This is a genomic window from Stenotrophomonas sp. HMSC10F07, from assembly GCF_001807895.1.
In the GTDB taxonomy this organism is placed as follows: domain Bacteria; phylum Pseudomonadota; class Gammaproteobacteria; order Xanthomonadales; family Xanthomonadaceae; genus Stenotrophomonas; species Stenotrophomonas sepilia.
This window is the reverse complement of sequence record NZ_KV791341.1, coordinates 1-55,149: the sequence shown is the minus strand read 5'-3', so window position 1 is coordinate 55,149 and position 55,149 is coordinate 1. Positions and strand designations below refer to the sequence as shown.

The following is a 55,149-nucleotide window of genomic DNA, read 5'->3' as shown; positions in this document are numbered from 1 at the left end:
TCCAACTGCTGGATCTGCAGCGCCTGCTGCTGCACCAGGCGTGAGAGTTCGGCCTGGCTCAATGGTGCGGGTGGGGACGAAACAGCCTGGGCGCCAGCATGGCCACTGGCCAACAGCAGGCCGAGCGCGACCGACAGCGCTGCCAGCGGCAGCACGGTGGAATGGTTCATGGACTCTCTCCGGCCAGCCGGCCCCCTGGCCCGGCGCTGGCCTGTTGCGGTGGTGCGGGGGAAGATCGGGGGAGGAAGCGCGCGCCGCCGGATCGGCCCGGCGGCGCGGCAGGCGGGCTCAGCCCGGCCCGGTCAGCTGGTGGCCTGGGCCTGGGCGTTGGGACGCCAGGTGATCAGCTTGTTCTCGACCACGTCCAGCAGCGCGTCGATGACCAGCACGAAGGCGGCCAGGATGATGATGCCGGCGAACACACCGACGGCGTTGAAGTTGCCTTCTGCCTGCGCGATCAGGTAGCCCAGGCCCGCCGAGGCGCCGAGGTACTCACCGATGATCGCGCCGACCACGGCGAAGCCCACCGAGGTGCGCAGCGAGGACAGGATCCAGCTGGCCGCTGCCGGGAAGTAGACATGGCGTAGCAGGTCGCTGCGGCTTGCGCCCAGGATGCGGGCATTGGCCAGCACCACCGGATTCACCTCGCGTACGCCCTGCATGGCATTGAAGAACGTGGTGAAGAACACCAGGGTGACCGCCAGCGCCACCTTCGACCACAGGCCCAGCCCCAGCCACAACACGAAAATCGGGGCCAGCACCACGCGCGGAATTGCGTTGAAGCCTTTGATGAAGGGATCGAGGATGCGCGCCGAGCGGCGGCTCAGGCCCAGCCAGACACCGCCGGCCACGCCGAGGCCGGTGCCGATGATGTAGCCCAGCGCGGTTTCGGTCAGCGTGATGTAGACGTGCTGGTAGAACGAGGTATCGGACAGCCAGGTCCAGGCCTGCTGCACGATCGCCGTTGGCGACGGGAAGAAGAACGGATCGATCACGCCCAGCGCGATGCCGCCCTCCCAGCCGCCGAACACGGCCACAACCAGGGCCAGTTGGATGAACTTGTCAGTCTTGGCGTGCATAGCTCTTCTCCACTTCGCCGCGCAGGCAGGCCCAGATGTCGCGGTACAGGTCGGTGAAACGGTCATCCAGCTTGATCTCGGCCACGTTCCGCGGCCGTTCCAGATCCACGTCGAAACTGCGCACGACACGGCTGGCCGGGCCGGAGGACAGCACCACCACGCGGTCGCCCAGGGCGATCGCTTCTTCCAGATCGTGGGTGATCAGGATCACCGAGCGCCGGTCCTCCTGCCACAGACGCAGCAGCTCGTTCTGCATCAGGTGCCGGGTGTGGATGTCCAGCGCCGAGAACGGCTCATCCATCAGGATCACCTTCGGCTCGACGATCAACGCCTGCGCCATCTGCACGCGCTTGCGCTGGCCACCGGACAGCTGGTGGGGGTAGCGATGCTCGAAACCGGCCAGGCCGACCTTGGCCAGCCACGCGTTGGCCTTGGCCTTGCGTTCGGCTTCGGGCACGCCACGGAAACGCAGGCCGAGCTCAACGTTCTGGTATGCGGTCTTCCACGGCAGCAGCGCGTCCTGCTGGAACAGGTAGCCCACCGACTCCTGGACGCCGCTGACCGCACGGCCGTCGATGCTGACCTGGCCGGACGACGGCTTCAGCAGGCCCGCCACGGAATTGAGGATGGTGCTCTTGCCGCAGCCGGTTGGCCCAACGATGGCAAGGAACTCGCCATCACCTACCTGGATGTCGACATCACGAACGGCGGTGAATTCGCCGAAGGACATGGTCACCTTGTTGAGCGCGACCATGGTCTGTGCAGGCTCCAGCTGCGGTGCGCCATTGAGGTGGCGCACGGTGGCATTGAGGGCCATGGGGTTACCTCCGCTTACGGTTGGGCAGCCGGCGCCGCAGCGTTGGCACGCTCGACGAAGGCATTGGTGTAGGTGCGGGACAGATCGATGTTGGCCTTGGCCACATCCGTATTGAACTCGCGCAGCACCTTCAACGGCGTTTCCAGATCAGCCGGCGTGAAATGACCGTCGCGGGTGAAGATCGCGCGGGCGTTCTCCACCGCGCGCGCATAGGTGGCGCGGTCGCCAGAAACGTAGTTGTCCGGCAGCGCCGCAACGATGTCTTCAGCACTGTTGTCGGCGATGAACTTCAACGCCATCTGCTCGGCGCGGGCGATCTTCTCGGCCGCTTCGGGGCGCTTGTCCAGGAAGCTCTGGTTGGCGTACATCACCGAGGTTGGATAGAGGCCGCCATAGACCTGGCGGGCGCCGTCGTCGCTGCGCGCGTCGAGGAGGATCCTGCCGACCTTGCGTTCGGTGATCAGGGTGGCGGCAGGATCGTAGTTGACCAGCAGGTCGATCTTGCCCTGCTCCAGCGCGGCCACTGCTGCGGCGCCCGAGCCGACGCCGATCAACGAGATGCTGTCAGCCGGAATATCGTGCTGGGCGAGGAAGTGACGGACGAAGAAATCCGACGATGAGCCCGGTGCGGTAATGCCGACCTTCTGGCCCTTGATGGTCTCCGGGCGGGCCGGATCGAAGGTGGCATCCTCGCGGCCGGCCATCACCAGGCCGGAGTTGCGCGAGAGCAGCACGAAGGCCACCACGTCCTTGCCCTTGGCCTGCATCTGGATGGTGTGGTCGTAGAAGCCGACGGCCACGTCGGTGGAATTGGCCACCAGCGCCTGCAATACCTTGGAGCCGCCCTGGGCGAAGTTCTCGGTCTTCACCTGCAGGCCGACGTCCTTGAAGTACCCCTTGGCGTCGGCGATGAAGAACGGCAGGTTGTTGAGGTTGTAGGAGCCGACGCTGATGCGTACCGGTGCATTGTCACCACCGCCGGCGGATGCGCCTTCGGTGCGCCCGCTGTTGCTGCATCCGGCCGCGGCCAGACCAGCCGCGCACAGCGCGGCCATCAAGAACTGCTTGTACATCATCCCTCCCAGGAGTGAAGCATCTACGTTGTAATGGCGGGCATGCGCACCTGCGCCGGCCCGTCCGGGTTCAGATCATGCCGCTGACGTCCATTGGCGGGCTTGGGTGGAACCGGCCACGGCAAGTGCTGGCGTGGTGGCAAACACGCGGCCCTCGAACAGGCGGCGTGCGGTGCGCACGACGCTGGCAACGACCGGCGCATCCTGCGAGCTGCGACTGAGGCCCACCTCCAGGGCCCCGCTCGGATGTTCGAGGGTAATGCTGCCGGGAACGGACAGGCATCCGACCAAAGTGTGGGCCAGCGTGCCCGGCGTAACGGCGGCGGTGGCCAGGCCAACCGCGCCGGTAATGGCCAGCGCGGTGTGGCATTGATGCGGCATGAAATAGCGCACCTGCAGATCGCCCCCATGTTGCGGCGCCGACAGCAGCACCGGCTTCGGAATGACCTTGTTGCCGGCGTCGGCGATGCCCATGCGAGCGCCTGCCTCGATGCGCAGCGCTTCCAGCCGGCGCATGAGTACCGCGTCCGCGTTCAGTTCGGCGGGCGGGGCATCGCCGCGCACGCCCAGGTCTTCGGCACGTACCAGCATCATCGGCATCGCGCAGTCCACCAGGCTGACCGGCACGCCATCGATGGTCTCCTGCGCGTGCCCGCTGGGCAGCAGCTTGCCGGTGCGGGCACCTGCCGCATCAAGGAAGGAGAGCCTGACCGGCGAGGCCGAGCCCGGCGCGCCGGCAATGCGCGTATCACCGCGGTAGACCACATTGCCGCCCGGCGTTTCCACCGTGGCGATGATCAGCTTGCCGGTGTTGACGTTGTGGATGCGCACCTCGGTCTGCGGATCCTGCGCCTGCACCAGCCCACGCTCGATGGCATACGGGCCTACGGCCGCCAGCATGTTGCCGCAGTTCGGCGAGGTATCCACCACCTGCTGCTCTACCCGTACCTGGGCGAACAGGTAGTCGACATCGGCGTCCGGACGGCTGGAGCGGTCGATGATCGCCACCTTGCTGGTCAGCGCGTTGCCACCGCCGATGCCGTCGATCTGCAACGGATGGCCCGAGCCCATCACTTCCAGCAGCAGGCGATCGCGTTCAGCGATGTCCATCGGAAGGTCGCTGGCCAGGAAGAACGGGCCCTTGGAGGTACCGCCGCGCATGAGCACGCAGGGAATGCTGAGCAGATCGTTGGACATACGTGTGCTAGATTGATGCGTATAGGGGATTAATGACCCCTCTGTGATTCGATACTGGCATGACCCCAATTGATCTGTGAATTGCTGATTTTCGGATGATTGATACCCAATGAGCATCAATTGCGAAATCCTGGATCTGCGTGCGTTCCTGCTGGTTTCGGAGACCCGCAGCTTCCATCGCGCCGCGGAAATCCTGCACGTCTCCCAGCCAGCACTCAGCCGGCGGATCCAGAAGCTGGAGCAGGCCGTGGGTTCGCCACTGCTGGAGCGCACCACGCGCAGCGTCAGTACCACCGCTGTCGGCGAGAACCTGCTGCCGCTGGTACGCCGCATGCTGGAAGAATTCGATGGCTCTCTGTTCTCACTGCGCGGCCGGGAGGACACCCGCGGCGCCACCGTGACCATCGCGTGCCTGCCGACGGCGGCGTTCTACTTCCTGCCCAGCGTGATGGCGCGTTTCCACGAAGCGCACCCGAACGTGCGCTTCCGCATCCTGGATATCCCGGCGACGGAGGGTCTGCAGGCAGTGGAACGTGGCGAAGTCGAGTTCGGCATCAACTTCATGGGCGCCAACGATCCCAATCTCGACTTCGACGTACTGGCTGAGGACCCCTTCGTCCTCGCCTGCCGACGCGATCATCCGCTGGCCCGCAAGCGCAAGGTGGAATGGGCTGATCTGGCCGCGCACCAGCTGATCACCGTGCATCGCACCAGCGGCAACCGCACGCTGCTGGACGGTGCGCTGGCGCGCGAGAACCTCAAGTTGAGCTGGCACTACGAGGTGACGCACCTGTCGACGTCACTGGGCATGGTCGAGGCCGGTATCGGCGTGTCGGTGCTACCGAAGATGGCCACGCCGGACGGGGACCACCCCACCCTGGTGACACGCGCGATCGGCAATCCTGTGGTATCGCGCACGATCGGGATCGTCCGTCGCCGGGGCGCCCTGCTCTCGCCCACGGCGGAGCGCTTTCTGCAGATGCTGATGAGCCAGTGGCGCGGGACCGTCTAAGGCGCCGGACATCTGGCTGGGCTGCTGCGCAGGCGGGGCTTCCGCCATGCACCCTGCCTGGTCACCGATGCGTCGGACAGCGACCTGTCCGACGTGCCGTTGCCCGCGGCGGTCAAACAGGATCGGCTGTTCCATCTGGGTGCTTGGCGGCCACCGCTGTTCAAGGACTACCTGGGTCCCCGCCTGACCTGCACCGTGCCGGTCACCCGCAAGCACTATGCGCTCAGGGCCAAGCTTGATCTGCAGAGGATCACGATACCCGCTCTCTGGCGACAGCCGCTTTCGCGTGAAGTGGCCATGTTGGTGGAACTGGCTGGCCGGGTAGGCGCCTGCGCGCGAGTACATCATGCGCACCAGGCTGGACAGCGTGGTCACGCTGCCCACCGATGATCGCGCATTGCTGGCACCGCGCTGTTGCTGCAGAGCCACCGCCAGTGGCGGCCCATCGGTGGCATCGACGTCGGGCACGCCCAGCTGGTCGATCAGGCGGCGTGCATAGGGTGCGGCGGATTCGAAGTCAGGAGATCAATGCGTTTGGCGCACTTCAATCGCCCCTGGATTCAATGGCACTGCTGCGCGACATCGATGCCGTCTCGATGCTTCATGATGAGCGCCTCCAGTCCCGAGGGCCCTCCAGAAATCGGGCCGGGCTTGCCGGGCTGACCCTCCGGGATCAGTCTCGATGTCGTCTGATCCTGAAGCTTGGCAATGCCTGGCGCACGTCGGTCTGCGTATCCAAAGATATCGAGGGTGAGCAGGTCATGCCCGTTCTCGACCAGGAGTAATGGAACCTCTCTGCACCGAAGTTCGAACACGCTCGATTGCGGGGGGCCAGCTTCGATGGTAATGCCTTTCAATGCGTTCGCCCGAGCGAAGGCGATCGCATCGTCGCGAAGCATCTTGAATGTTTCTGGTGGAAGTGGGCGGAATGTTCTGAGCTCAGATTCGAGAGAGGTTGGATACGTTATCCAAACGATTCCTGCCGCAACCACCAGGCCCAGGAACATGAGGGAAGAGATCAGAATCTTCATCTTGGAGCCTTCATTTGACCTGTCTGAACCTTGGACTTTGCGGATTCGCAACCTTCCGCCCCAGCCGGTGGACAGCAGCTTCCGTGCGTTGGCGCGCCTACAGAACGCCCTCGTCACGAAGCCACGAAGATCGACGCAATACCCGCGAGCGATCCCACGGCCACCCACGAGAGCGTGGCGAATGCAACCAGCAACACCTTCCGGTGGACGACCTGCGCTTCGTTTCGGGACTTCGGCCGCCGCGCATAGGGCCTGGAGAAACCCAGCAGTTCGCCAGTGACTGTCAGCGCCCCCATCACGATCAGCGCGGTTACGCAGAAGCCGAACATGGCGCCGATGAAGGCCAAATACCGGGTATCACCGATAGCCGGCTGGGTCCCGGCCAGCGCCTCCACAAGTTGCCCCGTCCACCGTGCGGGCAGCCAGGCCAGGGCGGCGACAATGCTGAAGTGACTGACCACGTTGATCCAGAACCAGGATGTGGTCTTCATGACGCCAGCGTTTCCGGTGGTGGCCAGTGGCGGGCATCGTGACGCCTGCGCCAGCCCCGCACAACCCTGCCTGGGGACGCGGGCCAGCGGCGGGCACGCCTCGGACAATCAGCCTGCGGTTTCCAGCCCCTTGCCCGCCGCATCCATCCGCAGCGAGCCCAGGTACCGGCAGTATTTGCCCACGAAGATGCCAGTGAACCCGCCCGTCAGCAGCAGGTAGGCGGCACTGAAGCCGGCATGGGCGGACAGCGACGGCGACACCGCAAATGCGACTTCGAAGCCGTACTTCACCAGGAAGGTGGCCAGCAGCAGCGGCAGCAGGCTGAAGTCCGCGCTGCGCCAGAGCTTGCCGGTGCTGCGGTCCAGCGTCAGCTTCAATCGATTCAACAGCAGCCAGGCAAGCGACGCGCCCGTGGCGATGCCGGCCAGCCATTCGCTCCAGGCGCTCAGCGAAGCGCCGAAGCGATGGCTGACCGACCACGCACCCCAGACGGCGAACAAGGCGGGTACGATCGCCAGCTTCTGCAGCGAGGTCTCGGCCGGCTTCATGGCGGCGATGCCACGGGTGATCAGGAAGGCCAGGAGCAGCCAGACCCAGATTGGCGTCTGCGAGGCGAGGTGCTGGAGCATGTTCATGAGCGGTCCCCTTGGTGAGTGGTGGCGAGGCGCCCTCGCCTTGGCGCTCACTATTCGCTTCCGCCCGGGTTGCAACCAGTGACAGCTGTCAGCCATCGGGGATGACCCGCTGGCGTGCTGCCCGGCCTCCGGCAGCTGTTGGGTAGATACGCCCGGTACGTCCTGCGCCGGCCCGCCTTCGGCCCGCGCTACCATCACCACGACGCCGCTGCGAGCCACGCGCATGTACCACGACCCTGTCCGACGCCGTCTGTGTGCGGCGCTGCTGGCCACCGGCTGCGGCCTGTCCGCATCATCGGCGCTGGCGAGCCGGGCGACGTTAGCGGGATGCAGTTCGCTGACCGCATTGCTGCAGGCCGAACGGCAGCCTGGCATGGCGGCGGTTCTGGTCGATCACGGGCGCATTGCCGCGCTGTCCACGACCGGGCGGCTCAGTGACAGCCGGACTGCACCGATTGATCGCCATACCGTGTTCGAACTGGGGTCGATCACCAAGCTGTTCACGGCCCTGCTGATATTCCGGCTCCAGCAGCGGCAGCTGCTCGACGTCACCGCGCCCATCGGCCTGTATGTGGAGGGGTTGCCTTCCGCTTGGGCATCCACTTCGCTGCTGCAGCTGCTGAGCCATACCTCAGGCATTCCCAACTATCTGAACGAAGACAACTTCCTGCGGTTGATGCCGACGAATCCAGGCCCCCGTGAACTGCTTGCAGAGGTGGCCGAGCGGCCGCTGGAGTTTGCGCTTGGTGCGCGGCACGCCTACTCCAATACGAACTACATCCTGCTCGGCCTGGCCATCGAGCATGCGACCGGCATGGATTACTGGCGCATCCTCCAGGAGGAGATCCTGTCGCCGCTGGGCATGCGTGATGCAGGGCCGCGTCGTGCAGAGGAGCGGCGCCGGATTGCCCAAGGGCATCTGTTCCAGGATGGCCACTGGCGCGCACCGCCTCCCACTGCTCCGGGCTCGGCATGGGCCGCCGGCGGCCTGCTCGCGAGCATCGACGACATGGCGCGCTTTGCTGTGGCGCTGGACCAGCATCGACTGCTGCCCGAGGCGTCCCTGAAACGGATGTGGTGCGACACACTGCTCTCCAATGGCAGCAACGCGGGCTGGGGGGCCGGCTGGGAAGTTTCCGATGGCGGAAAGGTCGTCGGCCATGGCGGCGGAACCGCAGGCTTCACCGGGTATCTCCGGCACCGTCCCACCGATCGAAGAACACTCGTCGTGCTGATCAATCGCGCCGGAGACATCAACCCGCAGGGTATTGCAGAGCGCCTCGACCTGGGCATGCGTCACTGCAATGGGAGGCTTTCCAGGCCTGCGCCCGCGCTGGAACATGCCGGCGCCCGGACAACGCGATTCCTGCAGTGATGCGGATCATCCACTCTGGCTGATTGAAATGCGCCGCCGGTACTGCGCCATCCACTCCAGCGACGGCGCAACACCACCGAACGGGAAGAAATGCGGGCTGACCTGGCCATGGGCGTCCGTCAGCCCGTTCACCAGTCGATCGACGAACACCTCCGGCCCCGCCGTGCCGAGCAGCCGGCCGATCGAGATGCCATACCTGGCCAGCATCGATGCACTGGCGCCTACGCCGCACCTCGCGGCGTATCGCAGCAGCCGGGTGATGCTGGCCGGACCCGGCACACCGACCAGCACCGGAACCGCGATGCCACGCGTGCGCAGTGCATCCAGCCAGGCCAGCACGGTATCGGCATCGAAGGCGAACTGGGTGACGACCAAGGGAGCCATGCCACGTGCTTCGATGGCCTGGCATTTACCCTCCAGCGCCTGCCAGCGTTCTTCACTGCGCATTGCCGGATGCCCTTCCGGGTGCCCGCCGATAGCAACGACCTTGATGCCGGATTGCTCCAGAACACCGGTCTGGATGATCGAAGCACTGTCGGCAAACGGTCCGGCAGGTGTGGCCAGGTCGCCCGCGATCAGCAGGCAACGCGCGACCCCGGCTTCGCCGGCGGCACGCTCCAGGAAGCGTTCAAGCGCTGCGCGTGACCCGACACGCCGCGCAGAGAGATGCGGCATCGGTTCGAATCCGAGCGCGCGCACCGTGTGCGCGGCGGCCAGGCGGGTGTCGTCATCCTCGCTGGCCAGGTAGGGAATGGAGATGACCGTACCGCGCGGGATCCGATCCGCCTCGGCGCACAGCGCGGGCATGGCCTTCGCGCTGACTTCCAGTGAAAAAGCGCTGATGAAGGCGTCCGCCCGCAGTGACAGGCCTGCCGGCATCAACGTGCTCCGCCCACATTGCCGGCAAGCGGCGAGCTGTTGCGGGCCAGTTCGATGAAGGCCTGCAGGTAGTCGATACCGGTATCGGCCTCGCGCGCGCCCAGGTAGATCTGCTTGGGGATGCCCTTGGCGCCCAGCCGTACGGGCACCACGTCCATGCGCGTGGCGTACTCCTCCACCAGCCAGCGCGGCATGGCAGCCACGCCGCGGCCGCTGGCCACCATCTGCATCATGATGTCGGTGGTTTCAATGGCCTTGTGGCGCCGCGGGGTGATGCCGGCCGGCAGCAGGAACTGGTTGTAGATGTCCAGGCGCTCGAACGGCACCGGGTAGCTGATCAGCACTTCCTGGCTGAGCTGGCGCGGCTTTACGTGGTCCACCTTGGCCAGGGCGTGGTTGCTGGCCACCACCAGCACCTGCTCGTAGTCGAACACAGGGATGAACTTCAGGCCCGGCTTCAGCAGTGGATCGGGCGTGACCAGCAGGTCGATCTCGTAGCCGAACAGCGCGCCGATGCCGCCGAACTGGAACTTCTGCTTGACGTCCACATCCACGTCCGGCCACGCGGCCAGGTACGGCGAGACGATCTTCAGCAGCCACTGGTAACAGGGGTGGCATTCCATGCCGATGCGCAGCGCGCCGCGCTCGCCCTGGGCAAACTGGCGCAGGCGCTCCTCGGCCAGGTCCAGCTGCGGCAGCACCCGGTTGGCGACTGCCAGCAGATATTGCCCGGCCTGGGTCAGCCGCAGGCTGCGGCCTTCGCGCAGCCAGACATCGGTACCCAGCTGCTGCTCCAGCTTCTTCATGCTGTGGCTGAGCGCCGACTGGGTCAGGTTGAGCACGCCGGCAGCAGCGGTGAGCGAGCCCTGCTGCTCGACCTGCTGCACGATGCTGAGGTGGATCCGCTCCAACATTAAGATGAATCTCACTCATGGATAGGTGAAGTAATACCATTTTACGTCATGGAAAGGCATGACTAGGATCGGGTCATGCCTTCATCCCAACGCCCCCTCCGTATCGTCGCCGTTTCCGGTGGACTGCAGCGCCCCTCCCGGGCCGCCACCCTCGCCGAGCACCTGCTGGGCCTGATCGGCGAGAACATGCGCAGCGAACAGCAGCTGATCGAACTCGGCGAACTGGCGCCGCAGCTGGCCGGTGCGCTGTGGCGTTCGCAGCTCCCGGAGGTTGTCGAGCGCCAGCTGGTGGCCGTCGAACGGGCCGATGTCCTCGTGGTGAGCACGCCGGTCTACCGCGGCTCCTACACAGGGCTGTTCAAGCACTTCTTCGACTTCATCGACCAGGACGCGCTGGTCGATACTCCCATCCTGCTGGCCGCGACCGGCGGCAGTGACCGCCATGCACTGGTGATCGATCACCAGCTGCGGCCGCTGTTCAGCTTCTTCCAGGCCCGCACCCTGCCCCTGGGCGTGTATGCCACCGACCGCGATTTCACCGAGGGGCACGTGCACAACGAAGCGCTGATCCAGCGCGCACGACTGGCGGTGCAGCGCGCAATGCCGTTGCTTGCGCTGTCCCATCGCGGCGCGCCAGTCGCCGCCGCCGAGGCCATCGAAGCCCTTTGAAGCCAGATGCCGCCAACCTGCATCTGGATGTCACCCCGCAAACGGAACGCCGCCCATGACGAACGACGCCTTCACCTTCAGCATCACGCGCATCCCCTTCAACGAGGATTACCAGCCGGCCGAAGGCACGCGCATCACCACCAACTTCGCCAACCTGGCGCGCGGCGCATCCCGGCAGGAGAACCTGCGCAACACGATCAGCATGATCAACAACCGCTTCAATGATCTGGCGCATTGGGACAACCCAAGCGCCGATCGCTACGCGGTCGAGCTGGACATCATCTCGGTGGAGATGCACATCGACGGCGCCGACGGCAGCGATCCGTTCCCGTTGATCGAAGTGCTGCGGCCGACCATCGTCGACACGCACACCGGCGCACGCACCGAAGGCATCGTCGGCAACAACTTCTCGTCCTATGTCCGTGACTACGACTTCAGCGTGGTGCTTCCGGCCAGCAACGAAGGCAAAAACACCTTCGGCCTTCCGGAGGGCTTTGGCGACCTGCATGGCAAGCTGTTCAAGCACTTCCTGCGCTCGGACGCCTACCGCGCCAACTTCAGCAAGGGGCCGGTGATCTGCATCAGTGTTTCCAGCAGCAAGACCTACCACCGCACCGAGAACCATCATCCGATCCTGGGCGTGGAGTACCGCCAGGGTGAGTTCTCGCCCACCGACCAGTACTTCGACAAGATGGGCCTGCGGGTACGCTATTTCATGCCGCCGGGCAGCGTCGCACCGCTGGCGTTCTACTTCCAGGGCGACCTGCTGGGCGATTACTCGAACCTGGAGCTGATCGGCACCATCAGCACGATGGAGGCCTTCCAGAAGATCTACCGCCCGGAGATCTACAACGCCAATTCCGTGGCCGGCAAGGTCTACCAGCCCAGCCTGAAGCACCAGGACTACTCCTCCACCCGCATCGTCTACGACCGCGAAGAGCGCAGCCAGCTGGCGGTCAAGCAGGGCCGGTTCACCGAAGAACACTTCATCAAGCCGTACCGCGCCGTGCTTGAGCAGTGGGCCGCCCGCTGATTCATCGATTTCCCATTCGCCCCCAGGACACACCACACGATGCCGACGAAGACGCTGCTCCCCACCTCCACCGCAGGCAGCCTGCCCAAACCCTCCTGGCTGGCAGAGCCCGAGAAGCTCTGGTCACCCTGGAAGCTGCAGGACGAAGGCCTGATCGAGGGCAAGCAGGACGCCCTGCGCCTGTCCCTGCAGGAACAGCAGCATGCCGGCATTGATATCGTCAGTGACGGCGAGCAGACCCGCCAGCACTTCGTCACCACCTTCATCGAGCATCTCAGCGGCGTCGACTTCGAGAAGCGCGAAACCGTGCGCATCCGCAACCGCTACGATGCCAGCGTGCCGACCGTGGTTGGCGCCGTGAGCCGCCCCAGGCCGGTATTCGTCGAGGATGCGAAGTTCCTGCGCCGCCAGACCACGCAGCCGATCAAGTGGGCGTTGCCCGGCCCGATGACGATGATCGACACGCTGTACGACGCGCATTACAAGAGCCGCGAAAAGCTGGCCTGGGAGTTCGCGAAGATCCTCAACGAGGAAGCGAAGGAGCTGGAGGCCGCCGGCGTTGACATCATCCAGTTCGATGAGCCGGCCTTCAATGTGTTCTTCGACGAAGTGAATGATTGGGGCGTAGCCGCACTGGAGCGCGCGATCGAAGGGCTGAAGTGCGAGACGGCGGTACACATCTGCTACGGCTACGGCATCAAGGCCAACACCGACTGGAAGCAGACCCTGGGGTCGGAATGGCGCCAGTATGAAGAATCGTTCCCCAAACTGCAGACCTCCAACCTCGACATCATCTCGCTGGAATGCCAGAACTCGCACGTGCCGATGGACCTGATCGAGCTGGTGCGTGGCAAGAAGGTGATGGTCGGTGCCATCGACGTGGCCTCCAACACGGTGGAATCGGCGGAGGATGTGGCCAACACGCTGCGCAGGGCGCTGCAGTTCGTGGACGCCGACAAGCTCTACCCGAGCACCAACTGCGGCATGGCGCCGCTGGCGCGCGATGTGGCCAGGGGCAAGCTGCGCGCACTCAGCGCGGGGGCGAGGATCGTACGTGAGGAGCTTTCGGCGTAGCCCTGGCTGGGGATGTGTTCCCGTTTCGGCGCGGGGAGGATGGAACCTGGCCGGGTACAGACCAGGCTCCACCTCGCCCCTGCACCTCGGGCCTGGCGGCCGTCATGCGCGGCCGTGGCGCCAGCGCTTCCTTGATCCGCCCCATCTCCCCTGCCCCGGCTTCGGCCAGGCGCCGGGCCTGCTGCCGCTGTTCCCGCGTGAGCGCCGGAGGCGGTGGAGTACCGGCATCCACCAATCGCGCCACCGCATCGCGCAGAGGCAACTGCGGGCAGAGCCGTGCAGCACACCAGCGCTCGGCGTAGCGCTTGGCCTGACGGGTGCTGGTGGCGGACACGACCTTGACCTGTGACATCTTGCGTGCGTCCAGGTACAGGCGGAACCCGAGCGCGGCATGCGGCACGATACTGGCCACCGAACGGCCGTTCCACCACAGATCCCAGCGCTCGCCGCTCTGCACCCAGCCCGAGGGCCGGCGGGCTATCATGAAATCGGGAGCGCTGGAGGGCGAATGCATGGCCGTAAGAATACGGTCGGCCGTCGCATGGACTGAGATTGCGGAGTGGCGCTGGCAACCTCACAACGCTTCTGCCGCAGTGAAGCCCTCTTTACCACTCCCCTCTTTACCACTCTGGGCCGAGCAGTTTCTCCACCTCGGTTTCGAGCCTCTTGGCGGCTTCCTCCTGCGAGGCCACCTTGATGCACAGCCCGGACTGGGCGCGCCCGAGGGTCAACCGGTAACGGTTGATGGTGCCGTCGCCGTCGCCATCCAGTTCCACCCGGGCCACCCGGGTTCGGCCATTGGCGTTGAAGGTCCAGCCCTGGTAGTCGAACATCGTTGAGTCCACCGCAACGCCCTGAATGGCTCCCACCTTATGCGGGGAGGTGCGACACCCCGCCCGATGCTCGCTTCCTGTTCCTCTTTCCTCATCTGGGCGGCCGTGACCGTGGCGACCCTCGGCCTGCTGTTCCGGCCATTCCGCATTCCGGAGTACGTGTGGGCACTGGGGGCTGCTCTTCTGCTTCCACTGCTGGGAACGGTGCCGTTCGGCACGACCTTGCACGCGGTGGCCGAGGGCCGCGATGTCTATCTGTTCCTGATCGGCATGATGATGCTGGCCGGGCTGGCCCGGCTGGCCCGGCGCGAAGGCCTGTTCGACCCGGCACAATCATTCCCTGGCACGCAAGCGCAAGGTGGAATGGGCGGATCTGGCCAAGCGCCAGTTGATCACCGTGCACCGCACAAGCGGCAACCGCACGCTGCTGAATGGTGCGTTGGCGCGTGAGAGCCTCAAGCTCAGCTGGCACTACGAAGTGGCCCACCTGTCGACTCATTGGGCATGGTCGAGGCCGGCATCGGCGTGTCAGCGCTGCCGAAGATGGCCACGCCGGACGGGGATCACCCCACCCTGGTGACACGCGCGATCGGCAACCCGGTAGTGTCGCGCACGATCGGCATAGTCCGCCGCCGTGGTGCCCTGCTCTCGCCCACGGCAGAGCGCGCCACCTCTCCTGCCCGCAGCAATTCCCTGCGGCGCCTACTGAAGGCTTCCTCGGTCCCGGTGCCTCATACCGGGTCGAGATTCAGATCGGCAACCTTGCCGAAGGGCATGACGGTCAACGCCTTGCAGCTTCCCTTCTCGATTGAATCACTGGGATTCTCAGCGGATTTTACGATCCCGTAGCCTGAGCCGCTCTTGTTGAAGACGGCGGCGCCGCTGTCACCGGACGCGCATGCAAGTTCGGAGCCTTCCACTCTTCCCCAAGTGGGTGCACAGACTGCAGCGCCACATACGCCCAACGGGGCGTGCTGCACCGATGTGACGGTTCCGCAACTGAAGCCGGTGCGAGCCCCTCGGAAGCAAAGGAGGCCATGCAGTGGAAGGTCCGCATGGATCAGTATCAATGCCTTCGTCTGGTACTCACCCTTCAATTCTGCGAACACTTCCTGGAGCGGTGTATTTCCAGCAGGAAGCGAGTGCCATTGAACATCGTGACTACCGTCGAAGAGCGCGTCCTGGAATGTCAGTGGCATCATGACCTGCGGGCCACCAACCTCATGACCGTAATTGCTGTAAAGCAACTGATCATCGCAGTGCGCTGCCGTAAGGAGCCCTTTTACCTTGGTCAGCTTGTGCCGAACCGCAAGGCCGCTTGTGCACATCCTGCCATTGGCAGTCAGGATCGCCCCACCGGCGGTGTACGCCGAATTGCGGAAGGGATCCCTCCCAAGGATGATGTTGACCTTCAGCTTCGCAGCCTCTTCAATCTTGCGCTTGGCCGCTTCATACGATTTTGCATCGGCTCCACGAACCGAAACGTCAATCATGCCCAGCTCGGGGCGGCCGTCCACACTCACTGCATCAGGTATGAGTTCGACCACAAGTGGAACGACTCTATGCATGGTTTCGGAGAACTCCTTCTCCGTGTACGGATACCCCTCCTCGAACTCGACCCTGATGGATGAGTCACTCACTCTGAAGTGCCGGACCGCCTCCATCATGTTTCCCTTCAGTCCAACAACGAGGTGTTGATCGGGCATGTTTTCGATCGAAACAAATGCGAGCCGATCACTGTATCGCCGTTTCAGTTCGGCGATGACCGAAGGTAGCTCGGATTCAACTTCCAGCCTGCGCTTGGCGGTGTCGAGTGACACGCCGTTCGCACTCATGTAGGCCTTGGCAGCGATATCCGATTCCTTCTCCGAAAATGCCTGGCCTGCCGGCATGACCGCGAGACTCTGAGCTGACGCGAGAACAAGCAGAACTGATGCTAGCGACATCTAGGTTTCCTCCATGGAATGAGTTCAGGAGCCAGTGCCGGCTCCACGGCCGAAGGTAGCAGGAAACCTCTTTGCGCTCGGCGGGGCAGGAGGGCCATTCACCGTTTCGTGATGCATTGCGCGCTTCAACGCAGGTGTGCGTCGCGCCAGATCAGGCTTAGCGCTGGTAGTTCTTCAGAAACAGCCAGGTAATCAGCGCCGACCATCACGTGCTCGGTGCGCTGCTGCTGGGACGCGATGGAACCCGCGCGCAGGCTCCTCCGAGGCCGCTGCCCGGCATCGTTGATCGCATCGGCGGTGGCGATGCCTTTGCCGCCGGCATCGTGCACCGATTGCTGTCCGGGCTGGACGCAGAAAGCACCGTGCGCTTCGGACTGGCTGCGGGCGCGTTGAAGCACGCCATTCCCGGCGACTTCAGCCCTGCCCGCGAAGCTGAAGTCCGGGCGCTGATGGAGAGCGACCAGTTCGACGTTCGTCGCTGATCTCCCCCAGGATAATCCCGCTAGAATCCAACGGGCGCTGGAATCGCGCAGGGATCGCCCATGGATTACACCGGATACACGCGCAAATTTCCCAACAACCGCCCGCTGAATGCGTTTGATCGTGAGCACCGCCTGCTGCGGAAGAAGCGACTGGATGTCGCGCCGCTGGCGCAGCTGTGCGTGGTGAAGATGAATTCGAACTGCCTGGTTTCGGTGGATCGCTGGTTCGCCGCACGTGGCTTTGCAGCCCTGCTGGGCGCGATCGGCATTGCCTTCGGGCTGGGCGGCATGCTGATGCTGCTCTGGTTGCTGGTCGTGAACAGGCTACCGAACCAAAACGGCCTGTGGGAGGCGATATTCATAGGCATGGCGATGCTGGCCGTCTTCACTGCAGCGAGCATATGGGTAGCTTGCCTCGAGCTGTTCCGTTGGACCTACTATCCGATCGCGCTTGATCGCAAGCATCGGCAGATACACGTGTTCCGGCTGGATGGCACCACCCTCAGCGCGCCCTGGGACCGGGTGTATTTCACGCTTGGCCGCGGAACCGGAACCTTCGGATGGTACAACTGGGATGTCCGCGGACTGATCCTGGACGCGGATGGCGTGACAGTACGGGAGACGTTCGCGTTCTGCATCGCGACCTCCCGCATCGAGAACGCGCATGCCCACTGGGAGTTCCTGCGGCGCTACATGGAAGAAGGACCGGCAGCCGTCGTGGACGCGGTGCACTACTGCATGCCGCTGGACGGCAAGCGCGAGAGCTTCGCGTCCGGCAAGGAGCGCATCTTCGCCGAAGACGCGCAGCTCCCGGGTTTCATGTGGCTCACGATGCTGCCACTCAACTACCTGCACACGATCATGCGCTGGGTGGTGATGCAGACCAGCAGGATTCCGCGGTTTCCACCGGACATCGAGGCGTGCCTGACACCGGACGCCGGTGATCCCTGTGTCCGCGACGCTTCGATGAATCCACCGGACCTGCGCTGACCCATCAATGCAAAGGCACCTTCAGCACCGAAGGCGCGTTGGCTGGCGAGCTGAAGGTCACCGCACCGCCCAGCTGGCTGATGCCCGCATAGCGCAGGTCCACGGTATCGACCACCAGGGTCAGCCGGCTGCCGGTCGGGAGGTTCCAGCTGCTGGCTTCCAGGCGAAGATCGATGGTTCTCGGCTGGCCGGGCGTGGCACCGCGCAGGGTGTACGGCTTGTGGCTGATCAGCTGGCCGTTGCCCAGCATATCCTCGGCATACAGGTAGGCATACAGCGTGGTGTTGGCGCGAGTGGGCGTCACCGTCAACCGCACTTCCGGTGCGCCATCCAGGCGGCGTGCACTCCAGTAGATCGGGCCCTGCCAGACGCCTGCGGCGTTGCGGCCAACGAATGGTACATAGGCACCGGGTGGCAGGTTGAACATCTGCAGCGCGCCGGACGCCATCACCACGCCGGAGTTGGCGGCAGTCAGCAGGCCGCTGCCGATCCGGTAGTTCCAACCGGTGCCGCCACCGCTCTCGGACAGCCCTCCGGTGGGCAGCAGAAGCCCGGTCGGCGCGGTCAGCCCGTAGCTTACGGCGCCGGTAGAGGTGGCCTGCCAGTCCGGATAACGGCTCCAGCTGCCCTTCTGCGACTTCAACTGCACCGCCGGCTGGCGATCGATGCCATTGGCCACGCCCTTGAGGTAGTGGTCGAACCAGTCGCCCACCGTGGCATAGACCTCATTGGGAATGCCGAGCGCACCGAAGGCTTCGTTGAGGGCGTGGTCGCCATGGCGCAGCTGCAACTGCTTGGGTCCCTTCAGGCGGGTGAAGAAGTCGACCAGCTGGCCCGGCGGAAACAGGCTGTCGTTGAAGGCGTTGGCGAGGAATACCGCGGGTTGGTTGGCATTGATCTCATCAAGGCTGCTGGCCGGGCTGCGCTGTGCCGCCACCGGCAGCAGCGAGTCCACCGCCCCCTGGTAGTTGCCGACCAGCACATTGCCGTTGATGGTGGCCAGCTCCGCCCCGGGGCGGCCAGTGGCCAGGCCGGCTGCCACCAGCAGGGCAATGCCCTGCGCGCTGGGCGTGTCATGGCTGTAGAGCGACGCCTGCAGGTCGGCCCAGCCGCTCAACGCGGCAACGGCCTTGATGCGCGGGTCGCGTGCCGCCGCCAGCAGGCTGGTGCCGGCCCCATAGGAGATGCCCGATACACCGATTCGTGAGGGGTCGGCACGGGTGTTGTCCAGCGCCCAGTCAATCAGTGCACTGACGTCCTCGACCGTGGCCGGGCCGGCGATGTCGATGCTGCCGCCCGACTCCCAGAAGCCGCGCGAGCTGTAGCTGATGACCACATAGCCGCGCTGCGCCAGCGACTGTGCCACGCCCACGTACTCCACGCTGGGCACCGCCCAGCTGCTGGGCATCACCAGCAGCGGATAGCGGCCACTGCCGGCATCCTGGGGTTCGATGACGAAGGCCCCGAGGGGCGTGCCATCCCAGCTGGGGATGGTGCGATGGGTGGTCTTGACCGTGGCCGCCAGGGCCGTGGGCGCCAGCCCGGTCAGCAGGATCAACAGCAGCAGAACCTTGCGCATCGTTGTCTCTCCCCGTCGGTGGTGGTGCAACGGATCGGACCGTACCAGTGCGAATGGTGGCTGGCACCTTGCGACGCAACATGCCGCAAAGCGCGCCTTGCTATGCTTCAAGGCACTGCGGGCCCTCCGCAGTCTCCCATCAAAGCAAGGACGCCCCCGATGCACAGGATGCTCGTCGCAGGCACGCTCTCCAGCGTCGCCTGTCTGTTCGCCCCTTTAGTGTTGGCGGAAGATGCCCCCGAACCGGCCAACGATTGCGCGGAGATTGCGCGGCTGATGGCCAACGACGACTTTGCGGCACTTGATGCGATGGCCGCGCGTTTCCGCAAGGGCGAGCTCAACGCCGCCGGCCAATCCCGGCTCGGCCGTTTCTACATCTGCATGTCGCGTGCAATCGGCACGTCGCGGCAGGAGGTTCAAGCCTGGAACGACTGGTCTGCATGGGCGGCGCGCTGGGTTCAGCACGCGCCGAAGTCTGCGGCGGCCCACCTGATCACCGCACGGATTCCACTCAACCTGGCCTGGAGCTACCGCGGCAACGGTTACGCCAACACCGTCAACGCCGACGACTGGGCACAGTTCCATGAGTACAACGCGGTTTCGCGGGCCTACCTGCAATCGCATGAGGATGTTGCCGGCGGCGACCCGTTCTGGCACGAGATGAACGTGCTGATCGCGCTGCGCGAAAGCGCGGATGACGACGAAATGCTGGCGCTCGTTGATCGCGCAGCGAAGGCCTTCCCCGACTACGAACCACTGCACCTCATTGCCATGGAGTACTTCACGCCGGCCTGGGGCGGCAGCGCGCAGAAGATGGAAGCCTTCGCGCGGCACTCGATGGCCAGCGCACCAAAGAAGAAGCGGGCCATGCGCTACGCACGGCTGTACTGGTCGGCCACCGCGTATTCGCCCGATCACTTCCGCGCGGCGAAGCCCGATTGGCCGCTGATGCGCCAGGGACTGGACGAAATCGCCCAGCAGTACCCGACCATCGACAACCTGGAATCGATCGTCCGCTATGCCTGCCTGGCACGCGACAGCGACGCACTGGTCCGCTGGAATCGTTTGTGGTTGAGCCGCAGCGGTTTCGACGAGGCGGCCATTGCGAGCTCGACCGAGCAAAGCAAGGCCGCATGCCTGGCGCCGGACGAAGAACAGGAAGCATTCCTGTAGCGCCCGCCGCCGCAGGCCCAGGCGCGCAGCTGGCAGGCCTGCCAGGCGCCTAGCACGCGCGCGTGTCATCCACGCGCCGCGTGATCTGACATATCACCAGTGCTTGCGCATGATCACAGCTTCGCCCTTTCGTCATTGACCACAAGGCGCCAGCTTGTGACGCTTATGACACCGCAGGGCTGATGGCCCAACAACGCGGCCAGGCTCCACCGCAATCCGCAGCATCCGTCTCCGCAGCACCTCCGCATGTCCTCGCCCCGGCCAGGTCGTGACGGGCGGCTGCGCCCTGAATCTTCTGCTGGAGAATCGAAATGCGCCTTGCAAGCTTTGTCTTTGCCATCGTACTCAGTGCTTTTGCCGGTGCTGCACAGGCCCAGGTGGTCACCCTCAACAAGGGCGGCTTCGTGCTGACCTACGACTGCAGCATCCACAGCGCCACCCGCTACGAGTACACGCTTACCGCCGATACCGGTTCGGCCGCACGGCCGTCCAGCTTCTACAAGGACCCGGACCTGCCAGCCGGCTGCCTGGGCCAGACCAGCACCGCGTCCTACGCCAGCATCAGATCCGGCTATGACCGTGGCCATCTGGTCACGTCCAACCACATGGACTACGACGCGACCTACATCCGTCGCGCCAACTACATGACCAACATCGTGCCGCAGGTGTCCAGCTTCAACCAGGGCATCTGGGTGAAGGCCGAAAACGTGGCCGAGTGCTACCGCGACATTGCACCGGTGGACGTCTACGGTGGTGTGGTCTACGGCGACGCCGCCAACGATTACTTCCTGGCCAGCCATGGCATCCCGACCCCGGAGTTCTTCTGGAAGACGATCATCACCCGTGACCCGAACACCGGAACCGCCAAGGCGATCAGCTGGATCATTCCCAACGAGGCCAACCTCGGCAGCCTGGACAACTACCTGGTGACGATTGCCGATCTGGAGGAGCTGCTGGGCGCCAGCTATGTGGCGATCAACGCACCGGCCTCGCTGAAGAACATGCTGCCGGCCACCACCTGGCCACAGCCTGCAGGGTGTGACCTGGGCTGAGCGGCGGACAGAGGAACGTCACGATGCCTGTACACGCAGGCATCGTGACGCCAGCACTCTGGCAAACAGGAACTGCACTACGGCGCCGACGACGGTAGCAGCGACAAGCCCGTGCCCTGTCGTTGGCGTCCCACTGGACAGCGTTCGCATCAGGTAGGCCATGCTGGCCAGGCTGATCAGCAGCGTCGTGGCAAGCAGGATCAGCGACACCACCATCCTGCGCGCCGTCGATGCGGGTTCCGGCGACGGCGCGCTGGCCCATAGGCCGGCAAACGTGGCCAGTGCGCAGGCCGCCAGCAGGAGCAGCCCCGCACTCCGCAACTGCGCGGCGCCGTCGGCAACGGGCATAATGAACTCGCCTGGCGAGAATCCCGCAGGCAGCAGCAACACCAGGACGGGGAGCAGGCAGCTGCCGGCCAGCGCCACCGCGCCGGCGATGCCGGCACTGATGAGGTGGTGCCGGGCCTGGCATCGCACTCGGTTCAAGGGGTATTCCCGTGCAGGCGATGGGTGGGGTGGCCCGGCAGTCTAGCGTTCCTGTGGCCGGCGTGCCCTGCCCGTCCCGCTATGGGAAAATGGCGGGCGCTTCGCCCTTTTGGCTGTCCCGGAGTAGTAGATGTCCCGTTTCCCCTTCGATGCCGTGCTGTTCGACTGCGACGGCGTACTGGTCGATTCCGAGCCGCTGGTGGCCCGCGTGCTCTCGGAAATGCTGACCGCACGCGGCTGGCCGCTGACGCCTGCGCAGGCGGGCGAGGTCTTCCTGGGCCAATCCGTGGCCCATCTGGCCGGGCTGATCGCAGAGCGCACCGGCAAGCCGTTCACCGAGCAGTGGCTGGAGGAATTCCGCCAGCAGCGCAATCGTGCGCTGGAGCAGGACCTTGAGGCGATCCAGGGGGCGCCCGAGGCCGTGCGTGCGATCGCCATAGCGACCGGTGGCCGCATTGCCTGCGCGTCCGGTGCCGACCTGTTCAAGGTGAAGCTGCAGTTGAGCAAGGTCGGCATCCTCGATGCCTTCGGTGACCACGTCTTCAGCGGCCAGGACATGCCGCAGACCAAACCCCACCCGGACGTGTACCTGGCCGCTGCCGCTTCGCTGGGTGTGGACCCGGCCCGCTGTGCGGTGATCGAAGACACCGTGACCGGCGCGACCGCCGGCGTCGCGGCGGGTGCGACCGTTTTTGGCTTCAGCGAGGGCGGCCCGCACCACAGCACGCCGGAGGCCCTGCGCGCTGCGGGTGCGAAGGTGATCTTCCAGCGCATGGACCAGCTGCCGGCATTGCTGACGGCCTACGCCGCCGACGCTGCCGCCTGAGTCGGCCTCAGCCCGCGGCGTCCAGTGCGGCGCTGCGGCGCTTCCCGGCGTAATGCAGCACGAACAGGTACAGGCCAGTGAACAGCTGCAGGAACAATGGCGGCAGCGGCGAATAGGTGATCTACGCTGCCGGCTCGCCCTGTCCCAGCCCGCGGACGGCGAAATTGGCGATCACCGCCAGGGTGAAGACGATCGAGGTCCAGCGATGCACGGGCCGCGCCCAGCCCCCCCGGCTCATTGACGGCGCCTCGCTTCAGAGCGGGCTTGGATCATCTTCCAGCCATTGCCGGACGGGTCACGGAATCCGGCATCGATGGCGCCATAGCGTTCGACCGGCTCCTGGGTGAACTCCACGCCCCGCGCCCGCCATCGCGTATAGCACGCCTGGCAATCGTCCACGGCCAGTACCAGCGGCGGCATGGCGCCCTTGGCCACCAGCTGCTGCAGCGCCTGCGCGGTGGCCGCATCGTGGGTGGGCGGGCCCGGAACGAACAGCCCCAGCTGGAATCCGTCCTGGCCGGGGCTGCGTACCGTCAGCCAACGGTAGCTGCCATTGCGCACATCGGTGTGCACTTCGAAACCGAGCATGCCGACGTAGAACGCGAGTGCCTCATCCTGGTCGCGCACATACAGGCCGACCGTGTTCACAGTGTTTGTCATGGGACCTCCCTCAGGTGGGGGCCACGTTAGCAACCGCCTGGCGACGGCGCTTCTCCAAAACTGCGATGTTCAGGTCCGGTCGCTGCGCGGCACGCGCATGGCATTCCGGCACGCTGGCCGGGGTCACCTGGCCAGCGCGCTCGCGCTCGCGCACGTTGCCGGGGCTGTCGCCGGTGATGTCACGGAAGATGCGGCCGAAGGTGCCCAGGCTGCTCCACCCGGTCTGCGCGGCGATCTCGGTGACCGGCAGGTCGGTGTCACGCAACATCGCCACGGCCCGCTCGATGCGGCGGCTGAGCAGGTAGCGGTGCGGCGGCAGCCCGAATGCCTGCTTGAACGAACGCGCGAAATGCGCCGCGGATACGGCACTCACTTCGGCCAGGCGGGCCACCGGCCAGTCCTCGTGGCTGGCATGGTCCATCCGGTCCTTGGCACGCAGCAGGCGTCGCAGCAGTTCGGGGCTCTGGTTCATGCCGCCACCGTGCGCGCCAGATGATGTCGCGCCGCATGCCTGGCCTGCGCGGCCTGCTCGCCCAGCCAGTCACCGAACGCAATGACCTTGGCGCTCCGGCTGCGCGCCGTCGGTGCCACGAACCAGAAACCACGCCCGTCGCTGGCCACACCGGGATGTGCCTGCACCAGGCGCCCGCTGTCCAGTTCGGCCTGGAACAGGATTGGCGAAGCAATGGCGATGCCCTGCCCGGCAATGGCCGCGCCGGCGTCCAGATGCTCTACCGCAAAGGGGGTGATGAAGCTCTCTGCGGCCGGCGGCGGGACGGCACCATGTGCGGAGAACCACAGTGCCCACCAGTCGGGCCTGCCGAGCAGCGGAACGTCCAACGCCCGGCGACCGAGCCCGTCTGCCGCCGGCAGCAGCGCTGGCGCGCACAACGGGGTGAAAATGCTGGGGAACAGGGGCGTGGCCTGCAGCCCGGGCCACCCGCCATGCCCATTGCGGATGGCGGCATCGAAACGCCCGGCGGCCAGGTCCTGGGGCTCTGCCGACAGGTCCAGTTCCAGCCCGATGTTCCGATGGCGGGCACGGAAGCTGCCCAGGCGAGGCGTCAACCAGCTGGTGCCCAGCGTGGGCAATACGGACAGGCGCAATCGCGCCGCATCCATGTCAGCGGCACGCATGAAACTGGCACGAAGCGCGTCGAAGGCCCGGGTGGCCTCCTGCGCGACGCTGGCACCCGCTGCCGTCAGCTCCACATGCTGTGCATGGCGCAGGAACAGGCAGGTACCGGTCTGGGCCTCCAGCCGGCGCACGTGGTAACTCACCGATGCCGCACTGGTGTCGAGCTCCTCGGCGGCACGGGCGAAACTGCCCAGCCGCGCCGCCGCTTCGAAGGCGCGGATGGCGACAAGCGATGGAAGCTGGCGTCGGGTCACCATAAGTGTGGCTTAGCCTGAACCCCGATATCTGCGTGGTCAATCCCCCTCGCACCCGCAACGATGGAGGCACGTCCGGCAAGGGGTCACGCACATGGATCGACGGCAGTTCCTGGCCACCTTGGCCGCGGCGGCAGCCTCAAGCGCCCTGCCCTCGGGGCGGCCCCTGGCCAGCCACAGCGAAGACTGGAAATGGTTACAGGGCAACTGGCGGGTCCGGCACCAACGGCTGAAGGAGCGCCTGCTGGGCGATACCCGCTGGGAAGCCTTCAGCGGCGCCAGCGCGGTCTGGCTCACCCTGGGCGGACTCGGCACCATCGATGACAACGTCATGGCGCTGCCTTCGGGTCCCTACAGGGGCCTGGGCGTGCGTGCGTTTGATCCGGTGTCTTCCACGTGGTCGATCTGGTGGATCGATGGACGCAACCCTGCCCATATCGAAGCGCCCGTGCGCGGCGTCTTCGAAGGCGATGGAGGCAGCTTCCGTGGTCGTGATCACTTCAAGGGACGCCCCATCGACGTCTGGTTCCGCTGGCATGACATCCATGGCGAGGAGCCGTGGTGGGAGCAGGCGTTCTCCGACGATGCCGGCGCGCACTGGGAAGTGAACTGGCGCAACTGGTTCCGCCGCACTGCGGCAGCCCCCTCTCCGCTTCCGAAGCTGCCGGATGCACCGCGCGATTTCGATTTCCTGGTGGGCCATTGGAACGTGCGCCATCGTCGCCTGCGCGCTCGGCTGGCAGGCAGTGATGCGTGGGACGCGTTCAACGGCACCCTGCACAACTGGCCGGTACTGGGAGGATTCGGCAACGTGGGCGACAACCTGATGGACGTGCCGGGAGCACCACTGCGCGGCATGGGTATCCGCGCCTGGAGTGCGGCTGAGCGGCACTGGCTGAGCTGGTGGCTGGATGGCCGGGAGCCGACCCGGATCGGCGCGCCGCTGCGCGGTGGTTTCGAGGCCGGCGTCGGGCGCTTCTTCGGCGATGACCAGCACGACGGACGGCCGATCCAGACGCGGGTGATCTGGTCACGCATTACCCCGCGCTCGGCGCGCTGGGAACAGGCGGCTTCGACCGATGGGGGACGCAGTTGGGAAACCAACTGGGTCAGCGACTTCGAGCGGCAGGCATGAAAGCGCTGCTGGCCGTGATGCTGCTGGTTTCTGCGTCGCCCCCCGCGACTCCCTCAAGGGTGCTGCAGATCGTCGGCCCCGCCGAACGCTTTGCGCCGGGCGTTGCATCCACGCAGTACGACGAGATTCGACTGACCTTGAGCCCGGACGGAAACACCGCACTGTGGTTCAGCCGCAACCGTCCCGGCGGTCCGGGCGGGTATGACATCTGGGTCTCCCGCCACGATGGGCAGCGCTGGCGGCCGGCGACGCCGGTACCGTTCAACACGGCCGGGCGCGACTTCGATCCCGCGTTCTCCGCAGATGGGCGCGTCGTGTATTTCTGCTCGGACCGCGCAGGCGGCCAGGGCGGCGACGATCTGTACCGGGTCAGCATTGGACGCGACGGTCGATTCGGCGAACCGGAGAATCTGGGCCCCGCGGTAAACAGTGCGGCCGACGAGTTCGCACCGATGCTCTCCCCGGACGGTCGTACGCTGTTGTTCTCCAGCGATCGCGCGGGCGGTGCCGGCGGCCATGACCTCTACAGCGCCACGATGATCGGCGGCGTGGCGCAGCTGGCGCGGCCGCTGGCCGGTGGCATCAATACCGCCGCGCAGGAGTTCGATGCCACGTTCCTCGGCGACGGCCGAACGGTGGTGTTTGCCCGCGCCCTGGACTTCGGCAGTGCACCGGTACGACAGTTCATTGGCTACGAGCGTGGAGGCCGTTATGACGCGGGCCATGCATTGCCCTCCCCGGTGAACGAAGCCTTCGGCGACAGCTACGGTGCGATGCTGGATGGCTCGCAACCTGACACTTTGACCTATTCGGCGCGGCGCGCAGACGGTGCGGGGTTGGACCTGTACCGCATCCGCTACCGTTCGGGCGAACCATGATCCGCGCTCAGCGCTGCGCCGGCAGTTCCAGCCGATGCTTGCGGCACAGCCGGTACACGGTCACCCGCGAGATCTGCATCTGCCGTGCGCACTCGGAGACGTTGTAGCCGGTCTGGCGCAGGGTCTGCAGCAGCACATCGCGCTCGGCCTGGCCGCGGGCATCCTGCAGCATCGCGCCCGGCGGCGCATGCTCGCTCCCCCCCAGTTCGAGGTCACGCTCGCTGATCAGCTCGCCTTCGGCCATGATCGCCGCCCGCTGCACCCGGTTGAGCAGTTCACGCACGTTGCCGGGCCAACCGAAGCGTCGCATCGCCTGCAGCGCGGCGGGCGCAAAGCCACGTGCACGCACGCTGTGGCGCAGACGGAAGCAGCGCAGGAAGTGCTCGGCCAGCAGCTGCACATCGGCGCCACGCTCGCGCAAGGGCGGCATCAGCAGGCGCAGCACATTGAGCCGATAGTAGAGATCGCTGCGGAACCGCCCCTGCGCCACCGCGTGCTCCAGTTCGACGTGGGTGGCCGCGAGTACGCGCACGTCGGCCCGCAGCGGCTGGCTGCTGCCTACGCGCTCGAAGGTGCCTTCCTGCAGCACGCGCAGCAGGCTGGTCTGCGCCTCCGCCGGCAGGTCGCCCACCTCGTCGAGGAACACGGTGCCGCCGTGTGCGGCTTCGAATACGCCTATCTGGCGCTTGTCGGCGCCGGTGAACGAGCCGCGCTCGTGGCCAAACAGCTCCGACTGCACCAGGTTGGCCGGAATGGCACCGCAGTTGACCGCGATGAACGGCTTGCCCGCACGGCCGGACAACGCATGCAGCGCGTGAGCCGCCAGCTCCTTTCCGGTACCGGTTTCGCCGGTGACCAGCACCGGCAGTTCGACCGGCGCGAACTTGTGCAGCACGGTGCGCACCGCATGCAACGCAGGACTCTCGCCGATCAGTGCGCGTGGTCCCTGGCCGCCGCATACCTCGCTGGCAGAAGGATCATCCGCGTCGAACTGCTGGCGCATCGCAGCCACCAGGTCCTGCAGGCCGAAAGGCAGCGTGAACCGCGAGATGCAACGCTGCAGCAAGGGCAGCCACGCTGCAGGCGTGGGCCCTGCGCCGGGTGGCAGCACCGCAAGCCAGGGCAGATGCACGTGCTGTTCGATCCATGGCGCCAGCAACTGCAGCGCGGGCGTATCCAGATGGCGAAGATCCAGCACAGCGAGCAGCCGATCACGCCCGCGCAGCCCGATCGCCATCGCCGGGTCGGGATGGATGCGGCGCACGTACCAGCCTGCGGCCGCCAGCGCGCTGCGCTCGTTCGCCAGCGGCTCGCCGAACCAGAGCACGCAACGTGATGTAGAAGCCTCCGGGACCGCCGCCATGCTTCCCCCAGCATCCGGACACCGTCGGCGGACTGTCAGGCAATCACCGGCGTGCCGCCCTCCGCCGGGACCCTTTACGGCCACCGCAGCGGCCTTTGATGGGCGGATCCTAGCGCTGCGCTAAACGGCGGCGCAATGAGCGCCGCGTCAAGAAAGCACCGGCTGAAGCGGCATCGTTGCAGTCCGCGACGGCACCTGTAACGCCCGTGTGACAGTCGGGCGCCCGCCTTGCCCTGCGGCGCTTGGTACAGCGCAATCCCAACATTTTTCCGACGCCTCTGTAACAGCGCGGCAGCAGCACCCCATGCCTGCCAGCGCCTGGCGCCAGAGCGGCCAAGCCTTGCAGGGTTGGCACGGTTGATGCGTGGTTCCGCCGCACCCACCACGGGAGATCGGCATGGACGGCACCACCCCCATTCGCGGCCTGCTGGCGACGCTGGCCGTGGCCCTGCTGTCGGTTGCCGCGAGCGCCTCTGCCTCCGGTGCACGCCAGGGCGTGAAGGCTCAACCGGGCGAAATCGTCCTGTTGCGTGATGTGTCCGCACGCCCGGCCTATCGCATGGCGCCGCCCGGCATGGCGCTGATCGCCGACCCGAAACCCCAGCGCGAGATCGCAGCGGCCCTCGGTGCGGGTGCCCCGGCAAACGGGATGGACGAGCTGAGCGATGAGGACTACGCAGGGATGGGGGCGGGTCAGGCAGCCACAGCCACCGCACCCGCAGGCACCACGGTCGAACGCGTGACGCAGCAGGCATTGGGCGGTACGCTCGGCCGCCACGGTGACGGCATGGTCGGCGGCAGTCTCGGTGGCGCCATGAGCGGGCCGCTCGGCGCGGTAGGCAACAGTACCCGCGGCATCGGCGAGACCGTGCGCGGCGCTCTCGGCCAGTTCCCGCTGCAGGGCATGGCCCCGGCAGGTGGCAAGTGAGTCGGGCGCACTGGCTGCTGCTGATCCTGCCTGCCACGCCGTTGATCGCGCAGGCCGATGACTACAGCGGCATGCTCGCCTACCTCGACGTTGCCCGCATCGACGGTCACGCCCTGGCGGGTGCAAACGGTGCCATCGCGGTGAACCAGGCGGCCGGCGACCTCAACCTGCAGGCCAACATGCGCGGCATCGCCACGGGCGAACATGCCGACGTCTCGATCAGCAACCGGCAACTCCGCGGTGGCAACCGCGTACTGGGTGCACCGCTGCACGCCACTGCCGTCATCGATGGCAAGGCGCTGGCCGGTGCCAGCGGCATCGCATCCATCAACCAGGCCAGCGGCATCGCCAACACGACGCTCAATGTCGTCAGCGCGACGCTGGCCCGACAGGGCATACGCGAAACCGACGATACGGCGTTGGCCGCCGAAGGTTCCGTGTTGGCAGGGGGGCGGGACGACGCCGGTCGCGGCGTCGCGACGGGCACCCGCAGTGCTGGTGTCACCAGCACGGCGCTGCGGGGATTCGACGGGGTCCTGCAACTCAATCAGATCGCGGGCAACGGCAACGACACGGCCAATGTACTGGGCCTCGTCGTGCAGGACCGCCCGTGACAACCACCCAACCGATGCACCACCCGATGAGAGAGAGGGCACCATGAAAGCGACCGTCAAACGGACCATGCTCGCCATGGCGATTGCCACCGCCTCGACCGCCGCTGCGGCCAATGGCTGGGACAACCAGAACGCCAACGCGAACATCAACCACACCCACACCATCAGCGAAACCCGCAACGACACCCACAACCATACGGACAACGACGTACGCAACCGCAACGTCAACGTCAACGTGCAGAAGCACAGCAACATCCAGGCCGACGAACGCAAGGAAAAGAACAACCACGGCGTCGACGTGAACCTGGAGAAGGACCTGCGGCTGGGTACCGACATCAACTTCTCCGGCGACCCGAACATCACCGGCGACATCGACCTCGACTCGGCGGCCATTGCCGTGATCGACAACCGCCAGTCGATCAGCAACAACGCCACCAGCAACAGCCTGGTCACCAACAGTGCCTCCATCGCTGACAGCGTGGGTGCAGGTGCCTCCGGTAACCTGGGCTTCAACGTGGTATCGGGCGACAACAACGCCCAGGACAATGCCGCCTCGTTGTCCGCCGCCGACGCGTCCTTCAGCTTCGGCATGGCCGACGCCGAGGTGTTCGTCAACCAGGCCGGCTTCGGCAACGCCACCATGAACTCCGGCGTCACCAATGCCGCGGGTCTCAGTGGCAATGCCTTCGGCGGTGCGTCTGGCAACATCGGCGTGAACGTCGCCACGGGCAACAACAACGAGCAGAAGAATGCGCTCGCCGCCTCGGTCGCGACTACCGCAGTGGCGCAGTCGAGCATCAGCTCCAACCAGGTCTCCACCGGCAACACGGTCAGCAACGCCGGCTTCGTGCAGTCCTACACCGATACCGTGCAGGTCGGCATGCGTGGCGGCGTCAGCGGCCTGACACTGGCCTATGGCGCGGGAACCTACCGCGGCACCGGCAACGCCTACCAGATGGCCAACTACTACCTGGATACGTGGAGTGGCGAGCTGCCGCACCCGGGTGGCAACAGCACCGGCCATATCGATCTGGACAACCAGATCCAGAACGCCACGATGAACCCCAACCGGCCGGGGGTGGGCGGCCTGGGCTTCGATACGCGTGAGAGTGGCACCAGCCAGTTCGTCGAACTGGGCGTGGCCGACCTGTATGCCAGCCTGAGCGGCACAGTCAGCACCACGCGCTGGGTGAATGTGGATGCGACCAACACCTCGGCGTTGTCCGGCAGTGCCTTCTCGGGCGCCTCCGGCAACATCGGCGTGAACGTGGCCGCGGGCACCGGCAACCTGCAGGCCAACAGCCTGGCCCTGGCAGTCGCCCAGCCCAGCACCGGCGGTGGTGGCGGCAACGGCGAGTAAGTGCACCAACCCCGGCCGTCCGCCAATGGCCGGGTCCCCGGGAGCCCCTGTTCCTCCTCCCCCTTGGGACAGGGGCTCCCCCTTGCTGCCGGAGAACGCGATGATCGGCCACCGTCTCTCGATACGCCTGCTGGCCTGCCTGCTGTTGCTGGGCGGCGCGTCTGCGTGGGCGGGCGACGTCGGCTTCGCCGGCGTACTGCCCAATGGCGCACTGCTGCAGCAGAAGGTGGAGAGCATGCAAGAGCGGCGCTACCGCAATGTGGTGCGGCAGCACACCGATTACAGCTGCGGGGCGGCCGCGCTGGCGACCCTCCTGCGCCATGCCTACCACCTGGACACCGACGAGGCCACGGTGATCGAAGGGATGATGGGGGTCTCCGATCCGGCACTGGTGGCCGAGCGCGGTTTTTCGCTGCTCGACATCAAGCGCTACGTGGAATCGCTGGGCATGCGCGGGCGCGGCTATCGCATCGATGAGGCGCGCCTGCGCACGCTTCGCGTTCCCGGCCTTGTGCTGATGGACGTGCGCGGCTTCCGCCACTTCGTGGTGCTCAAGCAGGTGCGCGGCGGTGTGGTCGAGGTGGCTGATCCCATCCTTGGCAACCGCAGCCTGGCGCTGCCTGAATTCCTCGCTGCGTGGCCATCGCATGCCGTATTCGTGGTGATCGGCAGTGATTTCGATCGCAACACGGTCCTGCTGCAACCCAGCGAACGGCCCAGTGCCCGCGCGCTCTACGCGCGACAGGGGCCGATCACCGATGCCGAACTGGTCGACTTCGGTTTCAGCCACGCCGACCTGTTCTGAAGGAGGTTCCGCCATGTTCCGCCACCGACTGTTGATGGTCCTGCTGCTGGCCTGCCCCGCCCTGCCCCTGCAGGCGGCGGACGCGGCGCCCGGGCGTGGCCTGAAGGAAATTCCGGATCCCGAACTGAACCTGATGCGCGGCCGCTACACCGTAGGCGGCAATACCGTGGCCTGGTTCGGAGTGACGATGGTCTCGCAGTGGCAGGCCAGCAACGGAAGCGTGCTGCAGGGTGCGTTGACCCTGGGCATGGACTTCCGCAGCGGCGGCAGCCCGAAACTGAGCTTCCAGCCCAGCGTGCACGTGACCGCCGCAGATGCGCCGCTGCCTGACACGCAGGGTCGCCACATCGACAGCAGTGGCCTGGCCAACGCCAGCGGCCTGGTGCAGAGCGTGCAGGTGGCCGGCGATGGCAACGTCGCCCGCAATGCGACCACGCTGGTGGTGCGCAACGGCACGGTGCCGGCCCCTTCGGATGACGGTGCCCGTTCGCTCAGTGCGCAGGGTGCAGGCGTCTCGGCCTCCGCAGTGCTGGACGGCAACCAGGCACGCCTGCAGTTGCAGGTAGATGGCCAGGGCCTGGTCCAGCAATGGATACGCAACGGCAGCGTCGGCCAGGGCATCGCCCTGAACGGTGACGGCCAGACCGCCAGCAACCAGCTGCGGCTGGAGCTGGTGCGGGATACCGCGGGCGGCAACCTGCCGTTGAGCCAGAACGTGGCCCAGGCGATTGCGATGAACCGCGGCATGGGGCCGGGCCGGTAGCACCACGGCACGGCGTTGGGGGAAGCGTTGCACAACGCAGGACACGAACATGCACACCCTGATGAGGATCACCCCGTTGGCGCTGGCGGCGCTGGCGGGCACCGCCTTCGCCGCGCCACCCGCGGCGGACGATGGCGCCGACGTGCAGGCACTGGCCAACCAGCTGGAGCAGCTCAAATCCAACTATGCGCAGGAAGTGCGGCGGCTGCGCGAACTGGACATGCAGGTGCAGGCCATGCAGGCGCGGCTGAGTGGGAAGGTTGGCCCGATGGCCCTGTCTACGGCTACGGCAGTCGAGCGTGGCGCGACGCTACAGACTTCGTCGGGTGGCGAAGGCTACGCCAGTACCGCCGCCGAGGCACAGCAGGCGAAGCAGGAATCGCGGCGCAGCGTGGATGATGTGAAACAACAGCAGTCGGCGCTGTTCTCGCGCCGTTTCACCCTCGAGAACAGCCTCACCTACGCCCGCTACGACCGCAAGCAGCTCACCCTCAACGGCTTCCTCGCACTGGACGCGATCTTCCTCGGCAACATCGCCATCGAGAACGTTGAATCCGATTCGCTCACCTACAACCTGGCCGCGCGTTGGGGTGTCAGCCCGAACCTGACGCTCAACCTGGACGTGCCTTACCTGGCGCGGCGCACCGTCTACCAGAAGGGCGGCGCCGGCGGTGCGGCGGCCGCGATCGCGCAGGAAGAAACCAATGGCAACGGGCTGGGCGATATCGGCCTGAGTGCGAATTACCGCTTGTTCGGCGAACGCGGCTGGCGCCCGGAGACCGTTCTCACTGCCGGCGTGACCGCCCCTACCGGGCGCGCGCCCTACGGTCTGGACTGGAAGGTGATCGAGCGCGACGACGATGACTACATCCGCTTCGCCGTACCCCGGGAACAGCCCACCGGCAATGGCGTGTGGCAGGCCAATGTGGGCCTGTCGATGGTCAAGACCGCCGATCCGGCGATCCTGTTCGCCAACGTCGGCTATGTGCATTCGTTCCCGCGTGGTTTCAGCGACATCGACAGCAACCCCGACACGGTCAACCCGGGTGACGTGAAGCTCGGCGGCGCGGTCTACTTCGGCGCTGGCGTGGCCTTTGCGTTCAACGAGCGCACCAGCCTCAGCCTGTCCTTCAGCGACCGCATCAGCGCCCGCGCTTCCACCCGTTTCCAAGGCGGGAAGTGGATGAAAGTGATCGGCAGCGACGCCAACGCGGCATCACTGAATCTGGGCGTGACCTACGCGCTCAACCAGCACACCACACTGGTGACCCTGCTGGGCATCGGGCTGACCCCGGATGCACCGGACTTCACGCTGGCGTTCAAGATCCCTTACATGCTCTAGCGGCCACTGCCCATGGCATGATGGGCGCCCTGCGGCCAGCGGACGTCCATCATGCGCATCGGATTCCTGGGACTTGGAGTGATGGGAACGCCCATGGCGGCCCATCTGGCTCGCGCAGGTTACGGGGTACGCGGCTGGTCGCGCTCAGACCGCAACCATGCTGCCGCTCGCGCCGCCGGCATCGACGTCTGCGAGGCAGTGGACGGAGTATTCGCGGCCTGCGACAACCTCATCCTGATGCTGGCCAATGACGATGCCATCGACAGCGTGCTCGACCGCCATAGCGCGGCGTTCGGCGAGCGGGTCGAGGGCCGCCTGCTGATCAACATGGGCACCAGCTCGGCAGCGTACTCGCAGGCGCTTGCCGAGCAGATCCGTGCTGCGGGCGGCCGCTACGTCGAGGCGCCGGTGTCCGGCTCACGCGTACAGGCCGAATCGGCGCAGCTGGTGATCCTGCTGGCCGGTGCGGATGCCGACCTCGCGGCAGCCGCCCCACTGGTTGCACCGATGGGCAGGCAAACGGTGTGCTGTGGTGCAGTGCCGTCCGCGCTGCGCATGAAGCTGGCGGTGAACCTGTACCTGATCACCCTGGTCACCGGCCTGGCCGAAGCGGTGCACTTCGCCGAAGCCCACGGCATCGAGCTGGACCGCTTCGCGCAGGTGCTCAACGCAGGGCCGATGGCCAGCGAAGTATCACGCATCAAGCTGGACAAGATGGTCCGTGGTGACTTCAGCGTGCAGGCGTCGATCACCGACGTGCGCAAGAACAGTGGGCTGGTAGCCGCTGCCGCCCATGAGGTCGGCATGCATGCGCCCTTGATCGACGCCAGCGACGCGCTGTTCGCACAGGCACTGGCGTCCGGGTCGGGGGCGCTGGACATGGCGGCCGTGCTGCAGGCTGTACGAGCCGGGCCAAGCGGCACGGGCCGGCACTGATCCGGATTCATGTTCCGGCACCACAGCGGCCCCTGCCCGCTGCTATATTCAGTCCAGCTCGGCAGGCATGGTGCCTGCCCTCGAAATCACAGGGAGTTGGACATGGGTCTGGTACAGGCGGTGAAGGGTGCAGTCGGTGGTGTGCTGGCCGACCAGTGGAAGGACTTCTACACCGTGCCCACAGGCCTGCCCTCGACGGCGGCCCTGTTCGCCGCGGTGCCACGCGGCACCAACGCCGGCCGCGGCTCCAACACCAGCGGCTCGTCCAACATCATCACCAACGGCTCGAAGATCATCGTGCCGGAAGGCTATGGCCTGCTGCTGTTCCAGGACGGCGCGATCACCGCGTTCGTCGCCGAACCGGGCGGCTACGAGTGGCGCTCGGACGATCTGAACTCGCAGTCGATTTTCGCCGGTGACGGACTGGTCAGCACCTTCATCAAGCAGAGCTGGGAGCGCTTCAAGTTCGGCGGCCAGCCGGGCTCGCAGCAGGCGGCGTATTTCGTGTCGCTGAAGGAACTGCCGGACAACCGCTTCGGCACCCAGTCGGAAATCTACTGGGACGATGGCTTCCTCAACACCCAGGTCGGTGCGGTCACGCGCGGCTCGTACACGCTGAAGATCGTCGACCCGATCCTGTTCGTGAAGAACTTCGTGCCGGCCAGCTACCTGCGGCCGGGCCAGGTGTTCGACTTCACCGATCTGGACAACGCCGCTGCCAGCCAACTGTTCAATGAAGTGGTCGGTTCGCTGGCCCCGGCCTTCAGCCTGTATACCAACGATCCGGGCAAGGGCAACCGCATCACCAAGCTGCAGCAGGACTCGCTGGGCTTCGCGCAGAGCCTGTCCGCCGCCGTCGAGCAGGGTTACCAGTGGAAGTCGGACCGTGGCCTGGCCATCGTCAAGACCGCCATCGTCTCGATCGAATACGACGCCAACACCCGCGAACTGCTGAAGACCGTGCAGCGCGCCGATGCCCTGTCGGGTTCGCGCGGTAATTCCAACCTGCAGGCCAGCGTCGCCCAGGGCATCCAGTCGGCCGGCGAGAACGGCGGTGCGGCTGGCCTGGTCGGTGTCGGCATGGCCTCGGGCATGTTCGGTGTCGGGGGCATGCAGCAGCCGGTCACGCCGGCTGCCGACGATCCGGTGGCCAAGCTGAAGAAGGCCAAGGAAATGCTGGACCTGGGCCTGATCACCCAGGGCGACTACGACGCCCTGAAAGCAAAGGCACTGGGCCTGTAACAGCAGGACGCACAACGAACATGTCCGATCCCCGAAACGGCCCACCGCCGCTGCCCGGATCCGCGCCCACGACGCCGCCGCCCTTGCCGGCGGCGTCATTGGATGGGCCCGGTTCGCCGCAGGACGTCCCTCCCCTGCCCGGCAGCTTCCCGCTGGACACCTCGAAGCTGCCCCAGGCCATCCGCGATGAAGTGGAAGCGCCCGATCCTGTAGCCATCGATACCTCAGCCAGCGAGCTGAAGGACGGCCTTAACCGCTGCCCGAAGTGCGGCGCCACCGACATCCGGCCCAAGGCCGGCACCGATATCCTGGTCTGCCTGTACTGCCGTCACGAATGGCATGGCGCGCGCGTCGAGGAGGAATTCGGGCTGGGCGAGGCCATCGACCAGCTGCGCGGTACGGTCATCGCCTCCGGCGCGCGTGACATCGACGCCGACACCTCGGCGCTGATGACGTTCAAGTGCACGGGCTGCGGTGCCGAAGTCACGGTCAATACCGAAAGCACGATGACGGCGCGCTGCCACTGGTGCCGCCACGTCTTCGGCGTCAACGAACAGATCAGCAATGGTGCGGTGCCCGATGCGGTGCTGCCCTTCCACATCAAGAAGGATGATGCGGTCGCGCGCATCCGCCAGTTCGTCGACAAGCGCCGCATGTTCGCGCTGAAGGCGTTCAAGGAGCAGTTCACCCCGGAAAACGTGGTGGGCGTGTTCCTGCCCTACATGATCGTGGACAGCAATGTCAGCGCGGCCGTGGCCGGCAAGGGCGAGATCCAGACCCGGCAATACACGGTCGGCAGCGAGAAGAACAAACGCACCCTGTACGACGCAGATGTCTACCAGGTCGAGCGCCAGGTGGATTTCACGGTTGATGACCTGCCCCTGGAATCCTCGGCCGAGCGCGGCAATCTGGATACCCGCGCCAACACCAACAACATCATCAACACCATCCTGCCGTTCGACACCAAGAACGCGGTGAAATGGAACGCCTCATACCTGGCCGGCTTCACCTCTGAGAAGCGCAACCTCGACGTGGAGAAGCTGCGGCCGCGGCTGGAAGACCAGCTGCTGTCGATCGCCCGCGCGCAGGTGGAGGGCTCGGTGAAGCGCTACAACCGTGGCGTGCGCTGGGAACAGGAGCAGCTGGAGGTGCATGGCACGCGCTGGGTGTCGATGTACCTGCCGGTGTGGTTGTATTCGTACCACCAGCCCGGCAAGAACGGCGGCATGCTGCACTACATCGCGGTGAACGGCCGAACCGGCGAAACCATGGGCAGCGTGCCCGTCCAGCAATGGAAGATGCTGCTGGCAGCCCTGGCCACCGGCACCATCATTGAAGCCCTCGCAATTGCCTTCCTGGTGGCATCGACATGAGCGACGACAGTGGCCTCTGGCTGTTGGCGGCAGGTCCGGCCGGCGCAACCGCGCTGTACTGGGCGCTGTACCGCTATTACCGCAACACCGACAAATCGCACTCCTTCGAGCACGAGACCGAGATCGAGGCCAAGCCGGTCACCGGCTCGGACCAGCAGGTCGGCCGGGTCACCGGCACCGAGGACAAGCGTATCCGCGGTGACAACGTGTATGAGTACCGGAAACGGGTGGCAAGGGTGAAGCCGGATCAGTAGCGCCAGGCCATGCCTGGCTGCGGGTCATGCCGGCCGATGGCCGGCATCCCTTCGGTATCTGGGCGCCAAGTGGGAGCCGGCCAGCGGCCGGCACTACCCTTCGCTGGGCTGCCCCAGCGCACACCCTCACACCGCCTCCCGCCCTACCGGTTCGATACTCGCGCGATCCACCTTCCGAGGATCCTGCGATGGCTGCCCTGCTTCCCCGTAGCTGCCTGTCGGTGCTGTGCGTCCTGGCCCTGCCCGCCCTGGCCCAGGACGCCTCGTTCGGCTTCGGCGAACGGACCACCCACACCGACCAGACCACGCAATCCAGTAGCACCCAGACCCAGAGCAGTGGCGTGGTGACCACCCAGACCACAATCAGTGGCAGCTCACAGTCCGAGTCGCGCAGCGAAAGCAAAGGCATCGACGTGGGCTTCGGCTTCCACGACAACAACGACGACTGGGGCCATGACCGTCGGCGCGATGACCGCGATGTGCGCGACAGCGATCTGTTCGGCAGCTGGACACTGGGCCAGGAGAACGGCAGCACCTGCACCATCGAGCTGAAGAACATCGAGTGGTTCGGCGGCTACAGTGCCTATGTGCCTGCCGGCTGTCCGGATGGCTTCTTCTCGGCCAACCGCTGGGTGCTGTCAGGCAACCAGCTGCAGCTGACCGACACCAGCAACACGGTGTTCGGGCGGTTCCGCGCGTCGGGCGGCGGACGCTGGACGGGGTACCGTGAATCGGATGGGGCGCGTTTGTATCTCAATCCCAAGGGCCGCTGATCGCACCGTGCACGCAGTGGGCACGCGCTGATCGGGAAGAATAGGCGTCCGCCCCGCCCCGCCGCCGAAATGTCCGCTCCCACCGGCTCCCGTCTCGTCATCTATGCAGCCCTCGCAGGCAATCTGGCCATTGCCGTGGCCAAGTTCATCGCAGCCGGCATCTCCGGCAGCTCGGCCATGCTCAGCGAGGGCGTGCATTCACTGGTCGACACCCTCAATGAGGTACTGCTGCTGTACGGCCTGCGCCGTGCCGGCAAGGCGCCGGACCCGGTCCATCCCTTCGGCTATGGCCGCGAGCTGTACTTCTGGAGCTTCATCGTCGCCCTGCTGGTGTTCGCCGCTGGTGCCGGCGTCTCGGCCTACGAGGGCATCCAGCACATCCGCCGGCCGGAGCCCGCCAGCAACCACGCGCTGAGCTACAGCGTACTGGGCATTTCCATCCTGTTCGAGGGTGCTTCCTGGTGGGTGGCGCTGCGGGAGTTCCGGCGTACCAAGGGCAGACTCGGCTACTTCGAAGCCTTCCGCCGCAGCAAGGACCCGTCCACCTTCACTGTATTGCTGGAGGACAGTGCCGCCCTTCTGGGCCTGGGCTTCGCGTTGATCGGCCTGCTGGCCGCGCAGGTGCTGGACATGCCGGTGCTTGATGGGGTCGCGTCACTGTGCATCGCCGGCGTGCTGGCCGCGACCGCCTTCCTTCTGGCCCGTGAAACCAAGGGCCTGCTGGTTGGAGAGCCTGCCCATCCTGCGGTGGCCGAGCGGATCATGGCGGTGGCCGAAACCGATCCGGACCTGCGCCGCGCCAATGGCGTGACCACCATGCAGATGGGGCCGGAACAGGTCGTGGCCATGCTCAGCGCCGAGTTCGAGGATGACCGGCGGACCCCGCAGATCGAAGCCTGCATCACCCGCATCGAAACCGCGGTGAAGCGGGAATACCCGGAACTGGTGGCACTGTTCATCAAGCCGCAGACGCCCGAGGTCTATGCCGCCCGCCGCGCGGCACTGGCCGCTCCGCCTGCACCGGAATGACGTGGCGTCTGCGCACGTTTCACCTCGCCAGTGCCACAGTGCCAGGGTCTCTCGCCCGAACCTGCCACTCTCGTGCCGGACTGGTTGCCCGTTTCCCTGCAGAGCCTCCCGCGCGGCTTCTACCGGCGCCCGCCGACCGAGCTCGCCCCGGAGCTGCTCAACAAGCTGCTGGTGCGCAACGATGGTCGCGTCGGCCGCATCGTCGAGGTTGAAGCCTATGCCGGCAGCGACGATCCGGCCGCGCACTCTTATCGCGGGCCAACGCCGCGCACGGTCAGCATGTTCGGTGAGGCGGGACACCTCTATGTCTACTTCACGTACGGTATGCACTGGGGCAGCAACGTTGTCTGCGGAGAGATCGGCGAAGGCGTCGCCGTACTGCTTCGCGCCATCGAACCTCTCGAGGGGCTGGACCAGATGCGGGCGCGGCGTCCCGCCGCACGCCGCGACCACGATCTGGCCAGCGGCCCCGGCAAGCTCTCGCAGGCCTTCGGGCTGGACCGCAGTTTCGACGGCGCCGATCTGGTGACAGGCAGCCACGGCATTGTCATCGCCAGCGATGGCGTGCCGCCTCCGGCAGATCCGGTGGTCGGGCCCCGCATCGGCATCACCCGCGCGGTGGACTTCCCTTGGCGCTGGCATGTTCGCGACCACCGTCACGTTTCAGTGCGGCCCTCGCGCGGGCCCCGCAAACCCTGACCGCGATGCGTCACGTCGGCATCACCCCGTCATGGCGATACATAACGCGGTACGCACTAGCGTAGTGCCCGACAGCCGCCGAAGCCGCCCTCGCCACCCTGCCCTGAAAAGCACCATGGACGAAGCCGAACGACTGCTCGAAATCGAACGACTGCACCTGCTGGACACGCCGCCGGAGCCGGTGTTCGATGCCATCGTCGCCGCCGCCCGTGCCGCGACCGGCATGACCATGGGCCTGATCAGCGTGGTGGCCGAAGACCGCCAGTGGTTCAAGGCCAACATCGGCCTTGAGGGCGTCAGTGAAACGGCCCGCGAAATTTCCTTCTGCACCCATGCCATACGCCAGGACGAGCTGCTCGAGATAGCCGATGCACGCCAGGACCCGCGTTTTTCCACCAATCCACTGGTGACGGGCGGGCCGCGCATCCGTCACTACGCTGGCATCCCTCTGGGCTCCGCGCACGGCGCACGCATCGGCACATTGTGCCTGCTCGATCCGATGCCCGGCGTGCTGTCTCCGTCCCAGCGCGAGCTGATGGTGCACCTTGCCCGGGTAACCACCCAGGTGCTGGAGCAGCGCAGCACGCTGATGGCGCAGGTGGGTCAGGCCAAAGCGCTGCATCGTGAGCTGAAACGCAGCGAAGACTTCCTGGAGCGCACCAACCGCGCCGCGCGGGTGGGCGGCTGGGAGATGGATCTGGTGACCAACGAAGTGCGCTGGACCCGCGAGACCAAGCAGTTGCACGGCGTGCGCAGCAACTTTGAACCGACGCTCGACACCGCGCTGTCGTTCTATCGCGAAGACAGCCGCAACATCATCCGGGCAGCAGTGCAGCGTTGCATCGACGAAGGCACGTCCTGGGAAGTGCAGCTACCGATGACCACGGCCGACGGTCGCTCGATCTGGACGCGCGTCGTTGGCAGCCGGCAACAGATCGACGGGCATCCGCGCCTGGTCGGAGCGATCCAGGACATCACGGACGAGCGAGCCGCGCTCGATGCGCTGGAAGCGAGCGAAACCCGCTATCGGCGACTGTTCCACTACAGCCTGGGCCTGATCTGCACGCACACGCTGGACGGAACATTGACCTCGGTGAATCCGGCGGCCGTGCAATCACTGGGTTTCGAGGAAAGCCAGATGATCGGGCGCAGCCTGTGTGACCTGATGCCGCCGGAAAAACGCGCGGGCTTCAATGCCTACCTCGCTCGGATCCAGGCAAACCACACCGACGCGGGTGTGATCGAGCTGATTGCCGCCGACGGTACGCGCCACTACTGGGCGTATCACAACGTGCTCGACAACGAAGCCAGCCCGCCCTACGTGCTGGGACATGCTCAGGACGTCACCGCGCTGCGGATGCAGGAGCAGCAGCTGCGCGAAATGTCCTTCAAGGATCCGCTCACCCAGTGCTACAACCGGCGCTACCTGCACCGGCTGGATGAACTGATTGACGAGCGCTGGGCCTGCGTGATGTTCGATCTGGACCATTTCAAGCACATCAACGACACCCAGGGCCACCGGCGTGGCGACGCCGTCCTGGTCGAGTTCGCCACGTTCCTGCGCTCACCGCTGGGCAGGGATGAGACGGTGGTGCGACTGGGCGGCGACGAATTCATGGTGGTACTGGTCGCGCCTGCGGACGGCCGGCTGAGCGAACTGGAGCATTGGTACCAGGACCACGCCGCGCTCTCGCCCAGCGCGTTCTCGATGGGTGCGGCCATCAACACGCCTGGCGAACCGGTGGCCGACACCATCCAGAAAGCGGACAGCCGCCTGTACCGCACCCGCGCACGGGTACGCCGCGAGCGTCGCGAAGACCCAGCCGCGCGTTGATCACGCGCTTACCGTCACCCAGGCCGGCGCGTGGTCGCTGGCCTTTTCCTGCAGGCGTACCCAGCGGTCGACGCCAGCGTCCTTCAGTCGCTCCGCCAGTACGGGATTCAACAGCAGATGATCGATACGCAACCCACGGTCGCGCTCGGCATGTTGGCGGAAATAGTCCCAGAAGGTGTAGATCGTGGCGTCGCCGTGCACCTTCCGCACCGCATCGGTCCAGCCCTGCGCCAGCAGTCGTTCGAAGGCCTCGCGCACCTCCGGCTGGAGCAGCGCGTCGCGGCGCCAGGCTTTGGGGTCATAGACATCGGCGTCGGTGGGAATCACATTGAAATCACCCAGCAGCAGCGCAGGGTGCGGCAGCTCGACCAGGCTGCGCGCATGCCGGATCAGGCGCTCCATCCAGCGCAGCTTGTAGTCGAACCTGGGCCCGGGCTGCGGGTTGCCGTTGGGCAGGTAGAGTGCACCCACCACAATGCCATGCGCCGCCGCCTCCAGGTAGCGGCTCTGGGTGTCCTTGGGCTCGCCCGGCAATCGGCGGCGGCTCTCGACCGGCGTGGTCCCTCGTGCCAGCAGCGCCACGCCGTTCCACCGCGCCTCGCCCTGCCAGAGCGCGCCGTAGCCAGCCTCTTCCAATGCCGAAGCCGGAAACGCGGCGTCGGTCGCCTTCAGTTCCTGCAGGGCAACCACATCCGGCGATTCCCTGTGCAGCCAGTCCAACAGCTGCGGCAGGCGTGTGCCGATGCCGTTGACGTTGAACGTCGCAATACGAAGCGTTTTGCGGCGGGGCATGGCTAGAGGCTCCTCGGCGCATCGAGTGAGCGTTCACTGTGCGCGCCGAGGCATGCAGGGACCGTGGATGCCGCGTCATGATGCGGTGCCGTCCGGTTCACAGACCGCTGCCATGTCGCGCAGCAGGCTGGTCACCGTGAACCCGGCATCAGCCACCTGTGGCTGCTGCCGTTCTACCGCAACGCCGGCCGTGATGGCGGCTACGATGTCACCGGGTGCGCCCCTACTCCGCCGCCAATGCCTGGATCGGGTCCAGCTGCGCGGCAGTGCGTGCCGGAAAGTAGCCAAAGCCCAGCCCGATGGCCGAAGAGCACGCCAGTGCGGCGAGCACCGGCCCCGGCGAGAACAGGAACGGCACGCCCAGCGACAACAGGCTCGACAGCGCACCCACAGCGAACGCGAGCAACACCCCCAGCACACCGCCGAACAGGCAGATCAGCACCGCCTCGATCAGGAACTGGCGCAGGATGTCGTTCTGCCGCGCCCCCACCGCCAGCCGCACGCCAATCTCGCGCACGCGCTCCTTCACCGACACCAGCATGATGTTCATCACGCCTACGCCGCCCACCACCAGCGCCACCGCCGCGATCGCCGAAACCAACGCGGCCATGGTCTGGCTGGACTTCATCACCGCCTTGCGGATCTGGTCGGCGTTGTAGATGAAGAAGTCACGACGGCCATGCAGGCGCTCCAGCTCGGCGCCCAGCGAGGCTTCGGCAGCATTGGTGGGTACGTTGTCGCGTACGCGCACGGTGATGCTCTCCAGGCGTTGGCTGCCCAGCAGCCGGGAAGCCGCCGAGGTGTACGGCACGTAGACCGTGGGGGTTGCACCACCGGCGAACGCATTGGGGCCGACCACGCCGATCACCTCGACCGGCATGCCACCCAGCAGCACCGTGCTGCCGATGGGATTGCCAGTGAACAGCGCCTTCGCCGCCTTCTGGTCGACCACGCCCACTGCGCGGTGCGCATCGACTTCGGCGTCGGTGAAGAAGCGACCGGCCTTCAGCCGCAGCCCCCGCACGCGCGGCATGTCGGCCCCTACGCCCAGCACCTGGGTGTTGGCACGACGGTTGCCCTGCAGTGCCGCCACCGATCCCGTCAGGTTCGGACTGACGCTGTCCACATAACTCAACGCCGCAAGATGGTCCGCGTCGGCCACCACCAGCGTTTCGACTTCCGCCGAGCGCGGGTCACCGAAATCTGCGCCCGGGAAGATCTCCAGGGTGCTGGCGCCCAGCGCGTTGATCTGGGATTCGACCTGCGCTTGTGCGCCCTTGCCCAGCGCAACCACAGTCACCACCGCCGCCACGCCGATGATGATGCCGAGCATGGTCAGCAGCGTGCGCAGGCGATGGGCCAGCATCGAACGCACGGCCATGCGTGCCGCTTCGCGGACCGCGTCCCTGCGTGCGCGGCGCTCGGCGACCGGCGACGCGGCACGCTCGGTCCCGCATCCTGCGCCCGCAGCCAGCAATCCCGGCTCGGCGCGGTCGGCCACCACCCGGCCGTCGGCGATCTCGATCACCCGCGCCGCGTTGGCGGCGATCGCCGCATCATGCGTCACCAGGATCACCGTGTGGCCCTGCGCGTGCAGGCGCTTCAGCTCGGCCATCACCTGCTGGCCACTGGCGTGATCGAGCGCACCGGTCGGCTCGTCGGCCAGCACGATCGCGCCGCCGTTCATCAGCGAGCGGGCAATGGACACGCGCTGCTGCTGGCCACCGGACAGCTGACCCGGCCGGTTCCCGGTGCGTTCGCCCAGCCCCAGCGCTTCCAGCAGCGTGCGTGCGCGCGCAGTGCGCGTCTGTGCGTCCACGCCCGCATAGACTGCCGGCAGCGCTACGTTCTCGGTGGCACTCAGGTTCTCCATCAGGTTGTAGCGCTGGAAGATGAAGCCGAAATGCTCACGGCGCAGGCGTGCCAGCGCGTCCGGCGCCATCTGTTCGGTGGCCTCGCCGTTCACGCGATAGCTGCCCTCGGTCGGCCGGTCCAGGCAGCCCAGGATGTTCATCAGCGTGGACTTGCCCGAACCCGAGGGGCCAATGATGGCGATGAACTCGCCGGCGTTGATGCGCAGCGAGACCTCCTTCAGCACCACCACCTCGCCGGCGGCCGAGCGATAGGCGCGCGATACGCCCTCCAGTTCCAGCAGTGCATGGGCCATGCTCACATCCCCAGCAGGCTGGCGGGTTCGGCGTCGCCACCGCTGGGCGCCTGGCCAACCACCACGTTCTCGCCCGCTTTCAGGCCAGACAGGATCTGCACGGCGGTGGCGGTGCGCAGGCCGGTCGTCACCGCACGTTCCTCAGCGCGGCCCTTGGCATCGACCACGCGCACGGTGCCGCGGTTGCCATCCTTGTCATCCGGCTCGGCCAGTGCCGTCAATGGCACCTGCAGCGCGTTGGCGACCCGCGCCAGCTGCAGGGTCACTTTCACCGTCATCGAAGGCTTCAGCTTCAGGCCAGGATTGGCTACATCGAACAGCCCGGCGTAGTACACCGCTTTCGGCGTCTGCGCAGAGCCGCCCACATTGCCGGAAGCGGCCTCGGCAATCGAGGTCGGCGCTGGCTCCAGCTGCTGCAGATGGGATTCATAACGGCGCCCGCTCGGCCCCAGCGTCGAGAACCACAGCGGCTGGCCGGGTGCGACCAGTTCCACATCCGCCTCGGCGATCTCGGCACGCACGGTCATCGTATCCATCTGCGCCAGCATCACGATGGTTGGCGTGGTCTGCATCGAGTTCAACGTCTGCCCGGCCTTGGTGACGATGGCCACGATGTAGCCGTCGCTGGGCGAGACGATGCGGGTATAGCCCAGGTTGATCCGTGCGGTTTCGACCTGGGTCACCGCCTGGTCGATCTGCGCCTGCAGCGCAGCCACCTCCGAACGTGCTGCGTCGCGTGCCACGCGCGCGGCTTCGAAGCCTTCCTGCGACACCAGGCGCGATGCCACCAGCTGCGACTGGCGTTGGTAAGCACGACTGGCCTGCGCATAGCGGGCCAGGCTGGCCGCATGCTGGGCACGCAGCGTATTGGTGGCCGCCTCGGCGCTTCGCAGCGCGATCCGCTGCGGTTGTGAATCGACCTCGGCGATCAGATCGCCGGCCCGCACGCGCTGGCCCAGCACCACATGCAGGCGCTTGACCTGGCCGGACACCTGCGCGCCCACCGCCACCAGCTCCTTCGGATGGACCCGGCCGACCGCCTGTACGGTCTTCTCCAGATCCGCCACCCTTGCCGGCGCGGTGATCAGCGCGGCATCATCGCCGCCTGCAAACGTCCACCATCCAGCACCGGCGGCCAGCGTGGCCACGGCGGCGGCAATGATCCAGGTCCTGCGGTTGCTCATCGAAACGCCCGGTTGCGGGCAGTCGCCCAATGCGACCGCCGGAGCCGCAGTCTGGAAGACACTGATGGACGTTTCTTGGAGCCACCGTGGAGATTGCATGGAGGCGTCGCGGCCGTTCAGGCACCAGCGCCACGCCTGAACGCGATAGCTCCGCGTCCACGCAATCTCGACACAATCTCGACCGAATCTCCATCAACGGTCGCTAGCCTCGTCGGCCTCGCCGACTGCCTGCCTGCCGTGTCCCTTTCCTACCCGGACCTGCCACCCATCGATGTGCGCCGTGCCTACCTGGCATGGTGTGCGCCTTCGCCATGGTTGATAGCACTGGTGCTGGCATCGACCAGCACGTGGATGTGGGTCGCGCCGTATCCGGGCCTGCCATTGCTGGCCGGCTTCGGGGCCGCCGCACTGGTGGGGTTCGGCAGTGATGGGCCCGGCCGCACCCGCCGCGTCGGGTCTCTCGCATCGCTGGCCTTGATCGGCCTGGCGGTCTGGGCGGCAACGCACCCGGCCGCCAACGTCAACCTGCATCTGCCGCTTGCCCTTGTGGCCACCGTGGTGGCCGCCCTGCTGGCAGTGCGCCTGCACACCATCGCGGGCATGGCTGCACGGCTGCAGGCCCGGGTGGACGCCACCCCCATGGCCTCGCGCTGGAGCAAGCTACCCTCGGCGGTGTCCACCCTGATGCTGCAGCAGCTGCGCGGCGCGGCTGTGGTGGAACCCAGCCTGCAGCGCACGCTGGTGCTGGCCACACTGGCCTGGGCAGCCAACGAGGAAGCACAGGCCATGGAGCGCGGCCGATGACCCAGCCCCTTCCCGCCCTGCCCTCGAACCCGCAGCACGCAACGAGACATGAACTCCGTAGACGACCCGCGCCCCTGGTCCTGATTGCCGAAGATGAAGGCGAAATCGCCGATATCCTCGGTGCCTACCTGGCCCGTTCCGGCCTGCGCAGCGCACGCGCCGCCGACGGCGAGGCGGCGCTCGCCAGCCATCGCCAGCTGCGCCCGGACCTGGTGCTGCTGGACGTGCAGATGCCCAAGCTCGATGGCTGGCAGGTATTAAGCGAACTGCGGCGGCGCGGCAACACGCCAGTGATCATGCTCACCGCGCTCGACCAGGACGTGGACAGGCTGACCGGCCTGCGCGTGGGTGCCGACGACTACGTGGCCAAACCATTCAATCCCGCTGAGATCGTTGCACGCATCCAGGCCGTGCTGCGCCGCAGTGCCCCCACCGCCGCCGAACAACCCAACGGGTTGATCCGCCAGGGGCCGTTCGAGATCGACCTGCGCAGCCACGAGGTGACGGTGGGCCACGGCGAGCAGGTGCACGCACTGAACGTCACCCTCACCGAGTTCCGGCTGCTGGTGCATATGGCGCGCGCGCCGCGCCAGGTGCATACGCGCGCGGACCTGCTGCATGCCTGCCTGCCCGAAGGTGATGCGCAGGAACGTACCGTCGACAGCCACGTCAGCAAGCTGCGGCGCAAGCTTGAAGAGGTGGGCGTGATCGGCATTCCCGCCACCATCCGTGGCGTCGGCTACCGTTTCCTGGACTGATCGATGAATCCCAAAGGCAAGAGCATCGGCCGCCAGATCACCCTCTCCATCACGGTCGCCTCGCTGTGTTCGACGGTGCTGTCGATCAGTGGCTTCTACCTGTTCTATTACCTGCTGGAGGTGTTCTATCCGCGCTGGTACGACGCGCCGGAAACGATCATGCCGTCCGGGCTGGAATGGCTGTGGATCGGCTTGACCGCCACCGTAGTGGTCATCTTCGCCACGCTGGTCGCCTCGCGCCTGACCCGGCGCATCATCACCCCGTTGAACTCGGTGGCCGAGAGCCTGCGCCGGGTGGCCAGCGGGGATCTGGACGCACGTGCGCGTGGCGGCGACACCACGATGGCCGAAGCGGCCACGCTGGTCAGTGATTTCAACTCGATGGCCGAACGGCTCAGCCGGATGTCCGAGAACCGCGTGTTCTGGAACGCGGCGATCGCGCACGAACTGCGCACGCCGATGACCATCCTGCGCGGCCGCCTGCAGGGTATTGCCGAGGGTGTGTTCGAGCCGGGCCCCGAGCAGTTCAACAGCATGCTCACCCAGCTCGAAGGACTCACCCGCATCATCGAAGACCTGCGCGTGGTCAGCCTGGCCGAGAGCGGTCACCTCGATCTGCGCCTGCAGCGCAGCGACGTCAGCGTGCAGGTGGCCGCGGTGGTGGAAGCAATGTCCGAAGCACTGGCCGAAAGCGGGTTTTCGGTGACCCTGGGGGCACGGCCGTCACTGGCGGACTGCGATCCGGCCCGCATCCGCCAGGCGGTGCTGGCGCTGCTGGAAAACACACGACGGCATGCCATTCCCTGCCCACTGCGGGTTCGTGTCACGCTGGCCGAAGGCCATTGCACCGTGACAGTGGAAGACGGCGGCCCCGGCGTGCCCGACGAGCTGCGCGACAGCATCTTCGAGGCGTTCCAGCGCACCGATGTCTCGCGATCGCGGCAGAGCGGAGGCTCCGGGCTGGGCCTGGCCGTGGTGCGGGCGATTGCCGTGGCCCATCACGGAACGGCGCAGTGCCGCCCGACCGAACGCGGCGGCAGCGCGTTCGAGATCCGCTGGCCAGTGCACGCGCGTCGTTGAGGACGCAGCATTGCGGAGGAGGTTGCTCCGGTAGCGGCCCACCTTGGTGGGCACCACGTGCGTGGCTGAACGCCGCCGGTTTCTCCACGCAATCTCCATCGTCCCTCCATGCCCGCTCCAAAGGACTGCAGATACTGGGCGCGACGTGGGAGATGGCAGGCATCCGTCCCCTGCCCTGTCTCCGACCCACCCAGGCATCCCATGAAACACCCCCACGATCCAGCGGCCGCCGCCGGCAGCATCGGCCAGCAGAATGCGGCCGCCACCCTGAAGACCATCCTGCGCACCTACCCCTGGCAGCTCACCGGCACGTTCTCGCTGGTCGCACTGGAGAACGCACTGCTGCTGGCCTATCCGCTGTTCGCCGGCTTCGCGGTAGACGCGATCATCAGCGGCAACATCGGCCATGCCATCTCCTACGCCGGCGTGGTGCTGCTGTTCTGGTTGGTCGGTGCCGCCCGCCGCGCGGTCGATACCCGGACGTTCACCCGCATCTATGCCGATCTGGCAGTGAGCGTGGTGCAGGCGCAGCGCCGCCTGGGCCAGGCCACCTCCACTTCGGCGGCCCGCGTCGTTCTGGCCCGCGAGTTCGTCGACTTCTTCGAAAAGCACGTGCCGATCATCGCCACCGCACTGGCATCCATGTTTGGCGCTGCGGTCATGCTGCTCGCAATTGAACCGCTGGTCGGTGGTGCCGCTCTCCTCGCGCTGTTCGGTGCTCTCCTGCTGCTGCCGTCGTTCGCGCGTCGCAACGAGCAGTTGCATGGGCGCCTCAACAACCGCCTGGAACAGGAAATCCGACTGGTGGACCGGGTCAGTCCCTCGGTGCTGCGCCGTCACTACACCACGCTGTCGCGCCTGCGCATCCTGCTCTCCGATCGCGAAGCCAGCGCCGTGCTGGCCGTCGGCGCGACGGCAGCAGCCCTGTTCGCACTGACCATCGGCCGCCTTGCCACCACCGATGGCGTTACCCCCGGTCACGTCTATGCGGTGATGACCTATCTGTGGACCTTCGCCGGCAGCCTGGACGATGCGCCGTCAATGGTGGATCAGCTCGCGCGGCTGAAGGACATCGGCCGGCGAGTCAGCCCCGGCATGGACGATGCGGACCACAAGGACGCCGCTTGACCGGTAGATGCCCACCTTGGTGGGCACCGGCGGGAGCCCGCGCCAACCAAGGTTGGCGACTACCGGGCGCGATGGGTACCCATGCGCCGCTTAGCGCTACAGGAACCTCGCCATCCGCTGCAGTTCGTCGTCCAGCGCGCCACGAAACACCTTGTCGCGGGCCAGCGACTTGCCGGCATAGCCCACGCTGGACACCAACTCACCCTCGCGTACGCTGAGATTGGCCCAGCCCACCACCTGGTCGTGCCACAACACCGGCAGCGCGTAGTAGCCATACTGGCGCTTCGGTGCAGGCGTGTAGGCCTCGAACTTGTACACCCATCCCCACAGCAGCTCGAAGCGGCGGCGGTCCCACACCACCGGGTCGAACGGCGCCAGCAGGCGCACCTGTTCGTCCGGTGCATGGCGGCGCGAGCGCGGATTCTCGTCCGCCGGCCAGTACCAGGTAGTGCCCTCCAGCGTGCAACTGGCCAGCTGCTGCTTTGCCAGTGCCAATGCCTTGCGGGTCTGCTCGGCCAGATGCGGCGCACCATAGCCCAGCAGGCGCACCAGATAGGTCAGGCTGGCCGATGGCAGCGGCGCGTACTTGCGCACCACCAGATCAATCAGCGCAGCGGCGCGTTCGATCTGTGCCTGCTCGCTGGCGTCCGGCTCGGCATGCTCGGCCACGGCATAGATACGGGTGCCACTGTCGCGCCGCTGCACCCGCAACAGCCCGCGGTAGTGCATGCCATCAAGCAGATGCGTGCTGGCATTGCTGGTGCCGCCCCAGTAGTTGGTCACCCGCCCATGCGCAAACGCCTGGTCGACCTCGCGGGGGTGTACGCTGCCGCGCTCGCGCACGAACGCCAGCACCTCGGCCGCGCGGCGATGGGTCTCGGCGTCCCACTCGCGCTTGGACACGCGCGGGTGCATCAGCGCCAGATGCTCGCGCGGCAGGAAGCCGTAGTTCACCAGGCAGTCCTCTTCCACCGGCAAGCGCGCATAACGACGTTCAAGATCACCCGCGCGGTAGTCCTTCACCCGGTGCCGCAGGGTCAGGTCCTGCGCGCGTGCCGGCGCCCGTATCGGGTCGGCCTGCACGAAGCCCAGCTTCCGGATCGCGGTCAGCAGCGTGGTCGGCTTGAACAGGGTGCGCGCCACCGCATAGCGGCGAAGATCATCGAGGGTGGGCGTGGCTGGCATGGCCGCATTGTAGATCCACACCATGCGTGGATGGCATCACGGCAATTCTCCCAGGACTAGCGCTCGCCGCACCGGGACACTTCCGCGGCCCCAACTACAGGCGCTGCCAGACCACACCCTGCCCCCGTCGGTAGTACACCGCCACCGCGCGACCGTAGATCCGGTCCGCATCGACCCATCCGAAGAAGCGGCCGTCCAGGCTGTTGCCACGGTGATCCCCCAGCACCAGTACCTTGCCTGTAGGCACCCGCACTTCGGCGATGTCAGGGCCTCCGCCACGCGTCAGGTCGAGCCGGGCCTGACGCTCGCCGAACCGCTCCACATCGGTCGCACCGGTCATCTGCAGAGACCGCCCATTGACGCTCAGTCGCCCATCCTGCAGGCGCACACGATCGCCGGCCACCGCCACCACGCGCTTGATCATGCGCACGCCATCGGCCGGCGAAGCGAACACCACCACCTCGCCGCGTTGCGGCACGCTGGCGCCCATCAGCTTCAGCCCGGTGAAAGGCAGGCGCAGGCCGTGCGCGCGCATATCGACAACAACGCGGTCACCCGGCTGCAGGGTGGGTTGCATCGAACCACTCGGCACCACGTAGTGGTTGGCCAGGGTGTCGCGTGCAGCGAAGAACAGGCCCAGCAGCATCAGCAGCGGCACGACCTCCTTCTTCAGCCACGCCAGCGTCCGCTGGGACAACGGCGCGCGGGAGGTGGCATCCATAAGGGCTCCGGAAGGTGATGAAGGGACTCCGAGCCCGAGGCTAGACCTGGCACACCTGGTCACACATAGGACAAGTTCCAGATGTGCCCGCCAGCTGGGCCATCGGGCATGGCCAACGCTACGGATCGCCGTCCGCTTCCAACAACTGCAACGACCCGATCACCAGCGCCCGCATGCCCTGCTTGAACTCAGTGATCACCTGGCCCTCTTCGTCATCTGCAATCGCGTAGATGGTGTCGGCGCCGGCGATGCAGTAGAACGCGATCGTGGCCAGCAGCCAGCGTGCCTTGTCCATCGGCAGGCCGAACACTTCGGCCACGTGCGCCTGGTGCGAGGCAATCTTTTCCAGCATCGGCGCGGTCGCCACCGTGCGCCGCAGCAGGTAGGGCGGCAACCCGGGATGCGCCTTCACCACCTCGCACAACGATTCGACGAACACCATCAGGTAACCCTGCAGGCCACCCGCCGCATCGGCCGAGGCGCGGGGAATCTGCCAGCGCTGGAACACGGCCTGGGCCACCAGCCGCTTCAGCGCCTCCAGGTTGGCCACGCGCTTGTACAGCGCGGCCTGGGTGACCGCCAGTTCGGCGGCCACGTTGGCCATGGTCAGGTTGGGCAGGCCCAGGCGGATGCCGATGTCGGCCAGGCGCTCGGGGGTGATGGTCGGCGGGCGGCCGCGCGGCGGCACCGTGGTTTCGGGTTGCGTGTTCATACCCTGCCGAGGGTGCCAGCAAAGGGACCCTCTTGTCCGCTTCAGTCGATTTAGTTTAATTTACTCAACTAATTCGGAATGCGTCTGGTTCGCAATCATGGCGCCGTCCGGATCGAGCCCGTGGCTCACTTCCCGCCAGGTCCCCGCCCAGCCAACAACCCCGCGCTGCGCCCCTCTTCCCGTGCGTGCCGATGGCCGCGCGCCAGGCGCGCTCGCCCTCGCGATTCACAGGACCCAGGCATGACCGTGTACCCCTTCTCCTCTCCACAAAACCAAGCGGCCGCCGCGTGCTGCAGCCAGCCACATCCACACAGGGTGGCCCGCCGCTACCGCGCATCGGCGCTCGCGCTTGGCCTGATGGCATCGTGTGTCGCGCTGGCCGAAACCGCGCCGTCCACGCTGCCCTCCGTGCAGGTGCAGGAACAGCGCCGCGTGACCGGCGACTACGCCGGCGGCCAGGTGGCCGCAGGTGGTCGCATCGGCCTGCTCGGCGACAAGGACTTCATGGATACGCCGTTCAGTACAGTCAGCTATACCGAGTCCTTCATCCGCGACCGCCAGGCCAAGGACCTGACCGACGTCATCGCCGCCACCGACCCCACCGTCTTCAGCAACGGCGTCACCGGCGCATGGAGCGAGAACTACGCAATCCGCGGCTTCGCCTCCAACACCAGCGACACCACCTTCAACGGGCTGAGTGGCATGGCGCCCTACTACCGCACCTCGCCGGAAATGTTCGAACGCATCGAGGTGCTGAAGGGCCCCTCCGCGCTGCTCAACGGCATGCCGCCGGGCGGCTCGGTGGGCGGCGCGGTGAACCTGGTGCCCAAGCGCGCTGGCGAGCAGCCGCTGCTGCGGGTCAGCGCCAACTTCGCCTCCGATGCGCAGTTCGGCACCCATGTGGACATGGGCCGTCGGCTCGGCGCGGACAAGCAGTTCGGCATCCGCTTCAACGGCGCGTACCGTGATGGCGATGGCGCCGTGGGCAAGCAGCGCAAGAAGGTGCAGCTCGGTTCGCTGGCACTGGACTGGCGCGGCGAGCGTGCGCGGCTGTCGGCCGATCTGTACAGCGCCGATGACCGTGTTGATGGCCCCGCACGTGGCGTCGGCCTGGCACCCGGCGTCGCCATTCCGCGGCCGCCGCGTGGGGATACGCTGATCAACCCGGACTGGGCCTACGTGGACAGCCAGGACAAGGGCGCGATGCTGCGCGGCGAGCTGGACATCAACGATAGCCTGCTGGCCTACCTGGCCTACGGCACCAGCAGGACCGATTACCGCTACAACGGTTCGATCAGCGCGCAGATCCTCAACCCGGCCGGCGACTTCACCACGGTAATCGGCCAGCTCGCCTTCGATATCAGGAAGCAGTCCGGCGATGCCGGCCTGCGCGGTTCATTCCATACCGGCAGCGTCGGCCACCAGTGGGCCGCCAACGTGACCCACTACCAGCACACCCAGAACGACTACGGCCGCCGCAGCGTGCCGGGCTGGGACTGGACCACCAACCTCTACAACCCGGTGTGGGGCCCGGCCGCGCCATTCGTAGCCCCGCACATCTCGCATACCGAACTGCGGCTGGACAGCATCGGCTTCGCCGACACCCTGTCCTTCGCCGATGACCGCGTGCAGCTGACGCTGGGCGTGCGCCGCCAGCAGGTGGTCAGCGAGACCTTCAACGTGGCCACGGGTGCACGCACCTCGCGCTACGACGAGAGCGCCACCACCCCGGCAGCGGCGCTGCTGGTGAAGGCGACCGACACGGTCTCCCTCTACACCAACTACATCGAAGGCCTCAGCCAGGGCGCCACCGCGCCAATGACTGCCGCCAATGCCGGCGATGTATTCGCGCCGTTCCGCACCAAGCAGAAGGAGCTGGGCCTGAAGCTGGACCTGGGCCGCTTCGCGCACACCTTCAGCGTGTACGAAATCAAGCGGCCCAGCAGCTACACCGACCCGGTCACGAATATTTTCTCGTTCGGCGGCGAACAGCGGAACCGCGGTGTGGAATGGGGCTTCTTCGGCGCACCACTGGACGGCGTGCGCCTGCTGGGCGGCGTGGCCTATGTGCAGCCGAAACTGACCCGCACGGCGGGCGGCGTGAATGAAGGCCGCATGGCCACAGCGGTTGCGCAGCGGCAGGCCAAGTTGGGCGTGGAATGGGATGTGCCCGCGCTGGAAGGCCTGACCCTGACCGGCACTGCCACCGCGATGTCGAAGCAGTACATCAGTGCCGACAACCGCCTGTCAGTGCCGGGGCGGGCGTTGTTCGACGTGGGCGCGCGCTACAGCACCACACTGGCCGGCAGGCCGCTGGCGCTGCGCGCCACGGTGAACAACGTGACCAACAAGGCGTATTGGGGCATGCCGTTGTTGTCGAGCCTGGCATTGGGTGCACCCAGGACGGTGCTGGTGTCGGCGACGATGGATTTCTGAGCTGGCATGGACCCCTTGTAGAGCCGAGCCCATGCTCGGCTCCGTTTCGTCCGGTGAGCCGAGCATAGGCTCGGCTCTACAGAACGCGGGGCCCTCCGCCAACGGCATCCAGGCAGGATGGGAATATCCTGTAGAGCCGAGCCCACGCTCGGCTG

General features: G+C 66.3%; 55 protein-coding genes and 5 pseudogenes (1 of these 60 only partly in view). 34 read left to right on the top strand and 26 right to left on the bottom strand.

All coding sequences use genetic code 11. The features are described from left to right. From HMPREF3114_RS03875 to HMPREF3114_RS03855, 5 genes are all read right to left on the bottom strand, one after another. On the bottom strand, positions 1–170 hold the 5' end (the start) of the coding sequence (locus HMPREF3114_RS03875; protein WP_070489162.1) for an OprO/OprP family phosphate-selective porin. Its footprint begins 1,264 nt before the window's first position; only the first 170 of its 1,434 coding nucleotides appear in the window; its start codon is at positions 168–170; its stop codon lies off the left edge, out of view. 132 nt (positions 171–302) lie between these two features. Further along, positions 303–1,079: an ABC transporter permease gene (locus HMPREF3114_RS03870; RefSeq protein WP_005409726.1), complete on the bottom strand. Its 777-nt coding sequence runs from the start codon at positions 1,077–1,079 to the stop codon at positions 303–305. Then, positions 1,063–1,896 carry an ABC transporter ATP-binding protein gene (locus tag HMPREF3114_RS03865; RefSeq protein ID WP_053496569.1) on the bottom strand — a complete coding sequence of 278 codons (834 nt, stop codon included), beginning with the start codon at positions 1,894–1,896 and terminating at the stop codon, positions 1,063–1,065. The genes HMPREF3114_RS03870 and HMPREF3114_RS03865 overlap by 17 nt, the downstream gene beginning before the upstream one ends. Before the next feature lie 14 nt (positions 1,897–1,910). Beyond that, positions 1,911–2,969, bottom strand: a complete 1,059-nt coding sequence (locus HMPREF3114_RS03860; protein WP_070489222.1) for an ABC transporter substrate-binding protein — start codon at positions 2,967–2,969, stop codon at positions 1,911–1,913. A gap of 75 nt (positions 2,970–3,044) precedes the next feature. After that, complete coding sequence (locus tag HMPREF3114_RS03855; RefSeq protein WP_070489159.1) at positions 3,045–4,166, bottom strand: 4-oxalomesaconate tautomerase; 1,122 nt, start codon at positions 4,164–4,166, stop codon at positions 3,045–3,047. A 109-nt stretch (positions 4,167–4,275) separates the two neighbouring features. On the opposite strand from HMPREF3114_RS03855, the gene HMPREF3114_RS03850 reads away from it, so the two are divergent. After that, positions 4,276–5,178: a LysR family transcriptional regulator gene (locus tag HMPREF3114_RS03850; RefSeq protein WP_070489156.1), complete on the top strand. Its 903-nt coding sequence runs from the start codon at positions 4,276–4,278 to the stop codon at positions 5,176–5,178. Positions 5,179–5,738: 560 nt separating this feature from the next. On the opposite strand, the gene HMPREF3114_RS03845 is transcribed toward HMPREF3114_RS03850, so the two are convergent. From HMPREF3114_RS03845 to HMPREF3114_RS03835, 3 genes are all read right to left on the bottom strand, one after another. Next, the gene (locus HMPREF3114_RS03845; protein ID WP_070489153.1) at positions 5,739–6,209 is read right to left on the bottom strand and encodes a hypothetical protein; all 471 of its coding nucleotides are present in this window, start codon (positions 6,207–6,209) and stop codon (positions 5,739–5,741) included. A gap of 113 nt (positions 6,210–6,322) precedes the next feature. Then, entirely contained in the window at positions 6,323–6,700 is a 378-nt protein-coding gene (locus HMPREF3114_RS03840; protein ID WP_070489150.1) for a hypothetical protein, read from the bottom strand. 108 nt (positions 6,701–6,808) lie between these two features. After that, on the bottom strand, positions 6,809–7,336 hold the full coding sequence (locus HMPREF3114_RS03835; RefSeq protein ID WP_070489147.1) for a DUF6622 family protein: 528 nt from the start codon (positions 7,334–7,336) through the stop codon (positions 6,809–6,811). Positions 7,337–7,559: 223 nt separating this feature from the next. On the opposite strand from HMPREF3114_RS03835, the gene HMPREF3114_RS03830 reads away from it, so the two are divergent. Next, positions 7,560–8,711 carry a serine hydrolase domain-containing protein gene (locus HMPREF3114_RS03830; protein ID WP_235643025.1) on the top strand — a complete coding sequence of 384 codons (1,152 nt, stop codon included), beginning with the start codon at positions 7,560–7,562 and terminating at the stop codon, positions 8,709–8,711. 6 nt (positions 8,712–8,717) lie between these two features. Here HMPREF3114_RS03830 and HMPREF3114_RS03825 read toward each other — a convergent pair whose 3' ends face one another. Continuing rightward, complete coding sequence (locus tag HMPREF3114_RS03825; protein ID WP_070489144.1) at positions 8,718–9,590, bottom strand: methylenetetrahydrofolate reductase; 873 nt, start codon at positions 9,588–9,590, stop codon at positions 8,718–8,720. After that, positions 9,590–10,504 carry a LysR family transcriptional regulator gene (locus HMPREF3114_RS03820; protein ID WP_005416621.1) on the bottom strand — a complete coding sequence of 305 codons (915 nt, stop codon included), beginning with the start codon at positions 10,502–10,504 and terminating at the stop codon, positions 9,590–9,592. Before HMPREF3114_RS03820 ends, HMPREF3114_RS03825 begins: the two co-directional genes overlap by 1 nt. A 75-nt stretch (positions 10,505–10,579) precedes the next feature. Between HMPREF3114_RS03820 and msuE the strand changes: the two genes are divergently transcribed. The 3 genes from msuE to HMPREF3114_RS03805 are packed head-to-tail and all read left to right on the top strand — an operon-like array spanning position 10,580 to position 13,280. Continuing rightward, positions 10,580–11,173 carry an FMN reductase gene (msuE, locus tag HMPREF3114_RS03815; protein ID WP_065177785.1) on the top strand — a complete coding sequence of 198 codons (594 nt, stop codon included), beginning with the start codon at positions 10,580–10,582 and terminating at the stop codon, positions 11,171–11,173. A 55-nt stretch (positions 11,174–11,228) separates the two neighbouring features. Beyond that, entirely contained in the window at positions 11,229–12,206 is a 978-nt protein-coding gene (locus HMPREF3114_RS03810) for a DUF1852 domain-containing protein (protein WP_070489140.1), read from the top strand. Between the two features lie 39 nt (positions 12,207–12,245). Further along, a complete protein-coding gene (locus HMPREF3114_RS03805; protein WP_070489137.1) occupies positions 12,246–13,280 on the top strand; it encodes a methionine synthase in 1,035 nt (344 codons plus the stop codon). Here HMPREF3114_RS03805 and HMPREF3114_RS21370 read toward each other — a convergent pair. Continuing rightward, complete coding sequence (locus HMPREF3114_RS21370; RefSeq protein ID WP_227836732.1) at positions 13,237–13,794, bottom strand: hypothetical protein; 558 nt, start codon at positions 13,792–13,794, stop codon at positions 13,237–13,239. The genes HMPREF3114_RS03805 and HMPREF3114_RS21370 overlap by 44 nt on opposite strands. A 106-nt stretch (positions 13,795–13,900) precedes the next feature. Next, positions 13,901–14,113: a hypothetical protein gene (locus HMPREF3114_RS03800; protein ID WP_053496559.1), complete on the bottom strand. Its 213-nt coding sequence runs from the start codon at positions 14,111–14,113 to the stop codon at positions 13,901–13,903. A 66-nt stretch (positions 14,114–14,179) separates the two neighbouring features. Between HMPREF3114_RS03800 and HMPREF3114_RS21585 the strand changes: the two are divergent. Then, a pseudogene (locus HMPREF3114_RS21585) lies at positions 14,180–14,437 on the top strand (arsenic transporter); the annotation flags it as partial. Continuing rightward, positions 14,427–14,779: pseudogene (locus HMPREF3114_RS21580) on the top strand (LysR substrate-binding domain-containing protein); the annotation flags it as partial. The pseudogenes HMPREF3114_RS21585 and HMPREF3114_RS21580, both read left to right, overlap by 11 nt. A gap of 65 nt (positions 14,780–14,844) precedes the next feature. Here the strand turns inward: HMPREF3114_RS21580 and HMPREF3114_RS20875 are convergent. Next, positions 14,845–16,059: a chymotrypsin family serine protease gene (locus HMPREF3114_RS20875; protein WP_070489134.1), complete on the bottom strand. Its 1,215-nt coding sequence runs from the start codon at positions 16,057–16,059 to the stop codon at positions 14,845–14,847. A gap of 185 nt (positions 16,060–16,244) precedes the next feature. Between HMPREF3114_RS20875 and HMPREF3114_RS03785 the strand changes: the two are divergent. Further along, positions 16,245–16,541 (top strand): annotated as a pseudogene (locus HMPREF3114_RS03785) (PfkB family carbohydrate kinase); the annotation flags it as partial. A gap of 60 nt (positions 16,542–16,601) precedes the next feature. Next, complete coding sequence (locus HMPREF3114_RS03780; RefSeq protein WP_070489131.1) at positions 16,602–17,531, top strand: DUF6708 domain-containing protein; 930 nt, start codon at positions 16,602–16,604, stop codon at positions 17,529–17,531. A 4-nt stretch (positions 17,532–17,535) separates the two neighbouring features. Here HMPREF3114_RS03780 and HMPREF3114_RS03775 read toward each other — a convergent pair whose 3' ends face one another. Beyond that, positions 17,536–19,110 carry a S15 peptidase family protein gene (locus tag HMPREF3114_RS03775; RefSeq protein ID WP_070489127.1) on the bottom strand — a complete coding sequence of 525 codons (1,575 nt, stop codon included), beginning with the start codon at positions 19,108–19,110 and terminating at the stop codon, positions 17,536–17,538. A gap of 24 nt (positions 19,111–19,134) precedes the next feature. Between HMPREF3114_RS03775 and HMPREF3114_RS03770 the strand changes: the two genes are divergently transcribed. Both HMPREF3114_RS03770 and HMPREF3114_RS03765 read left to right on the top strand, forming a co-directional pair. Continuing rightward, positions 19,135–20,283, top strand: coding sequence for a hypothetical protein (locus tag HMPREF3114_RS03770; RefSeq protein WP_229765958.1), 1,149 nt, complete (start codon positions 19,135–19,137; stop codon positions 20,281–20,283). Between the two features lie 311 nt (positions 20,284–20,594). Then, positions 20,595–21,335: a DNA/RNA non-specific endonuclease gene (locus tag HMPREF3114_RS03765; RefSeq protein WP_053496552.1), complete on the top strand. Its 741-nt coding sequence runs from the start codon at positions 20,595–20,597 to the stop codon at positions 21,333–21,335. A gap of 18 nt (positions 21,336–21,353) precedes the next feature. Here HMPREF3114_RS03765 and HMPREF3114_RS03760 read toward each other — a convergent pair whose 3' ends face one another. Next, the gene (locus HMPREF3114_RS03760) at positions 21,354–21,821 is read right to left on the bottom strand and encodes a hypothetical protein (protein WP_229765957.1); all 468 of its coding nucleotides are present in this window, start codon (positions 21,819–21,821) and stop codon (positions 21,354–21,356) included. A 130-nt stretch (positions 21,822–21,951) separates the two neighbouring features. Between HMPREF3114_RS03760 and HMPREF3114_RS03755 the strand changes: the two genes are divergently transcribed. After that, on the top strand, positions 21,952–22,647 hold the full coding sequence (locus HMPREF3114_RS03755) for an HAD family hydrolase (RefSeq protein WP_053496551.1): 696 nt from the start codon (positions 21,952–21,954) through the stop codon (positions 22,645–22,647). A gap of 7 nt (positions 22,648–22,654) precedes the next feature. Here HMPREF3114_RS03755 and HMPREF3114_RS03750 read toward each other — a convergent pair. From HMPREF3114_RS03750 to HMPREF3114_RS03735, 4 genes and pseudogenes are all read right to left on the bottom strand, one after another. Next, a pseudogene (locus HMPREF3114_RS03750) lies at positions 22,655–22,885 on the bottom strand (hypothetical protein). Further along, the gene (locus tag HMPREF3114_RS03745) at positions 22,882–23,307 is read right to left on the bottom strand and encodes a VOC family protein (RefSeq protein WP_053496550.1); all 426 of its coding nucleotides are present in this window, start codon (positions 23,305–23,307) and stop codon (positions 22,882–22,884) included. Before HMPREF3114_RS03745 ends, HMPREF3114_RS03750 begins: the two are co-directional and overlap by 4 nt. Before the next feature lie 10 nt (positions 23,308–23,317). Next, positions 23,318–23,779: a helix-turn-helix domain-containing protein gene (locus HMPREF3114_RS03740; protein ID WP_070489124.1), complete on the bottom strand. Its 462-nt coding sequence runs from the start codon at positions 23,777–23,779 to the stop codon at positions 23,318–23,320. Next, positions 23,776–24,702, bottom strand: coding sequence for a LysR substrate-binding domain-containing protein (locus HMPREF3114_RS03735; protein ID WP_053496548.1), 927 nt, complete (start codon positions 24,700–24,702; stop codon positions 23,776–23,778). The genes HMPREF3114_RS03740 and HMPREF3114_RS03735 overlap by 4 nt, the downstream gene beginning before the upstream one ends. Before the next feature lie 91 nt (positions 24,703–24,793). Between HMPREF3114_RS03735 and HMPREF3114_RS03730 the strand changes: the two genes are divergently transcribed. After that, complete coding sequence (locus HMPREF3114_RS03730; protein ID WP_070489121.1) at positions 24,794–25,834, top strand: hypothetical protein; 1,041 nt, start codon at positions 24,794–24,796, stop codon at positions 25,832–25,834. After that, the gene (locus HMPREF3114_RS03725; RefSeq protein ID WP_053496546.1) at positions 25,831–26,712 is read left to right on the top strand and encodes a TolB family protein; all 882 of its coding nucleotides are present in this window, start codon (positions 25,831–25,833) and stop codon (positions 26,710–26,712) included. The genes HMPREF3114_RS03730 and HMPREF3114_RS03725 overlap by 4 nt, the downstream gene beginning before the upstream one ends. Positions 26,713–26,719: 7 nt before the next feature. Here the strand turns inward: HMPREF3114_RS03725 and HMPREF3114_RS03720 are convergent, their stop codons facing one another. Continuing rightward, entirely contained in the window at positions 26,720–28,075 is a 1,356-nt protein-coding gene (locus HMPREF3114_RS03720) for a sigma-54 interaction domain-containing protein (protein WP_053496545.1), read from the bottom strand. Positions 28,076–28,472: 397 nt separating this feature from the next. Here HMPREF3114_RS03720 and HMPREF3114_RS03715 point away from each other — a divergent pair, with 397 nt between their 5' ends. The 15 genes and pseudogenes from HMPREF3114_RS03715 to HMPREF3114_RS03650 all read left to right on the top strand — a co-directional run bounded on the left by HMPREF3114_RS03715 (position 28,473) and on the right by HMPREF3114_RS03650 (position 42,027). Next, positions 28,473–29,003 carry a hypothetical protein gene (locus tag HMPREF3114_RS03715; protein WP_053496544.1) on the top strand — a complete coding sequence of 177 codons (531 nt, stop codon included), beginning with the start codon at positions 28,473–28,475 and terminating at the stop codon, positions 29,001–29,003. Continuing rightward, positions 29,000–29,617, top strand: coding sequence for a hypothetical protein (locus HMPREF3114_RS03710; protein WP_053496543.1), 618 nt, complete (start codon positions 29,000–29,002; stop codon positions 29,615–29,617). The genes HMPREF3114_RS03715 and HMPREF3114_RS03710 overlap by 4 nt, the downstream gene beginning before the upstream one ends. A 43-nt stretch (positions 29,618–29,660) precedes the next feature. Further along, positions 29,661–30,977 (top strand): hypothetical protein, encoded by a 1,317-nt coding sequence (locus HMPREF3114_RS03705; RefSeq protein WP_053496542.1) that lies wholly within the window; start codon positions 29,661–29,663, stop codon positions 30,975–30,977. A gap of 100 nt (positions 30,978–31,077) precedes the next feature. Then, a complete protein-coding gene (locus tag HMPREF3114_RS03700; protein WP_053496541.1) occupies positions 31,078–31,782 on the top strand; it encodes a C39 family peptidase in 705 nt (234 codons plus the stop codon). 13 nt (positions 31,783–31,795) lie between these two features. Continuing rightward, positions 31,796–32,545: a hypothetical protein gene (locus HMPREF3114_RS03695; protein ID WP_053496540.1), complete on the top strand. Its 750-nt coding sequence runs from the start codon at positions 31,796–31,798 to the stop codon at positions 32,543–32,545. A gap of 49 nt (positions 32,546–32,594) precedes the next feature. Further along, entirely contained in the window at positions 32,595–33,887 is a 1,293-nt protein-coding gene (locus HMPREF3114_RS03690; protein WP_053496539.1) for a transporter, read from the top strand. A gap of 45 nt (positions 33,888–33,932) precedes the next feature. Continuing rightward, positions 33,933–34,406: pseudogene (locus tag HMPREF3114_RS21355) on the top strand (NAD(P)-binding domain-containing protein); the annotation flags it as partial. Next, positions 34,395–34,823 carry an NAD-binding protein gene (locus tag HMPREF3114_RS21350; RefSeq protein ID WP_315970758.1) on the top strand — a complete coding sequence of 143 codons (429 nt, stop codon included), beginning with the start codon at positions 34,395–34,397 and terminating at the stop codon, positions 34,821–34,823. The pseudogene HMPREF3114_RS21355 and the gene HMPREF3114_RS21350, both read left to right, overlap by 12 nt. 102 nt (positions 34,824–34,925) lie before the next feature. Next, positions 34,926–36,065, top strand: a complete 1,140-nt coding sequence (locus HMPREF3114_RS03680; protein ID WP_053496537.1) for an SPFH domain-containing protein — start codon at positions 34,926–34,928, stop codon at positions 36,063–36,065. 20 nt (positions 36,066–36,085) lie between these two features. After that, positions 36,086–37,438, top strand: coding sequence for a hypothetical protein (locus tag HMPREF3114_RS03675; protein WP_053496536.1), 1,353 nt, complete (start codon positions 36,086–36,088; stop codon positions 37,436–37,438). Next, positions 37,435–37,692, top strand: a complete 258-nt coding sequence (locus HMPREF3114_RS03670; protein ID WP_053496535.1) for a hypothetical protein — start codon at positions 37,435–37,437, stop codon at positions 37,690–37,692. Before HMPREF3114_RS03675 ends, HMPREF3114_RS03670 begins: the two co-directional genes overlap by 4 nt. 188 nt (positions 37,693–37,880) lie before the next feature. Beyond that, a complete protein-coding gene (locus HMPREF3114_RS03665) occupies positions 37,881–38,465 on the top strand; it encodes an AprI/Inh family metalloprotease inhibitor (protein WP_070489118.1) in 585 nt (194 codons plus the stop codon). Between the two features lie 69 nt (positions 38,466–38,534). Next, positions 38,535–39,494, top strand: a complete 960-nt coding sequence (locus HMPREF3114_RS03660; protein WP_053500280.1) for a cation diffusion facilitator family transporter — start codon at positions 38,535–38,537, stop codon at positions 39,492–39,494. A gap of 72 nt (positions 39,495–39,566) precedes the next feature. Continuing rightward, positions 39,567–40,193 carry a DNA-3-methyladenine glycosylase gene (locus HMPREF3114_RS03655; RefSeq protein ID WP_053500279.1) on the top strand — a complete coding sequence of 209 codons (627 nt, stop codon included), beginning with the start codon at positions 39,567–39,569 and terminating at the stop codon, positions 40,191–40,193. Between the two features lie 115 nt (positions 40,194–40,308). After that, positions 40,309–42,027, top strand: a complete 1,719-nt coding sequence (locus tag HMPREF3114_RS03650) for a sensor domain-containing diguanylate cyclase (RefSeq protein ID WP_053500277.1) — start codon at positions 40,309–40,311, stop codon at positions 42,025–42,027. On the opposite strand, the gene xth is transcribed toward HMPREF3114_RS03650, so the two are convergent. The 3 genes from xth to HMPREF3114_RS03635 form a co-directional block, all read right to left on the bottom strand. Further along, positions 42,028–42,819 (bottom strand): exodeoxyribonuclease III, encoded by a 792-nt coding sequence (xth, locus tag HMPREF3114_RS03645; protein ID WP_070489115.1) that lies wholly within the window; start codon positions 42,817–42,819, stop codon positions 42,028–42,030. Between the two features lie 223 nt (positions 42,820–43,042). Next, entirely contained in the window at positions 43,043–44,986 is a 1,944-nt protein-coding gene (locus HMPREF3114_RS03640; protein ID WP_070489112.1) for a MacB family efflux pump subunit, read from the bottom strand. A 2-nt stretch (positions 44,987–44,988) separates the two neighbouring features. Continuing rightward, a complete protein-coding gene (locus HMPREF3114_RS03635; RefSeq protein ID WP_070489109.1) occupies positions 44,989–46,170 on the bottom strand; it encodes an efflux RND transporter periplasmic adaptor subunit in 1,182 nt (393 codons plus the stop codon). Positions 46,171–46,407: 237 nt separating this feature from the next. Between HMPREF3114_RS03635 and HMPREF3114_RS03630 the strand changes: the two genes are divergently transcribed. The 4 genes from HMPREF3114_RS03630 to HMPREF3114_RS03615 all read left to right on the top strand — a co-directional run bounded on the left by HMPREF3114_RS03630 (position 46,408) and on the right by HMPREF3114_RS03615 (position 49,940). After that, on the top strand, positions 46,408–46,974 hold the full coding sequence (locus tag HMPREF3114_RS03630; protein WP_235643027.1) for a hypothetical protein: 567 nt from the start codon (positions 46,408–46,410) through the stop codon (positions 46,972–46,974). Beyond that, the gene (locus tag HMPREF3114_RS03625) at positions 46,971–47,732 is read left to right on the top strand and encodes a response regulator (RefSeq protein WP_070489106.1); all 762 of its coding nucleotides are present in this window, start codon (positions 46,971–46,973) and stop codon (positions 47,730–47,732) included. Before HMPREF3114_RS03630 ends, HMPREF3114_RS03625 begins: the two co-directional genes overlap by 4 nt. Before the next feature lie 3 nt (positions 47,733–47,735). Continuing rightward, positions 47,736–48,812, top strand: a complete 1,077-nt coding sequence (locus HMPREF3114_RS03620; protein WP_070489104.1) for an ATP-binding protein — start codon at positions 47,736–47,738, stop codon at positions 48,810–48,812. Between the two features lie 201 nt (positions 48,813–49,013). Further along, entirely contained in the window at positions 49,014–49,940 is a 927-nt protein-coding gene (locus tag HMPREF3114_RS03615) for an ABC transporter six-transmembrane domain-containing protein (protein ID WP_053500269.1), read from the top strand. A gap of 96 nt (positions 49,941–50,036) precedes the next feature. Here the strand turns inward: HMPREF3114_RS03615 and HMPREF3114_RS03610 are convergent, their stop codons facing one another. The 3 genes from HMPREF3114_RS03610 to HMPREF3114_RS03600 form a co-directional block, all read right to left on the bottom strand. Further along, the gene (locus tag HMPREF3114_RS03610; RefSeq protein ID WP_229766054.1) at positions 50,037–51,149 is read right to left on the bottom strand and encodes a DNA glycosylase AlkZ-like family protein; all 1,113 of its coding nucleotides are present in this window, start codon (positions 51,147–51,149) and stop codon (positions 50,037–50,039) included. Between the two features lie 70 nt (positions 51,150–51,219). Then, entirely contained in the window at positions 51,220–51,846 is a 627-nt protein-coding gene (gene lepB, locus HMPREF3114_RS03605) for a signal peptidase I (RefSeq protein WP_053500267.1), read from the bottom strand. Between the two features lie 118 nt (positions 51,847–51,964). Further along, entirely contained in the window at positions 51,965–52,558 is a 594-nt protein-coding gene (locus tag HMPREF3114_RS03600; protein WP_070489101.1) for a TetR/AcrR family transcriptional regulator, read from the bottom strand. A 240-nt stretch (positions 52,559–52,798) separates the two neighbouring features. Here HMPREF3114_RS03600 and HMPREF3114_RS03595 point away from each other — a divergent pair, with 240 nt between their 5' ends. Next, entirely contained in the window at positions 52,799–54,994 is a 2,196-nt protein-coding gene (locus HMPREF3114_RS03595; RefSeq protein WP_070489098.1) for a TonB-dependent receptor, read from the top strand. Positions 54,995–55,149 lie beyond the last annotated feature (155 nt).

Coding starts and splice junctions, on each gene's coding strand:
- HMPREF3114_RS03625 (WP_070489106.1), top strand. CDS start 46,971: ATGACCCAGCCCCTTCCCGCCCTGCCCTCGAACCCGCAGCACGCAACG.
- HMPREF3114_RS03620 (WP_070489104.1), top strand. CDS start 47,736: ATGAATCCCAAAGGCAAGAGCATCGGCCGCCAGATCACCCTCTCCATC.
- HMPREF3114_RS03610 (WP_229766054.1), bottom strand. CDS start 51,149: ATGGTGTGGATCTACAATGCGGCCATGCCAGCCACGCCCACCCTCGAT.
- HMPREF3114_RS03720 (WP_053496545.1), bottom strand. CDS start 28,075: ATGGCGGCGGTCCCGGAGGCTTCTACATCACGTTGCGTGCTCTGGTTC.
- HMPREF3114_RS21370 (WP_227836732.1), bottom strand. CDS start 13,794: ATGCATTCGCCCTCCAGCGCTCCCGATTTCATGATAGCCCGCCGGCCC.
- HMPREF3114_RS03870 (WP_005409726.1), bottom strand. CDS start 1,079: ATGCACGCCAAGACTGACAAGTTCATCCAACTGGCCCTGGTTGTGGCC.
- HMPREF3114_RS20875 (WP_070489134.1), bottom strand. CDS start 16,059: ATGTCGCTAGCATCAGTTCTGCTTGTTCTCGCGTCAGCTCAGAGTCTC.
- HMPREF3114_RS03835 (WP_070489147.1), bottom strand. CDS start 7,336: ATGAACATGCTCCAGCACCTCGCCTCGCAGACGCCAATCTGGGTCTGG.
- HMPREF3114_RS03860 (WP_070489222.1), bottom strand. CDS start 2,969: ATGTACAAGCAGTTCTTGATGGCCGCGCTGTGCGCGGCTGGTCTGGCC.
- HMPREF3114_RS03820 (WP_005416621.1), bottom strand. CDS start 10,504: ATGTTGGAGCGGATCCACCTCAGCATCGTGCAGCAGGTCGAGCAGCAG.
- HMPREF3114_RS03695 (WP_053496540.1), top strand. CDS start 31,796: ATGTTCCGCCACCGACTGTTGATGGTCCTGCTGCTGGCCTGCCCCGCC.
- HMPREF3114_RS03650 (WP_053500277.1), top strand. CDS start 40,309: ATGGACGAAGCCGAACGACTGCTCGAAATCGAACGACTGCACCTGCTG.
- HMPREF3114_RS03640 (WP_070489112.1), bottom strand. CDS start 44,986: ATGGCCCATGCACTGCTGGAACTGGAGGGCGTATCGCGCGCCTATCGC.
- HMPREF3114_RS03780 (WP_070489131.1), top strand. CDS start 16,602: ATGGATTACACCGGATACACGCGCAAATTTCCCAACAACCGCCCGCTG.
- HMPREF3114_RS03850 (WP_070489156.1), top strand. CDS start 4,276: ATGAGCATCAATTGCGAAATCCTGGATCTGCGTGCGTTCCTGCTGGTT.
- HMPREF3114_RS03615 (WP_053500269.1), top strand. CDS start 49,014: ATGAAACACCCCCACGATCCAGCGGCCGCCGCCGGCAGCATCGGCCAG.
- xth (WP_070489115.1), bottom strand. CDS start 42,819: ATGCCCCGCCGCAAAACGCTTCGTATTGCGACGTTCAACGTCAACGGC.
- HMPREF3114_RS03730 (WP_070489121.1), top strand. CDS start 24,794: ATGGATCGACGGCAGTTCCTGGCCACCTTGGCCGCGGCGGCAGCCTCA.
- HMPREF3114_RS03825 (WP_070489144.1), bottom strand. CDS start 9,590: ATGCCGGCAGGCCTGTCACTGCGGGCGGACGCCTTCATCAGCGCTTTT.
- msuE (WP_065177785.1), top strand. CDS start 10,580: ATGCCTTCATCCCAACGCCCCCTCCGTATCGTCGCCGTTTCCGGTGGA.
- HMPREF3114_RS03670 (WP_053496535.1), top strand. CDS start 37,435: ATGAGCGACGACAGTGGCCTCTGGCTGTTGGCGGCAGGTCCGGCCGGC.
- HMPREF3114_RS03600 (WP_070489101.1), bottom strand. CDS start 52,558: ATGAACACGCAACCCGAAACCACGGTGCCGCCGCGCGGCCGCCCGCCG.
- HMPREF3114_RS03705 (WP_053496542.1), top strand. CDS start 29,661: ATGAAAGCGACCGTCAAACGGACCATGCTCGCCATGGCGATTGCCACC.
- HMPREF3114_RS03845 (WP_070489153.1), bottom strand. CDS start 6,209: ATGAAGATTCTGATCTCTTCCCTCATGTTCCTGGGCCTGGTGGTTGCG.
- HMPREF3114_RS03865 (WP_053496569.1), bottom strand. CDS start 1,896: ATGGCCCTCAATGCCACCGTGCGCCACCTCAATGGCGCACCGCAGCTG.
- HMPREF3114_RS03800 (WP_053496559.1), bottom strand. CDS start 14,113: ATGTTCGACTACCAGGGCTGGACCTTCAACGCCAATGGCCGAACCCGG.
- HMPREF3114_RS03810 (WP_070489140.1), top strand. CDS start 11,229: ATGACGAACGACGCCTTCACCTTCAGCATCACGCGCATCCCCTTCAAC.
- HMPREF3114_RS03805 (WP_070489137.1), top strand. CDS start 12,246: ATGCCGACGAAGACGCTGCTCCCCACCTCCACCGCAGGCAGCCTGCCC.
- HMPREF3114_RS03755 (WP_053496551.1), top strand. CDS start 21,952: ATGTCCCGTTTCCCCTTCGATGCCGTGCTGTTCGACTGCGACGGCGTA.
- HMPREF3114_RS03665 (WP_070489118.1), top strand. CDS start 37,881: ATGGCTGCCCTGCTTCCCCGTAGCTGCCTGTCGGTGCTGTGCGTCCTG.
- HMPREF3114_RS03675 (WP_053496536.1), top strand. CDS start 36,086: ATGTCCGATCCCCGAAACGGCCCACCGCCGCTGCCCGGATCCGCGCCC.
- HMPREF3114_RS03725 (WP_053496546.1), top strand. CDS start 25,831: ATGAAAGCGCTGCTGGCCGTGATGCTGCTGGTTTCTGCGTCGCCCCCC.
- HMPREF3114_RS03740 (WP_070489124.1), bottom strand. CDS start 23,779: ATGAACCAGAGCCCCGAACTGCTGCGACGCCTGCTGCGTGCCAAGGAC.
- HMPREF3114_RS03660 (WP_053500280.1), top strand. CDS start 38,535: ATGTCCGCTCCCACCGGCTCCCGTCTCGTCATCTATGCAGCCCTCGCA.
- HMPREF3114_RS03830 (WP_235643025.1), top strand. CDS start 7,560: ATGTACCACGACCCTGTCCGACGCCGTCTGTGTGCGGCGCTGCTGGCC.
- HMPREF3114_RS03765 (WP_053496552.1), top strand. CDS start 20,595: ATGCGCCTTGCAAGCTTTGTCTTTGCCATCGTACTCAGTGCTTTTGCC.
- lepB (WP_053500267.1), bottom strand. CDS start 51,846: ATGGATGCCACCTCCCGCGCGCCGTTGTCCCAGCGGACGCTGGCGTGG.
- HMPREF3114_RS03745 (WP_053496550.1), bottom strand. CDS start 23,307: ATGACAAACACTGTGAACACGGTCGGCCTGTATGTGCGCGACCAGGAT.
- HMPREF3114_RS03700 (WP_053496541.1), top strand. CDS start 31,078: ATGATCGGCCACCGTCTCTCGATACGCCTGCTGGCCTGCCTGCTGTTG.
- HMPREF3114_RS21350 (WP_315970758.1), top strand. CDS start 34,395: ATGGGCAGGCAAACGGTGTGCTGTGGTGCAGTGCCGTCCGCGCTGCGC.
- HMPREF3114_RS03680 (WP_053496537.1), top strand. CDS start 34,926: ATGGGTCTGGTACAGGCGGTGAAGGGTGCAGTCGGTGGTGTGCTGGCC.
- HMPREF3114_RS03775 (WP_070489127.1), bottom strand. CDS start 19,110: ATGCGCAAGGTTCTGCTGCTGTTGATCCTGCTGACCGGGCTGGCGCCC.
- HMPREF3114_RS03840 (WP_070489150.1), bottom strand. CDS start 6,700: ATGAAGACCACATCCTGGTTCTGGATCAACGTGGTCAGTCACTTCAGC.
- HMPREF3114_RS03715 (WP_053496544.1), top strand. CDS start 28,473: ATGGACGGCACCACCCCCATTCGCGGCCTGCTGGCGACGCTGGCCGTG.
- HMPREF3114_RS03855 (WP_070489159.1), bottom strand. CDS start 4,166: ATGTCCAACGATCTGCTCAGCATTCCCTGCGTGCTCATGCGCGGCGGT.
- HMPREF3114_RS03690 (WP_053496539.1), top strand. CDS start 32,595: ATGCACACCCTGATGAGGATCACCCCGTTGGCGCTGGCGGCGCTGGCG.
- HMPREF3114_RS03635 (WP_070489109.1), bottom strand. CDS start 46,170: ATGAGCAACCGCAGGACCTGGATCATTGCCGCCGCCGTGGCCACGCTG.
- HMPREF3114_RS03735 (WP_053496548.1), bottom strand. CDS start 24,702: ATGGTGACCCGACGCCAGCTTCCATCGCTTGTCGCCATCCGCGCCTTC.
- HMPREF3114_RS03595 (WP_070489098.1), top strand. CDS start 52,799: ATGACCGTGTACCCCTTCTCCTCTCCACAAAACCAAGCGGCCGCCGCG.